Annotated in this window: 56 protein-coding genes, 1 tRNA gene and 1 pseudogene (2 of these 58 running past the window's edge); 19 read left to right on the forward strand and 39 right to left on the reverse strand. The window is 56.1% G+C overall.

Annotated features, from left to right (window positions below):
* Positions 1-316, reverse strand: the 5' portion of a protein-coding gene (xrtA, locus tag FTW19_RS17575; RefSeq protein WP_246153372.1) for an exosortase A. Its footprint begins 635 nt before the window's first position; the window shows 316 of its 951 coding nt (coding positions 1-316); it begins with the start codon at positions 314-316; the stop codon falls past the left edge of the window.
* 334 nt (positions 317-650) lie between these two features.
* Between xrtA and FTW19_RS17580 the strand changes: the two genes are divergently transcribed.
* From FTW19_RS17580 to FTW19_RS17610, 7 genes are read left to right on the forward strand one after another with little or no spacing between them, the layout of a single operon-like run.
* Positions 651-1277 carry a polysaccharide biosynthesis/export family protein gene (locus FTW19_RS17580; RefSeq protein WP_147648830.1) on the forward strand — a complete coding sequence of 209 codons (627 nt, stop codon included), beginning with the start codon at positions 651-653 and terminating at the stop codon, positions 1275-1277.
* Positions 1277-2575 (forward strand): hypothetical protein, encoded by a 1299-nt coding sequence (locus tag FTW19_RS17585; protein WP_147648831.1) that lies wholly within the window; start codon positions 1277-1279, stop codon positions 2573-2575. Before FTW19_RS17580 ends, FTW19_RS17585 begins: the two co-directional genes overlap by 1 nt.
* A gap of 12 nt (positions 2576-2587) precedes the next feature.
* Entirely contained in the window at positions 2588-4102 is a 1515-nt protein-coding gene (locus FTW19_RS17590) for a GumC family protein (protein WP_147648832.1), read from the forward strand.
* A gap of 2 nt (positions 4103-4104) precedes the next feature.
* Positions 4105-4989, forward strand: a complete 885-nt coding sequence (locus FTW19_RS17595) for an ExeA family protein (protein ID WP_147648833.1) — start codon at positions 4105-4107, stop codon at positions 4987-4989.
* On the forward strand, positions 4989-5918 hold the full coding sequence (locus FTW19_RS17600; RefSeq protein WP_147648834.1) for a CpsD/CapB family tyrosine-protein kinase: 930 nt from the start codon (positions 4989-4991) through the stop codon (positions 5916-5918). Before FTW19_RS17595 ends, FTW19_RS17600 begins: the two co-directional genes overlap by 1 nt.
* A 2-nt stretch (positions 5919-5920) precedes the next feature.
* The gene (locus FTW19_RS17605; protein WP_147648835.1) at positions 5921-7297 is read left to right on the forward strand and encodes a TIGR03013 family XrtA/PEP-CTERM system glycosyltransferase; all 1377 of its coding nucleotides are present in this window, start codon (positions 5921-5923) and stop codon (positions 7295-7297) included.
* A 5-nt stretch (positions 7298-7302) separates the two neighbouring features.
* Positions 7303-8460, forward strand: a complete 1158-nt coding sequence (locus FTW19_RS17610) for a glycosyltransferase (RefSeq protein ID WP_246153768.1) — start codon at positions 7303-7305, stop codon at positions 8458-8460.
* 35 nt (positions 8461-8495) lie between these two features.
* Here the strand turns inward: FTW19_RS17610 and FTW19_RS17615 are convergent, their stop codons facing one another.
* Positions 8496-9557, reverse strand: a complete 1062-nt coding sequence (locus tag FTW19_RS17615; protein WP_147648837.1) for a glycosyltransferase family 4 protein — start codon at positions 9555-9557, stop codon at positions 8496-8498.
* 248 nt (positions 9558-9805) lie between these two features.
* Between FTW19_RS17615 and FTW19_RS17620 the strand changes: the two genes are divergently transcribed.
* Genes FTW19_RS17620 through FTW19_RS17630 form a run of 3 tightly spaced genes read left to right on the forward strand, consistent with a single transcriptional unit; the run spans position 9806 to position 13253 of the window.
* Positions 9806-10750 carry a hypothetical protein gene (locus FTW19_RS17620; protein WP_187143039.1) on the forward strand — a complete coding sequence of 315 codons (945 nt, stop codon included), beginning with the start codon at positions 9806-9808 and terminating at the stop codon, positions 10748-10750.
* Complete coding sequence (locus tag FTW19_RS17625; RefSeq protein ID WP_147648838.1) at positions 10747-12075, forward strand: glycosyltransferase; 1329 nt, start codon at positions 10747-10749, stop codon at positions 12073-12075. The genes FTW19_RS17620 and FTW19_RS17625 overlap by 4 nt, the downstream gene beginning before the upstream one ends.
* Positions 12072-13253, forward strand: coding sequence for a glycosyltransferase (locus FTW19_RS17630; protein WP_147648839.1), 1182 nt, complete (start codon positions 12072-12074; stop codon positions 13251-13253). Before FTW19_RS17625 ends, FTW19_RS17630 begins: the two co-directional genes overlap by 4 nt.
* On the opposite strand, the gene FTW19_RS17635 is transcribed toward FTW19_RS17630, so the two are convergent.
* Positions 13239-14438: a sigma 54-interacting transcriptional regulator gene (locus FTW19_RS17635; protein WP_147648840.1), complete on the reverse strand. Its 1200-nt coding sequence runs from the start codon at positions 14436-14438 to the stop codon at positions 13239-13241. The genes FTW19_RS17630 and FTW19_RS17635 overlap by 15 nt on opposite strands.
* 382 nt (positions 14439-14820) lie before the next feature.
* On the opposite strand from FTW19_RS17635, the gene FTW19_RS17640 reads away from it, so the two are divergent.
* Both FTW19_RS17640 and FTW19_RS26475 read left to right on the forward strand, forming a co-directional pair.
* On the forward strand, positions 14821-16233 hold the full coding sequence (locus tag FTW19_RS17640) for a sigma-54 dependent transcriptional regulator (RefSeq protein ID WP_147648841.1): 1413 nt from the start codon (positions 14821-14823) through the stop codon (positions 16231-16233).
* Positions 16137-16694 carry a DUF6982 domain-containing protein gene (locus tag FTW19_RS26475; RefSeq protein ID WP_432445162.1) on the forward strand — a complete coding sequence of 186 codons (558 nt, stop codon included), beginning with the start codon at positions 16137-16139 and terminating at the stop codon, positions 16692-16694. Before FTW19_RS17640 ends, FTW19_RS26475 begins: the two co-directional genes overlap by 97 nt.
* An 11-nt stretch (positions 16695-16705) precedes the next feature.
* Here the strand turns inward: FTW19_RS26475 and FTW19_RS17650 are convergent, their stop codons facing one another.
* Positions 16706-17662 carry an SDR family oxidoreductase gene (locus FTW19_RS17650; protein ID WP_147648845.1) on the reverse strand — a complete coding sequence of 319 codons (957 nt, stop codon included), beginning with the start codon at positions 17660-17662 and terminating at the stop codon, positions 16706-16708.
* Between the two features lie 90 nt (positions 17663-17752).
* Between FTW19_RS17650 and FTW19_RS17655 the strand changes: the two genes are divergently transcribed.
* Positions 17753-18643, forward strand: a complete 891-nt coding sequence (locus FTW19_RS17655; protein ID WP_147648846.1) for a glycosyltransferase family 2 protein — start codon at positions 17753-17755, stop codon at positions 18641-18643.
* Between the two features lie 1209 nt (positions 18644-19852).
* Here FTW19_RS17655 and FTW19_RS17665 read toward each other — a convergent pair.
* From FTW19_RS17665 to FTW19_RS26480, 5 genes are all read right to left on the reverse strand, one after another.
* Complete coding sequence (locus FTW19_RS17665) at positions 19853-20530, reverse strand: Imm42 family immunity protein (RefSeq protein ID WP_147648848.1); 678 nt, start codon at positions 20528-20530, stop codon at positions 19853-19855.
* A 13-nt stretch (positions 20531-20543) separates the two neighbouring features.
* Complete coding sequence (locus tag FTW19_RS26045; protein ID WP_222705472.1) at positions 20544-20774, reverse strand: hypothetical protein; 231 nt, start codon at positions 20772-20774, stop codon at positions 20544-20546.
* Positions 20775-21092: 318 nt separating this feature from the next.
* Entirely contained in the window at positions 21093-21356 is a 264-nt protein-coding gene (locus FTW19_RS26365; RefSeq protein WP_348641823.1) for a response regulator transcription factor, read from the reverse strand.
* Positions 21357-21359: 3 nt separating this feature from the next.
* Complete coding sequence (locus FTW19_RS26370) at positions 21360-21722, reverse strand: response regulator (RefSeq protein ID WP_348641824.1); 363 nt, start codon at positions 21720-21722, stop codon at positions 21360-21362.
* A gap of 192 nt (positions 21723-21914) precedes the next feature.
* A complete protein-coding gene (locus FTW19_RS26480) occupies positions 21915-22094 on the reverse strand; it encodes an ATP-binding protein (protein WP_222705602.1) in 180 nt (59 codons plus the stop codon).
* A gap of 567 nt (positions 22095-22661) precedes the next feature.
* Here FTW19_RS26480 and FTW19_RS17680 point away from each other — a divergent pair.
* Entirely contained in the window at positions 22662-23504 is an 843-nt protein-coding gene (locus FTW19_RS17680) for an RICIN domain-containing protein (protein ID WP_147648852.1), read from the forward strand.
* A 79-nt stretch (positions 23505-23583) separates the two neighbouring features.
* Here FTW19_RS17680 and FTW19_RS17685 read toward each other — a convergent pair whose 3' ends face one another.
* From FTW19_RS17685 to FTW19_RS17785, 21 genes are all read right to left on the reverse strand, one after another.
* Positions 23584-24054, reverse strand: coding sequence for a carboxypeptidase-like regulatory domain-containing protein (locus FTW19_RS17685; protein WP_147648854.1), 471 nt, complete (start codon positions 24052-24054; stop codon positions 23584-23586).
* Between the two features lie 347 nt (positions 24055-24401).
* Positions 24402-25400, reverse strand: coding sequence for a hypothetical protein (locus tag FTW19_RS17690; RefSeq protein ID WP_147648856.1), 999 nt, complete (start codon positions 25398-25400; stop codon positions 24402-24404).
* A gap of 3 nt (positions 25401-25403) precedes the next feature.
* Positions 25404-26036: a phage tail protein gene (locus FTW19_RS17695; protein ID WP_147648858.1), complete on the reverse strand. Its 633-nt coding sequence runs from the start codon at positions 26034-26036 to the stop codon at positions 25404-25406.
* Positions 26033-27010, reverse strand: a complete 978-nt coding sequence (locus FTW19_RS17700) for a hypothetical protein (RefSeq protein WP_147648860.1) — start codon at positions 27008-27010, stop codon at positions 26033-26035. Before FTW19_RS17700 ends, FTW19_RS17695 begins: the two co-directional genes overlap by 4 nt.
* 14 nt (positions 27011-27024) lie before the next feature.
* On the reverse strand, positions 27025-29985 hold the full coding sequence (locus FTW19_RS17705) for a putative baseplate assembly protein (protein WP_147648862.1): 2961 nt from the start codon (positions 29983-29985) through the stop codon (positions 27025-27027).
* Positions 29982-30371: a GPW/gp25 family protein gene (locus FTW19_RS17710; RefSeq protein WP_147648864.1), complete on the reverse strand. Its 390-nt coding sequence runs from the start codon at positions 30369-30371 to the stop codon at positions 29982-29984. Before FTW19_RS17710 ends, FTW19_RS17705 begins: the two co-directional genes overlap by 4 nt.
* Before the next feature lie 9 nt (positions 30372-30380).
* The gene (locus FTW19_RS17715; RefSeq protein ID WP_147648866.1) at positions 30381-30779 is read right to left on the reverse strand and encodes a PAAR domain-containing protein; all 399 of its coding nucleotides are present in this window, start codon (positions 30777-30779) and stop codon (positions 30381-30383) included.
* Between the two features lie 40 nt (positions 30780-30819).
* Positions 30820-31458, reverse strand: a complete 639-nt coding sequence (locus tag FTW19_RS17720; RefSeq protein ID WP_222705473.1) for a phage baseplate assembly protein V — start codon at positions 31456-31458, stop codon at positions 30820-30822.
* Positions 31455-32507 (reverse strand): phage late control D family protein, encoded by a 1053-nt coding sequence (locus FTW19_RS17725; protein ID WP_187143040.1) that lies wholly within the window; start codon positions 32505-32507, stop codon positions 31455-31457. Before FTW19_RS17725 ends, FTW19_RS17720 begins: the two co-directional genes overlap by 4 nt.
* A 22-nt stretch (positions 32508-32529) precedes the next feature.
* Positions 32530-33318, reverse strand: coding sequence for a LysM peptidoglycan-binding domain-containing protein (locus FTW19_RS17730; RefSeq protein WP_147648870.1), 789 nt, complete (start codon positions 33316-33318; stop codon positions 32530-32532).
* Positions 33309-34790: a hypothetical protein gene (locus tag FTW19_RS25870; protein WP_187143041.1), complete on the reverse strand. Its 1482-nt coding sequence runs from the start codon at positions 34788-34790 to the stop codon at positions 33309-33311. The genes FTW19_RS17730 and FTW19_RS25870 overlap by 10 nt, the downstream gene beginning before the upstream one ends.
* A gap of 32 nt (positions 34791-34822) precedes the next feature.
* Complete coding sequence (locus tag FTW19_RS17745) at positions 34823-35368, reverse strand: phage tail protein (RefSeq protein WP_222705474.1); 546 nt, start codon at positions 35366-35368, stop codon at positions 34823-34825.
* Entirely contained in the window at positions 35368-35538 is a 171-nt protein-coding gene (locus tag FTW19_RS25875; RefSeq protein WP_187143042.1) for a DUF6760 family protein, read from the reverse strand. Before FTW19_RS25875 ends, FTW19_RS17745 begins: the two co-directional genes overlap by 1 nt.
* Entirely contained in the window at positions 35535-35897 is a 363-nt protein-coding gene (locus FTW19_RS17750; protein WP_222705475.1) for a hypothetical protein, read from the reverse strand. The genes FTW19_RS25875 and FTW19_RS17750 overlap by 4 nt, the downstream gene beginning before the upstream one ends.
* Entirely contained in the window at positions 35897-36334 is a 438-nt protein-coding gene (locus tag FTW19_RS17755; protein WP_147648878.1) for a phage tail protein, read from the reverse strand. Before FTW19_RS17755 ends, FTW19_RS17750 begins: the two co-directional genes overlap by 1 nt.
* Before the next feature lie 5 nt (positions 36335-36339).
* Positions 36340-37497 (reverse strand): phage tail sheath family protein, encoded by a 1158-nt coding sequence (locus tag FTW19_RS17760; RefSeq protein ID WP_147648880.1) that lies wholly within the window; start codon positions 37495-37497, stop codon positions 36340-36342.
* Between the two features lie 9 nt (positions 37498-37506).
* Positions 37507-38856 carry a phage tail sheath family protein gene (locus FTW19_RS17765; protein ID WP_147648882.1) on the reverse strand — a complete coding sequence of 450 codons (1350 nt, stop codon included), beginning with the start codon at positions 38854-38856 and terminating at the stop codon, positions 37507-37509.
* 112 nt (positions 38857-38968) lie between these two features.
* Entirely contained in the window at positions 38969-39304 is a 336-nt protein-coding gene (locus tag FTW19_RS17770) for a carboxypeptidase-like regulatory domain-containing protein (RefSeq protein WP_147648884.1), read from the reverse strand.
* A complete protein-coding gene (locus tag FTW19_RS17775) occupies positions 39297-39917 on the reverse strand; it encodes a Pvc16 family protein (protein WP_187143043.1) in 621 nt (206 codons plus the stop codon). The genes FTW19_RS17770 and FTW19_RS17775 overlap by 8 nt, the downstream gene beginning before the upstream one ends.
* 98 nt (positions 39918-40015) lie before the next feature.
* The gene (locus FTW19_RS17780) at positions 40016-40492 is read right to left on the reverse strand and encodes a hypothetical protein (protein WP_147648888.1); all 477 of its coding nucleotides are present in this window, start codon (positions 40490-40492) and stop codon (positions 40016-40018) included.
* 142 nt (positions 40493-40634) lie between these two features.
* Positions 40635-40886, reverse strand: a complete 252-nt coding sequence (locus FTW19_RS17785; protein WP_147648890.1) for a hypothetical protein — start codon at positions 40884-40886, stop codon at positions 40635-40637.
* 597 nt (positions 40887-41483) lie between these two features.
* Between FTW19_RS17785 and FTW19_RS26485 the strand changes: the two genes are divergently transcribed.
* On the forward strand, positions 41484-41879 hold the full coding sequence (locus tag FTW19_RS26485) for a histidine kinase (protein WP_147648892.1): 396 nt from the start codon (positions 41484-41486) through the stop codon (positions 41877-41879).
* Here the strand turns inward: FTW19_RS26485 and FTW19_RS26200 are convergent.
* The 4 genes and pseudogenes from FTW19_RS26200 to FTW19_RS17810 form a co-directional block, all read right to left on the reverse strand.
* A pseudogene (locus FTW19_RS26200) lies at positions 41792-42030 on the reverse strand (M13 family peptidase); the annotation flags it as partial. The gene FTW19_RS26485 and the pseudogene FTW19_RS26200 sit on opposite strands and share 88 nt — an antisense overlap.
* A 149-nt stretch (positions 42031-42179) precedes the next feature.
* Positions 42180-42854 carry a hypothetical protein gene (locus FTW19_RS17800; protein ID WP_147648894.1) on the reverse strand — a complete coding sequence of 225 codons (675 nt, stop codon included), beginning with the start codon at positions 42852-42854 and terminating at the stop codon, positions 42180-42182.
* A gap of 178 nt (positions 42855-43032) precedes the next feature.
* Positions 43033-43563, reverse strand: coding sequence for a cupin domain-containing protein (locus FTW19_RS17805; RefSeq protein WP_147648896.1), 531 nt, complete (start codon positions 43561-43563; stop codon positions 43033-43035).
* Positions 43564-43694: 131 nt separating this feature from the next.
* Positions 43695-46505, reverse strand: coding sequence for a hypothetical protein (locus tag FTW19_RS17810; RefSeq protein WP_147648898.1), 2811 nt, complete (start codon positions 46503-46505; stop codon positions 43695-43697).
* 200 nt (positions 46506-46705) lie between these two features.
* On the opposite strand from FTW19_RS17810, the gene FTW19_RS17815 reads away from it, so the two are divergent.
* The gene (locus FTW19_RS17815) at positions 46706-49054 is read left to right on the forward strand and encodes a winged helix-turn-helix domain-containing protein (RefSeq protein ID WP_147648900.1); all 2349 of its coding nucleotides are present in this window, start codon (positions 46706-46708) and stop codon (positions 49052-49054) included.
* Positions 49055-49699: 645 nt separating this feature from the next.
* A complete protein-coding gene (locus tag FTW19_RS17820) occupies positions 49700-49945 on the forward strand; it encodes a hypothetical protein (RefSeq protein ID WP_147648902.1) in 246 nt (81 codons plus the stop codon).
* A gap of 11 nt (positions 49946-49956) precedes the next feature.
* On the opposite strand, the gene FTW19_RS17825 is transcribed toward FTW19_RS17820, so the two are convergent.
* From FTW19_RS17825 to FTW19_RS17840, 4 genes are all read right to left on the reverse strand, one after another.
* Positions 49957-50030, reverse strand: a tRNA-Gln gene (locus FTW19_RS17825).
* Positions 50031-50194: 164 nt separating this feature from the next.
* Entirely contained in the window at positions 50195-51217 is a 1023-nt protein-coding gene (locus FTW19_RS17830; RefSeq protein WP_147648904.1) for an LLM class flavin-dependent oxidoreductase, read from the reverse strand.
* A gap of 153 nt (positions 51218-51370) precedes the next feature.
* On the reverse strand, positions 51371-53938 hold the full coding sequence (locus FTW19_RS17835) for an ABC transporter permease (RefSeq protein WP_147648906.1): 2568 nt from the start codon (positions 53936-53938) through the stop codon (positions 51371-51373).
* Positions 53939-54619: an ABC transporter ATP-binding protein gene (locus FTW19_RS17840; RefSeq protein WP_147650714.1), complete on the reverse strand. Its 681-nt coding sequence runs from the start codon at positions 54617-54619 to the stop codon at positions 53939-53941. It abuts the gene before it with no gap.
* Here FTW19_RS17840 and FTW19_RS17845 point away from each other — a divergent pair.
* Entirely contained in the window at positions 54618-55379 is a 762-nt protein-coding gene (locus FTW19_RS17845; protein ID WP_246153374.1) for an arylesterase, read from the forward strand. The genes FTW19_RS17840 and FTW19_RS17845 overlap by 2 nt on opposite strands.
* A 245-nt stretch (positions 55380-55624) precedes the next feature.
* The gene (locus FTW19_RS17850; RefSeq protein WP_187143046.1) at positions 55625-56824 is read left to right on the forward strand and encodes an EAL and HDOD domain-containing protein; all 1200 of its coding nucleotides are present in this window, start codon (positions 55625-55627) and stop codon (positions 56822-56824) included.
* An 8-nt stretch (positions 56825-56832) separates the two neighbouring features.
* Here the strand turns inward: FTW19_RS17850 and truB are convergent, their stop codons facing one another.
* A protein-coding gene (gene truB, locus FTW19_RS17855; RefSeq protein WP_147648910.1) for a tRNA pseudouridine(55) synthase TruB crosses the window boundary here: on the reverse strand, positions 56833-57671 show its 3' portion. It continues 37 nt past the right edge of the window; the window shows 839 of its 876 coding nt (coding positions 38-876); its start codon lies beyond the right edge, outside the window; the stop codon is at positions 56833-56835.

Here is a 57671-nt window from a genome sequence, read left to right on the forward strand (position 1 = left end):
CCTTCCACGTTTGATTGATGTCAACGTTCCACAAAACGTCTCGCCGTTCCCAGATAAGGTAGGCCACAAAGAACGGGACCAGGAAGCCATGTGAGAAGTCGGGGAGAACATACCAGTCGGAGATCAGCTTCCCCATGGTCCGTCCATAGAGAAGAGCCACGAGTACTGCGATGATTGCGAGTTGCACGGACGTGGCCGCAGTTATTCTCGAAAACCATGTTTTGCCGCTAAGGCTGTCCGGCATCTGAGGTACTGGACTTGGAGATGACAACACGTCAACCGTTCCACGCACTTCGCTCATCGACTGTTCACGCATCACAGTTTTCACACAAGCAATTGACCTGCCATGAGAATCAACCGTCTTACCAAGGACAGGCCTCCCCACAAGCCCTCTTTTGCAGTGCCCATGGGAAAACATTTTCCACTTTCAAGGGAAAACATTTTTCCCATTACCCTGCAAAATTCTTCACATTGCGACTCAGCCGCCATGCGCGCACTCAAAAGCCTAAATATAGGGCTGATACCGGTATGTTGCGTTCAATCTGACCACAGAACACGTTTGGCCCTTTCTGTGCATTATCCGATGTTGTAACGCATAGCACCCGTCAAGGGTCTCACCAGCTTCACACTTTACTTTGAATCAAGAACGCATGAAATCACTCGCGGCATCTCTCATCGCACTTTTTTTGCTGGACTTGGTATCTGCAGGAGCTCAAACGGCGAAGCCCCTCATCAGTCCAACTTCCGAACCGCATCGTTCTCGTGCCGCCCAGCCAACTTCCGGTCCAGCAGCCGTAGACGGCAACTATATTATTGGCGCCGACGATGTGCTGCAGATTACCGTATGGAAAGAGGCCAGCATGTCGGGCAGCCTACCTGTCCGTCCTGACGGAATGATCTCCATGGTGCTCATCGGCGATCTTCCCGCAGCCGGAAAAACCCCGATGCAGCTGGCCAGCGACGTCGAGGGTCGGCTGAAGAAGTATGTGCAGGACCCCAACGTCACAGTCGTCGTTTCGGCGGTAAACAGTCATCGGGTGTTTGTGGTTGGAGAGGTACAGCACGTCGGCCCCATTACATTGAGCGCCGGCATGACTGCGCTGCAGGCAATTGCCGCAGCCGGAGGGTTGACTCCCTACGCGAATCAGAAACACATCTACATTCTTCGCAGAGTAAAGGGCCAACAACAGAAGGTGCTTTTTAACTACAAAGGCGCTATCAGGGGAGATTCAATGGGACCCGATCTCGAGACTGGCGACACAATCGTGGTGCCCTGATGAATAGATCTTTATACAAGTCCGCCATCTCTTTGATCTTCCTTTCGGGTCCCCTTGCGGCCATTGGCCAAGCTGTACCGGCTGCCACTGCAAATGTAACCTCCAACGTCCCGAGTTATGGAATCCAGCAGGGCGGAACGCTGAATTATTCTCTCGGCGCATCGGAGACCATCATTACCGGATACAACGGCAATGGTGGTACTGCGAACAGCACTAATATATTTGGCCGGGCTTCGCTCGTTACCTCCAACGAGACAAGGCCAACCAGTCTTATTTATTCGGGGGGGTACATCTTTTCTGAGATCCCCGGCCAGCCATCCTCGACCTTTCACAATCTTGGTCTCTCACAAGTTCTCGCGACAAAGCACTGGAACTTCGTTCTGTCCGACCTGGTAAGTTATCTCCCTTCCTCGCAAACAACGGGCATCTCTGGAATTGCAGGTACAGGAGACGTTGGCACGTCCGCCACCGGCCCCGTCCTTGGTCAAGGTGTTCTCACGTATTACGCGACTCGTATTGTGAACACTGCCAGCGGAAGCGTCGAAGGCAAGATTACCTCCAGCACCGCAATTGAAACATCCGTCTCCTACGGAATCCAAAGGTTCATCAACAGCCAGGGCATCGATAACTCGCAGTACACAGGGACAATCGGTCCACAACACCGGATTAACGAACGAAATTCGATTGGCGCAAACTATACCTATTCGCGCTTTAGCTATGGTTCCAATCCATACACGACCACTAGCAAATTTGATTTCGTTGCGCAGGGTGGCAATCTAACGTATGAACACCTGTTCTCCCGCCGGCTCTCGACAAACGTCTCCATTGGACCGCAATGGACCCGCAGCAGCAATGGTTCTTCTCTGCCTTCTCACCTGAGCTTTGCAGCAAACACTTCGCTGAACTATCTCGGAAAACTCTCTCATGCAGCCCTGGTGTACTACCGGGGCACCGATGCCGGCTCTGGAGTTTTACTCGGCGCTGTCTCCGACGACGTAGGCCTTCTATATCAGCAGACACTTGACCCCAACTGGAGTGTAGGGCTTTCCGGGAACTATGCCCGAACCTCGGGAGTGCTGGCTTACAACACCGGCAAATCGAAGAGCAATACATTCTACGGCGGCATTCAGCTGACGCGAAAGCTTGGCCACGATTTCGCCGTCTATGGCAGCTATAACGCGCAAAATCAGAGGATCAACAATATCGCCGGATTTCAGAATGCGTTCAACGGCCTTACGCAGATATTCGGCTTTGGCATCATCTATTCTCCCCAATCCATCCGCATCGGACGGCATTAGAAGGGTTTCTTCATGCTTGGACATCGCTCCTTACGATTTCAGGATTATCTCGATATTTTGAAGCGACATTGCTGGGTCATTCTGATCCCGAGCATTCTGCTGCCCATCGCCGGCGTTGTGATCACATTCTTCATTCAACCGAAATTTCTTTCTCAGACGCTGGTATTAATCGAACAGCAAAAAGTTCCGGATGACTACGTTAAGCCTGTAGTGACATCAGATCTGGATGACCGATTGGCATCCATGAAAGAGCAGATCCTTAGCCGCTCCAGACTGCAACCGATCATTGAACGTTTCAGTCTTTATCCTGGAGCGCAGATGGAAGACCGCGTGAACGCGGCTCGCAAAAATATAGATGTCAAGCCGATTCACTCTGAGATTGCTCGTTCAGGAGGCCTTCCTGGTTTCTTTATCACTTTCAAAGCCGGCGATCCAAGAACGGCCCAGGCAGTCTGCGGAGAGATCACCTCTCTCTTCGTGAATGAAAACTTACGCGACCGTGAACAATCAGCTGTTGGTACAACAGATTTCTTGAAAGGTCAGCTCGCCGACGCGAAACGAAAACTCGACGAACAAGACGCTCGGCTCGCCGAGTTTCAGCGGAAATACATTGGCAAGCTCCCGGATCAACAGTCTCCGAATGTAAACATGCTGACCAGTCTGAACACACAGCTAGAAGCTATTACGCAGCAGCTGTCCCGCGTGGAACAAGACAAAACTTATGCCGAGTCCATGCTTGCACAACAGCTTCGTGAAGTGCCTGTATCTTCCACCTCAGGCACTTCGCTCTCCGCGCAGCAGGCGGAACTAGAACAGCTTGTCTCGCAAGAGACTGACTTGGCGAATCGTTACACACCCGACTATCCGGACCTGAAAGCCGTGCGCCGAAAGATCGCTGAACTTCGGGCAAAGATGAATCAGGCGCCCTCTTCCACTCCCGCAATTACCCCTGCCCTGCCTCATGCTGAACCCATTGGCATGCAGCAGCTGCGAGCGCAAATTCGCGCCGCCGAACAAGGAATACAGGCGAAGCGTCATGAGCAGGTACAAATACAGGATGAAATCCGTGTCTATCAAGGGCGGATTCAAGCCAGCCCGTTAGTCGAAGAAGAATACAAGGAAGTTACTCGTGACAACGAAACAGCTCAGAAATTTTATGAGACGCTACTTTCGAAGATGAACCAGTCGAAGATGGCGACCGATCTGGAGCGTAGAAATCAAGGGGAGCAATTTCGCGTTATGGATGAACCGAATTTACCTGACGCTCCCGTTTTTCCCAAGCGTCTTTATTTTGCAGGCGGTGGCTTTGCTCTTGGCCTACTACTCGGCATAGGAATTGTCGTTCTGCTCGAACACAAGGACCAATCACTTCGTACAGAAGACGACATCTGGCAGCTCACGAAGCTTCCTACGCTCGCCGTTATCTCGCTCATTGATCTTGCCCTGCCTGATGCTCGTATTGAGAATTTGCCGAAGCAAGATGCCTTCCTAGGGAGAGCAGAAATTACTCCGGGGGCGCAAAGATAGCAATGTATAAATCGTTCTACGGACTCAACAGTAATCCATTTGGCCTTAGTCCCGACCCCAGGTATCTTTACGCAACGCCAGCTACAAGAGAGGCGCTTGCCTGCCTGCAATATGGAATCAGCAGTAGAAAAGGGTTCATCGTTCTCACGGGTGAGGTTGGGACAGGTAAGACGACCCTTCTACGAAGCGCGCTCGAATCTGTTCGAGCAAATAACATTCACACTTCGTTCGTCTTCAATCCGCGTCTTGAAGCCGCCGACTTTCTTGAGTTCGTAATGACCGACTTCGGTATCGCATGCGCCTCAAGAAGCAAGTCGGCGATGCTGATGGCGCTCAACAAATGGTTGATTGATCGGTTTTCCCGGAAGGAAATCTGCGTCCTCATCATCGACGAAGCCCATTCCCTTTCCGCCGACATGCTCGAGGAAATTCGTCTGCTCACCAACCTTGAAACTTCATCCGAGAAGCTTCTGCAGATCGTTTTGTCGGGACAGCCTGAATTGGAAGAACGTCTTCGCATGACTGCATTGCGACAGTTGCGCCAACGAATCGCGCTTTACTCACGAACATTTGTTTTCGATGAGCAGCAGACCGCAGCGTACATACAGCACCGTCTTTATGTCTCCGGCACCGACAAACCAATTTTTCCCGGTTCTGTTCTGAAATTGATCCATCGCTTCAGCCGTGGCATTCCACGGGTCATCAATCTCATTTGCGAACATGCCCTCGTCTTTGGATTTGTAGACCAGACGCCACAGATTGAAGAGATGGTTATCTACGATGTAGTTCATGACCTCGGCCTTGTAGAGACGAGCATGCTGAATACGTCTGAACCCGGTAATCCCTCAGAAGATCTCATCACCTCTCAAAAAGAAAGGTCGGCGTAATGAGCAAGATTTATGAGGCTCTGCTCAGAGCGGAACTGGACCGGCTTTCCGTCGGCTTAGAAGATCAACAGCCTGAAGACATTGCGGCCAGGACATCTGCGACAGAATTGAAGATCGCTCGTCCTGAGGAAGTGGATGCTGTTCCTGCAGCACATGGTCTCAAAGAGGATTTGACGTACTCGATTTTTTCTCCTCGAGGCGCCATCAGCAGAAGGAATTGGAATCCAGATACCTCACACCTTCCCGCGCTCGACCGCAGAGGGACGCTGGTTGAGCAATTCAGGAGTCTGCGCTCAAGGCTCTATGAACTGCGTTCGCATCAGCCGCTGAAATCTATTTTGATCAGTAGTGCAATGCCACAGGAAGGCAAGAGCTTCATCGCCGCCAATCTCGCCATGTGCCTTGCAATGCATCAGAACAGCAAGGTTTTGTTGATCGATGGAGATATGCGCCGTTACACGCTTCACAAGATCATTGGCTGCAGCTCACAGCCCGGCTTAGCGAGCTATCTATCAGGCGATACCCAGATGCTTGACATCATGCAGCAATACTCCGGTACCAATGACCCCAATTTGCGGCGTCTGGAAGCCCTGACCTTCATTGGTGGCGGCAATGCGAGCGAGAAAGCGGGCGATCTAGCCGCAAATGGGAACTTCAGCAAATTGATCCAGACACTGTCGTCGCTCTTCGATTGGATCATCATCGATTCTTCCCCTGTCTGCCTGGTGTCGGACGCAACCGCTTTGGCGCGCTCAAGTGACGGCGTGTTGCTGGTGGCTCGCGAAGGTGTCACCCAGGCTGCGGATGCACAGCGAGCGGCCAGCGAATTCAGATCGGCAAATCTTCTCGGGTTTGTACTCAACGGAAGCCGGAAAACCATCAAAGACGACTACTACGGCTATGACGGCCCTTATGACAAACAGGAGTAGTAATGATTCGCGTTTTGAATGTTTACTATCCCACTCGGACCGTATTTCTTCTTTTGGGAGAAGCGATTATTACTGTCGGTTGCTTTCTCATGGCAACGGTTCTTGTCCTTGGATCTGATGCATACATCGCCCTGAATTACGAATACGGCTTGCCGAAGCTGGCTTGCCTTACTCTGCTGACAATTCTGTTTTCCTACTACTTCGATCTCTACGAACCCCAGCTTCTGCTCGACCGCCGTGAGATCTATTTCCGAGTTCTTTTCGTAGTAGGACTGTTATGCTTGGCGACCTCTGGGTTGATTTTTCTCCTTCCTAATGTGGGGATGGCCCCCAACATATTCCCTCTCGGCTTTTTGTTTCTTACCATCGCACTTCTTTTGTGGCGCCGCACGTTCGATTGGGTTCTCTCAAAGAAGGTCTTCTGCGAGCGCGTTTATGTACTTGGCGGGGGAGATTACGCACTCTCGGTAGCTCAGGTCATCAGCGAACGGAAAGACCTCGGGATGAGGATCATCGGGGGAGATGGATTGTCCTCGGAGAAAAATGCACGAAGAAGAAATGCAATTGACGCGTTGTCCAAATTTGATCTCTTTCAGCCCTCGGTTGACCGCGTGATCATTGCAATGGAAGATCGCCGTGGCGAGCTTCCGGTGCAGGAACTGCTTGCATTGCGTTTCAAGGGCGTTGCGATTGAAGAAGCGGGCGGCTTTCTCGAACGTCTGTCGGGAAAAATTCAGCTTGATGGATTGCGCCCCAGTAGCTTCCTGTTTACTGAGGGATTTCGTGTGCGGCCGTCGCAACAGCTTACTCGCCGCATTGCATCTTTTCTCGTAGCCGCTTTGGGCCTTCTACTCTTTCTTCCGTTCTTTCCATTCGTAGCTCTCGCTGTCCGGCTCTCTTCCAGCGGCCCTCTATTCTTCAGACAAACACGCATTGGCATGAATGGAAAAACCTTCTCCGTTTATAAATTTCGCTCCATGGTTCAGGATGCGGAAGCCAGTGGAGCAAAATGGGCCACGCGCAATGATCCAAGAATCACATCCTTCGGTCATTTCATGCGAAAAACCCGCATCGACGAGATCCCTCAGTTATGGAACGTATTACGAGGCGATATGGGCCTTGTCGGTCCTCGTCCTGAAAGACCAGAGTTTGTTCCATGGCTCGCGGAACAACTGCCATTTTACGATCTCCGACACATGATTCGCCCTGGCCTTACTGGATGGGCACAGGTCCGATTCAAATATGGAGCGACGCTTGAAGATAGCCGCGAAAAACTTGAGTATGACCTCTATTACATAAAACATATGTCTCTAGGGCTCGACCTGATGATCATGTTCGAGACGATCAAGACCATCGTTCGCAGAAGAGGCGCACAGTGATCGATATGTTTTTCATTTCGCTGGCTGCGCTTATCTATACGTATATCGTTTATCCACTCTTCATGTTTTTGATGGCGCAGCTTTATCCAAAGCGATGGGAGAAAGCGCCATATCCCGCATCGGTGAGCGCCATCATGGCGGTGTCTAACGCTGAACACCTTGTGGAGCATCAGCTCCAACGGCTTACATCATTGCCTGCTTCCCAGGTCCAGCAGATCATCGTGGTCTCTGACGGTTCCACCGATCGAACCAATTGCATATTGCAGGGAAGCAGCGATCCTCGCTTATATCTAGTCCTTCTGTCGGAGCACCACGGAAAAGCCTCCGCACTGAATCGGGGGATCTCAATGGCAACCGGAGAAATTCTCTTCTTCGTGGATGTACGTCCTCAGTTCGAGGTGCATTCTGTATCGCACCTTATAGAAAATTTTGCGGATCCGTCTGTCGGATGCGTAACCGGTGAACTGGAACTTCGCAAAACGACACATGACGGAGCAGCTTCCGCGGTAAGCGGGCTGTACTGGCGATACGAACAATGGATCCGGATGAATGAAGCCGCATGGGACTCTCCGCTAGGTGTCTATGGCGGATTTTATGCGGCGCGCAAGTCGCTCGTCGATGAATTTCCAGACGGCCTTCTCCTTGACGATATGTTTCAACCACTGATGATTATGAGCAAGGGTTATCGATGCGTCATTGACAAAGCCGCACGTGCCGTCGACATCTGGCCATCGGAGATCCGAGATGAGTTTCTACGAAAGGTACGGACGCTTGCAGGAAACTTCCAGCTTATCGCACATTCTCCCTGGTTGCTGACTCCCCGGAATAGGCTGTTTCTTCAGTTCTTTTCGCATAAGATAGCGCGTCTGATTGCTCCTTATTTTCTTATTTGCGCGCTCGTCACCTCAACGATGCTTGCGTTCTCCAGGCATCATTGGCTGGTGCTCGCGTTACTTCAGTGGGGCTTCTGGATACTCGCAGCTGCGGCACTCCGCCATAGAGTCCCTGTAGTTCACCGCCTCGCATCATCGGCATCCGCTTTCCTGGTGCTGAACTGCGCGGCTGTAATGGCGCTATACAAATTTCTTTTTACGCAGGGCCCGCTGCATAAAATTTGGGTCAATGCTCCAGGCTCGTCCGCGCAATTGCAGGAAAAAGGCTGATGATGCTCTTTGCGAATACATCTCCGCGCAATTATTCATGCCCTATACAGCTCCATATAGCTGCGGCTCATAGCCTCCAGGGTAAAGTTCTGCTGATAGCAGAAACGAGCCTTTTCCGAGCACTGTCTTCGAAGATCCCGGCTCAGGGCGAATCTTTCGATCGATCGGGCCATTGCGGCGGAATCCTTCACCGGACTCAACAAGCCGCCTTCGGAGAAGCGAACAACTTCCGCCATCCCTCCGACATCCGTCGCAACTATTGGAACTCCGGAAGACATCGCCTGCAGCATGGACATCGGCAAGCCCTCCGATACAGAAGACATGGCAAACACATCCGCTTCGGAAAAGAAGCGTGCCGTGTCGAGATGTTGCCCCCAGAACGTGACACAGTCGTCGATCGCAAGATCACGGGTAAATTGTTCCAAGCCCTTTCGCGCGGGGCCGTCGCCCACAATAGACAGTCGCAGACCAGGGACCCGTTTACGAGCGATAGCAACGGCTCTCAGCAAAGTAGGAAGATCCTTGATCTCCGCAAGTCGTCCGACAAACAACAATCGAAGCTCCGCCGCCTGCGGAAGATTGTCCACAATCCTAACGATTGGCGCCGAACCGTTGTAAACGCGCACAATTTTGTTCACCTGCGCAGAAGGTATGCCGCGCAGGTTTTCACACGTGGTCTCGCACACTCCAACGATCCAGTCGCAGCTTCGGGCCATGAGTTTGTACTTTTTCTCTTCCTTCATATCGTACGGAGGAGCAACCAGGCTATGCCGCGTAGAGAGAATACATCGGGCTCCAGCCAGGCGAGCTGGAAACGCCGCCTGAAGCGTAGGCGCAGGGTTGTGACAGTGCACCACATCCGGCTTGATGCGGCGGAAGTAATGCAAATACCTCCACATCGTCTTCAGTGGATGCCCCTCTCCGGGTACAAAAATCTCGAAGCCTTCGGATCGCAATGCCTCTCCTACGCTGCCAAGCTTGCTGTAAGCGCACACGCTCACTTCGTGGCCTTCCGCTTTTTGTTGCCGGCAAAGCTGCGCAACAAGAACCTCTGCTCCACCCATCTCAAGGCTGTAAACAGCGTGACAAATCTTCATTATTCAATTTTCTTACGAATCCTGATGTTTACTTTGAAATCTTCTCTGCAAAACTTAGATGCAATTTGCTCGCCTTTTTACAGCGAGCTCCTGCCTATAGAGGAGGCCTCTTGCATCTAAAAAACCTTCATTTGTGGCTCTCGGCATATCTGCGCAATCGTATGCGGCACATAACATGCGCGTCGAAACCGAAGCGTCTATGGATTACGCTAGCCGATCACTTTGAACCGCTTGGCGGGCGAGTTCCCATGGAAATCGCAACAAAACGCGTGCTCTCATGGCAAGCACGTTGGCCCATGATTGCCGACATGGCACCGAAAGACGCCGCAGGCCAGCGTCCGTGCTACACCTTCTTTTATCCGCAGGAGGAATATGATCGCCGCCTGCTTCAGCAGATTGAACCGCTTGTGCAAGCAGAAATTGTAGATGTGGAGGTTCACATTCATCATGATCGTGATACAGCCCGTTCACTCCGAAACAAATTGGTTGAATTCTGCTATCGTCTGCACCAGCAGCATAACTTCCTTCGCGTTCAAAATGGCCGCATCGTCTTTGGGTTCATCCACGGAAACTGGGCATTAGATAACTCGCGCCGCGACGGAAGATGGTGCGGGGTAACGGGAGAAGCGCAGCTTCTGCATGATCTTGGGTGCTATGCGGACATGACCATGCCGTCTTTCCCCTCTGAGACACAGAGCAGAATCATCAACCAGATCTATTGGGCCACGGGCGATCCATGCCGTCCTCGGGCATTCGACCGGGGGATAGAAGTAAAACCCGGTGAGGGCATCAGGAACTCGTTGCTTATGATTCCGGGGCCACTTGGCTTCCGTTTTAAAGATAGGCGCCTGCCTCGTATCGAGACAGGCGAGCTAGCAATCTACGACCCGCCCACTCCCTATCGTGTGGGTCGCTGGATCGATCTTGCGCCGCGTATTGGCGATGACATCTTTGTAAAGCTTCATTCCCATGCAGCCAGAGAGGATAATGCTGGCGCCCTTCTAGGCACTACGCCATCTTCTGGGGCTCTCGCGTCTATGTTTCGCTGGGTGCATGAGATCGCGCGGGAACGGGGGCTCGAGCTTCATTGGGCAAGTGCCTACCAGATGTACCAAGCGATCGATAAGCTCCTGCTGCTCCCCCCGGCAGGCGCGGCGGCAAAAGCACCAGACATCGAGGTAGCTGCCTCGTGAGGGTTCTTCTGGTTACATTCTCTTTCCCACCGGCGGGTGGCGTCGGTGTTCTTCGCGCGCTGAGTCTGGCAAAATACCTCCCGGAAAATGGTATTGAGGTAGAGGTCCTGACAGCACGGAACGCTCCTGCTGTGCAACGGGACGATACTCTCGCCAGCCAGGTGCCATTCTCGGTTATCGTACATCGTTGCTGGACGCTTGACCTTCCGTTCGGAGTGCGTAAAGCCATTAAGCGAATTCTTTCGGAAACCTCTGATGCGACTTCGGCCACAGTTGCGGAAGGTGGCCGTGTGTCCAAGCCGCGGCTGTTGAAAAAAATCTTCGCAGATATGCTTCTGCCTGATCCACAGATCGGCTGGCTGCCTTTGGCTGTGCCTGCAGCGGCAAGACTGATACGCAAAAAACAAATTGACTTGGTGTTGATCACTGTGCCTCCCTTCTCTTCATCCCGCATGGTTTCGTTCTTGAGAAGGAAGTTTCCAGTACTCCCAATCGTTCTTGAGTTTCGTGACGAGTGGCTGAATACCACCATCGACCTGGTCAGTTACAGCAATAGCCCACGTGCGAAGCAAATCGCTGCTCGCACAGAAAAAGAAGCTGTCCACGATGCGACATTGGTAGTCGCAGTCACCGATGCTGCCGAACGAACTATCCGGCAGCGCTATCCACAAGAGCCGTCCTCCAAGTTCGTGTGTGTGCCAAACGGTTATGACAGCCAGCCAAGCCTCACGATGCCATCAATGCCTGCTCTTGACACGGTGACGCTGACATTCATCGGGACAGTCTACCGGTCCAGCGATCCCTCTTCGTTTATCGAGGCGGTCCATGCATTGCCCGAGATCATTAAAAGCCGTTTGCGCATTCGTTTCATCGGACATATTGAGAGTCCGCATTATCGGCATGCCCTTATGTCTCTCGGGAGCATCATCGACCTTCAAGGCGTCTTACCCCAGGCAGAGGCATTGCAAGCAATAAAGACAACGGATTACCTCCTTCTGATATCTCACGATCCGATTAATGTAGCGGCTAAAGTATATGACTATCTCGGTGGCGGCAGGCCGATCATCGCCGCCATCCATCCTGATGGTGATATCCGGCGCATTCTGGAGGAGACCGAAGCAGGCATATGGGCCGATGTACGAGACGCCAACTCCATCCGTCAGTTGCTGGCGCAGATTATCGAGGCAACGGCTACATCGCAATGCTCCTTTCGTCCAAGAGCTGATGTCATTGCTCGCTATCACCGCAGATCGATTACACGCCGCTATGCTTCTCTCTTGCAGAAACTTGTCGGCGGCACTTCGCAACGAGAGGTTACCCGATGAGAGTTGCTGTCGTTACGCAGTATTTTCCGATCTCTTTTCAGCCGTGGGCCGGTCATTCCGCATACCAGACGCTCCGGCACCTTGCCCAACAATGCGATCTAAAGGTGTTTTATCCGCATGCGGTTGACGCAGCGGGCATCAGGCCTGCCAGCCGCAGGCAACGATTGCCTGTCGATCGTGATTATCGACCGCGAGGAGTGGACGTGGAATATGTTCCCTATCCCGTGGTTCCAGTGCTCTCGCGTCCTTTTAATGGGTGGATGGCGGCGGCGAAGCTTTTACCGCATGTAATGCGCTATCGGCCCGACGTCATTCTTAATTATGTCGTCTATCCTGATGGGCTGGCAGCAACGACCATCGCGCAAAAGCTCAAAGTCCCTGTAGTGCTCACCGCAATCGGCTCTGACCTGAACCGCATGAGCGATCCCATCTGTGCAAGTCTGACGCGATCGACCCTGCGGCGAGCGGATATCACAATCACTGTCAGCCGTGACCTACTGAAGACCGCGCTACGCCTCGGCTCTGCTCCCGAGCGCAGCCATGCAATCCTGAATGGATGCGACACCGCCGTGTTCCGCGTCCGCGACATGGCGGATGCGAGGAATCAGATTGGGATGTCTCATGACGTAGAAGCCGTCGTCTATGTGGGACGATTTGATGTCAGGAAAGGCTTGATAGAGCTGCTTCGCGCCGCGGCAGATCTACGCATGAGGCGCCCTGGCCTGAATCTATATCTCATCGGTGACGGACCGGATAAGCCCGAGCTCCTGGAAGAGATCCAGAAATATCAGGCGTCCGGATGGATTCATCTTATTCCCCCTTGCACAAGCGCTCTTGTTGCCCTTTGGATGTCTGCCGCGAATCTGGTGACACTGCCCAGCTATAAAGAGGGATGCCCAAATGTAGTGATTGAAGCGCTAGCCGCGGGCCGGCCCGTGGTAGCGACTGAAGTCGGAGGCATTCCGGAGTTGATGAATGAGTCCTGCGGACGACTTGTAGCGCCACAAAATGTCCAGGAGCTTGAGCTGGCATTGGATCAGACGTTGAGCGCCCGCTGGAATCCTGATGAAATTTCCAGGCGGCATAACCGGAGCTGGAAAGCAGTCGCTTCCGACGTATACGACTGCCTTTTCCAGGCAATACAGACACGCGCCGCAAATAAACTAAGGGCGCCGTAGCAACTGCGTTGAGTTTGCCTGGGTATTGATATCGAGGCTCTCTACACTTCGAAATCCGTCAGGAGAGGGGAGGACGGAGTCGGACTCCTGATCCTCATCCAGATGCTCATGAATCCCCACTTCATTCAGCTTATAGAGCAGTGAGCGATAGCTAATATCGAGCCACTTCGCCGTCTTCTGCCGATTCCAGCCATTGGCATGGAGCACTTTCAGAATGATCTGCTTTTCCAGATCCCTCGTTGCATTCTTGGTGATCTGTTTCAGTGAGAATGGCTTCGAGAGGTCAATCTCGGCCGTGACCTGATCGCTCCTCATCGACCTCGGGGTTACCTCCGACAAAATGAGGTCCTCATCCCCGATTAGGCTATAGCTGCGAATCAAGTTGTCCAGCTGCCGGATATTGCCAGGCCACTCGTACGCTTGCATGATCTGGACTACTTCTTTCGAAATGGGCTTCGGCGAAACCCGAAAGCTGCCTGCGTGCACCTTTGAGAAGTGATCTACAAGTAAGGGGATATCCGCACGGCGCCGTCTCAGCGGCACCAGATTGATCGTAACCGCGTTGATCCGGTAGAGTAGATCCAGTCGGAATGTTCCGGCCGCAACCTGGTCCCGCAGGTCATTGTTGGCAATTGAAATGATCCGCGTAGAGATGGATATCGGGTCGTGTCCCCCAACTCTTGTAAATGTGCCGTCTTGAAGCAACTGAAGCAACTTCGCCTGGGCTGCAACATCCAGACTTCCCACCTCATCCAAGACCAGGGTGCCTCCATCGGCCTGCTCGACCCGACCACGCTTTCCAGCGTTCGCCCCCGTGAAAGCTCCCTTCTCGTATCCGAATATCTCCGTTTCCAACAGAGAGTGAGGAATCGCGGGGCAGCTTACCTTAATAAAGGAATTGCGATGCCGTGCAGAAAAGGCGTGAACCAATTGAGCGCAAAGATCCTTGCCTGTACCGCTTTCCCCCTGCAATAAGACAGGCACATCTGAACCGGACACGAGCTCGATACGGCGCCGTACATCCAGCATGGCCTGAGTTGTTCCAAAAATTACATCGAAGGGCGGAAACGGGGCTGGGGCTCCCCCGAAACGTAACGAAGAACTTAATGGCCGAACGTATGTCATTTTCCCTGCGTCGCCGATTGCTAATGTGCGGCAACAATGTAGCAGCACATCAATAACCATCCTGATAATTCGACCAAAGTACCGTACTCTTCCCTGTTACTTTAGATCGCCATAGTCCGCCCAGAAGGCCATATTCATTTTTACAAGCAACATTTGCCGGCGATTTGCGTCTTTTCGTTAGAGAACATTTTTACCCAATGGATGGAAATGAATTTCTCTCTTAGATTCCCCAAAACTTCATCAGCCGACATCGTAGGCATTTTTTTGCGCAATTTGGCCCGGAAAACGGAAGATGTGTACCCATGTTTGGCCGCGAAGTTGCATCTACCTTGTGTATGTGACTTCAACGTTTGAACACTGCTACTCACTTCAAATAGCGGATGAGCGGGCCGCCTGTTGAAGCACACAATTAGAGATCGCAAAACCTGTTTTGGAGCTATTGATGGCTTTTTCCCATTCCTCCGCAGCATTTATGCGTACCGCCAAACGAACGGTTTATATCCAGGAAGATAACCAGCCGCTCGCCAATTACATTGCCGACAAGCTCGACCCCAGATATGCGCTGCGCTTTTTCACAGAAGGCGAGGCTCTATTGAAGGCTTTACAGGCCGCGCCTGCGCCGGATGCCATCGTGATGGCATGGGAGAATGCAGAGAAGTCGGGTCCGCTGCTCTCTAAAACCCTCAGCCGTGCCGACGCATCGGTCGTCTTCGTCGCATCCAGTTCTGCAAATGTAGATGAGCTTTCCCTCGCCACCCGCCTCGGCGCAAGCGGTTTGCTGCGTAAGCCTTACTCTGCAGAAGACATCGAGGAGGCTATCGAACGGCAGTTCCAACCCATCGCCTCCTCAGTAAAAGGCTCAGAAGAGCCCGTTGAGACTCCGCTTGGCGACAACACATCCTTTGTGCGTTCGAGCAAGCGCATGCGAGAGATCGAGACTCAGGTTGGTCTTGTGGCTCGATCGGATATACCCGTCCTCATCCTGGGCGAGAGCGGTACGGGCAAAGAGGTTCTCGCAAAATTCACACATGCGATGTCAAATCGCGCCAGCAAAATGTTTCTGAAGGTCAATTGCGCCGCAATGCCTACAGAACTTTTGGAAAGCGAACTCTTTGGATACGAACAAGGTGCATTTACAGGCGCCGTAAAAACCAAGCCTGGCAAATTTGAAATCTGCAACGGCGGTACCATCTTCCTCGATGAGATCGGCGAGATGCCCGCTCTTCTGCAAGCAAAGCTGCTTCATGTACTGCAGGACGGAACGTTCTCGCGCCTTGGAAGCCGGGCGCCCATGAAGGCAGACGTTCGCGTGATTGCAGCGACAAATATCGACATGAAAACCGCCATCGCGCAGAAGACCTTCCGTCAGGATCTGTATTACCGCCTCAATGGCTTTTCGTTCACCCTGCCCCCGCTCCGTGAACGTCGAGAAGAAATCAGTACGTTCGCTAAATTCTTTATGCAAAAGTCTGCTTCGCGATATGGCCGGGATCCCCTGCCCATCTCGTCCACACTGATGACAACTCTCATTCAATATCCGTGGCCGGGAAACCTCCGCGAGCTTGAAAATGTCATAAGCAGGTTCCTTGTAATCGGCGATGAGCATGCCATCATCTCCGAGTTGAGCGCAAGGCAACCAACTGCACCTACCGCCGCCATCGGGGACACATCCAACGCATTAGGACTGAAGCAACTTGTACGCAGCCTTAAAGGCGACGCCGAGGCGGCAGCTATTGCAAGTGCTCTTGAGGAGACGAAGTGGAATCGCAAAGCAGCAGCAAGCAAGATGAAAATCAGCTACAAGGCTCTTCTTTACAAGATCAAGGAGTACGAGCTGACCGAGAAGAAGATATAAGGCCCGGCCAGAATCTCGCGGGGCTTGAGCGCGCAGTTCTTCGTTACACCAAACATCTAATCAAAGGTTATATCGATCGGTCGCACCTTGAAGAAATCGCAAGCAGGCAAGAGCCTCCGGTGCTTGAAGGCAGCATTTCGCTTGTCGATGAAGCCGATCGTGCCTCCAGAGATCATCCGCTCTCGGAAGCAAAGGCCATCTTCTTCGTCCGTGACTTCGAAGGAGATCGTGAGCGACGAGATATTCTCTTTCACGACGGAGCAGAGCTGCTGCAGAATCTATGGGTGCGTGTGACCTTCCCGGATGGAGAAGCTCTCGAAGGATTCGTGCAAAACGATGCGGCCTATCTGCACGCGCAGGGCTTCTTCCTCACACCCACAGACCCTACGAGCAATAACGTTCTCGTATACATCATCAAGAGTCAGATCAAGGAATTTCAGGTCCTGGGATTGCGCCCCTAAGGCGCAATCCCTCAATTCGCAAGCGCAAGCGGCATGCTAACTTTGTACCAGTCAATCGTCTTTCTGACTCCCGTCGCAAAATCCGTAACCACGTTGTAGCCCAGCAAAGCCCGTGCAGAAGAAATATCCGCCACTGAATGTTTGATATCTCCTTCACGCTCCGGCTTCCATCGGAGGTCGCCGTCATAGTTCACCAAGCTGCGAATCTGTTGATACGCTGAGAACAGAGTAGTAGCCTGCCCTATCCCTACATTGAATATCTTTCCGGAAACGCATGAAGGGGCTTTGGCTGCCAGCAGATTCGCGCTAACCACGTTGTCGATATAGGTGAAATCGCGGCTAGTGGTTCCATCTCCGAAGATAGTGGGCGCTTCCCCTTCTAACATCTGAGAGATAAAACGAGCCAGCACACCAGAGTATTGCGATGTAGGGTCTTGTCTTGGCCCAAAAATATTGAAATAACGCAGCGCCACTGTTTGCAAACCATACACCCGGGCGTAACTCGCAAGATAATACTCGCCAGCCACCTTCTGCACGGCATAAGGAGAGATCGGCGCAGGTGCCATGGATTCTCGCTTTGGCAAATCTAACGAGTCTCCGTATGCAGCCGAAGAAGCTGCATAAATGAACCGCTTCACGCCGGCTCTGCGAGCCGCCTCCAGGACACAGAGTGTTCCCGTGAGATTCGGCGCGTTTGTCCCGAGCGGATCGGCAACCGAAACCGGAACCGATGGAATAGCCGCCTGGTGGAAAACATAGTCCACTTCTCGGAAAGCATTTTCCATTTCATGGGCATCCGTCACATCGGCAAACCGGAAATCAATCGAACTCCGGATATCTTCGATGTTTTCTTCTTTCCCTGTGCTGAGATTGTCTATGCCTCGCACAGTTCCATTCTCTTTCAGTACGCCTCTCGCAATGCTAGAGCCTATAAAACCCGCAATTCCAGTGATTAAAACCTTCGCCATTCTTAGCCCCTGATCCCGTGTGGAGATACATTTGCATACTGTTTTTGCAACCCACGGGCCAATCGCGACCTGGGAGAAAACTGAGGTTCTATGTCATTTTCTGTTGTCATTCCGGCCTTCAACGCAGCCCCATATATAAGCCGTGCCATCGAAAGCGCGTTGGCTCAGACCATTACGCCAAACGACATTCTGGTCATTGATGACGGTTCGACTGATCACACGGCAGACATCGTCAGATCGTACGGCAACGCAGTAAAACTTATTTCCCAAGCCAATCAAGGTGTCTCAGCGGCCAGAAATACAGGGGTTGCACAGACGGGAAGTGATTACATCGCCTTCCTGGATGCTGACGATTTTTGGCATGCAGAGAAGTCAGAGCAGCAACTAGAGGCTCTCACCTCATCCCCAGAAGCAGCGTTTTCATACACCGCACTTCGCGAGCTAAAATCTGACGGCTCCGTACATGGAACCTCATTCGTCCAGCCAGATAAATTAAAAGATCTGCTGCGTATCTGCAACCCGGGGATCTCTCCTTCGTGTGCGATGATTCGGCGAACCTCCTTTCAGGCCACGGGAGGCTTCAATACTGCATTACGCGGCTGCGAAGATTGGGATTTGTGGATACGTTTGCTGCGCCACGGTGGGCACTGTGCACTTCCTCAACCGCTCACAAATTATCAGCTTCACCCAGGAAGTCTGAGTTCAGATGCCGCGCTCATGTTCACAAATTTTCTTGAGCTACTGCATGGCTCATTACTTGACGGTTTGGAAGGGTGGCAAAAGAAGCTCTGGACCCGAAGAGCGCTAAGCTACCAATGCTATAAAGCCGCACTTACTGCGCGAGCTTCCGGGCAAAGGCCGGAAGAGCTTCGTTACTTTTTCAGATCGATTAGCGTATGGCCATCTCCTCTATGGCATGCGCTTCGGTATAAATCCTTCGCGGTCAGCTGCGCGAAGTGGATCCAGGGACACCGTCCGTAAGAAGTGGTCTCCGGAGCGGAAACTTTTAAGGTACCAGTCCGGTTTTAGAGTTATCGAATGGTTACGGCAAACTTTTCTTCGCAACGAGTTCGTCGGCGAAACACCTTTCTAAAAATGTCCTCGACCTCCGCCTCTTTGCAGACACTACATTTAGGAGCCAGCTACAGCTCGTGCTCCCCAAAGAGACTACCAATTCCAGTCTGCGGGCATTCGTACGATCCCGGCATTGTTGAATTCAATTCTGAATAGCGTGAGGCCATGATCTCACTTGCACCCACGATAGATTCTGCTGGGCGCTTTGATTTTGTGATAATTCAGGGATTCGAACTGACCGCTGCATCTACATGATTACAAATGACTTAACTATTACTGGTTGGGCCCCAGGGATTCACTTTTGTTGGAAATAAAAGAGATAAACATGATTTCCACTGCCGTACCCCGAGTCGTACCCCTAAAAGAAAATTGGTGCAGACAATCCTTCGTGAAGGATAAAGGGGACTCGCTTCCAGGACCGCCTCCATCTGCTGGGCCAAGGCATCAACCTGAAACAAAGGAGAGAGAACTTCGTGGCGTCCTTCCATCGCAAAATGATTCGCCCGCGCCATCTGATCGTCGAAACCTCTCTCGGCCGCTATACAAATCGACCTTACTCCTAACGCCATGATTTCAAGCAAGGTATTGTACCCCCCTGAGAAATTACGAGATCCGCGGTCGCCATGTAGCTTAAGACATTGCTAACAAAAGGGACCACGCGAACACCGTCATAAAGACGTAAGTCGAGCCAATGGTTAAATAAAGGGCCTGGAATGACTACGCAATTTGCGTTTGGATGTCATTCCGTGGGCCAAACGGAACCATCGGCGATCTTCGCCCAAAAGAGCCATTTGCGCACGCATTTTCAATAACTTAAATGAAATTCTTCACCACAAGAATCAATAATCTACAGCTGGCCAGAGTAATGACCCAGTGGGTAGTCATAGCGAGATCCCCGTGGCGACCGAATGTCGTGGCGGCGTCGCGACAAAGCTGGGAGGCCACCCCGGCGAGGCTTTAGGCGGAAACCCTCACTACTACCTAGGCCGCAGTCGCTGCCGGTATTTCCCTGCCCCAGATCCACAGTGTCATCGAAGAGAGAATCTTCGATCCATTCTTCAACTTCATGCATCGGAACTTTGCCTCTATTGCCGACATCTACAATGAGCAAGGGTTTTACCTCAAGAGGCTTTCCCATTCCTCTACGAATTGACGTGCCCATTCATTCAAGACGTCGTCGTAATAGACCTTGGAGTCTAGCCAAGCTTCGGATACGTCGCCAATCTCTGAAAATTGAAGGCCCGAATTTCGAAATCCGATCAAACGAACTTCTCTATCGACATCCATCTGCAGGACGATGCTTCCGTCATCAAACGCAGCGTCTCCATCGGGAGCCCAAACCAATCTCGCATTCTCAATCTCGTTGAGAACCGCTTCGGTCGGCTGTCCTAACAGTTGCGATAGCGGGATGCCCTCCGCATAAAGAACAGCGTGTGCCGCAACGGCAATTTCTTGCGCGCTGTAGCTGCGCGAGAAATTCGCAATGTGCTTTCCTCTTCCTGAGATTCGACGGCCAACCTCATCAAAGGAGTTCGCAAGCATCGTCGCAGATCTCGTACGAACACCAAATTCGAAACCACTAATGTGTATAAAAAAATACCCAAGGCGCCGGAGCCCTTGATCCTCAGACACCTTTGAAATTATAGATTCAATAGCAAATATTGAGGGATCCCCAATGATCATCTGAGTTGCTTCCTTACGTTGCTCGGGATATTGTTCATCTTTATGCCTTCCTTCCCTGCCGTTGAGCCATTCCAGTGGGATTCGCCATTGCTCGGGTCGGGCTGAGAACATTTTTCTACCGCGATCAGTCAGACGGAGGACGATGACGTTCCGGAATGATGATTTCAACGCGGTCGAATAGACGCGCGTCAACCGAAAATGCGCCAGGCCCAGTCAACGCAAGTGCAAAGGAGATGATAGTCAGGTAGGTAGCCATGAGTGCCGAGGTAGGTTTAGGCGCTCCATTGCCTACAACGAGTGAAACTGCATCTATGAGGTAGCCGAGTGCGAGAGTCGTTCCGACAATCGGGGTCATAAATCCGACGAGGAAAGCAAATCCCGCGACAACTGCGAATAAGCCCACAATCGGAGAAACAGATGCAGTGGTGCCCGATACCGTGAGAATCCGGATGCCATGGGCGATCGCGTCCGCTGCTGCTGCAATCCGTAAGATTACGAGACCAACGCCAGGCCACCCATCCGGAAAGATAGAGAAGAGTCTTTGCAGCGCACACCTCCTCGTGGCAATAAGCCATCACCTCCGAAGAGACTAGCCTCATTCGAAGCGATTTGAACCCCTAGATTGAGTGCCTTTGAGGAAGCCGGTGTCGGCCTTCAATCCTCAACAAGGAATCTAAAGCTGGATGATTCCCCGTCGCACTCCGATAGCAACCGCCTCTGTGCGGTCGCTCGCTCCTAGCTTCCCCATGATGTGCTTGATGTGCCCCTTGACTGTCTCCTCTGAAATAAAGAGAAGCTCTGCGATGTCGCAGTTTCGGTTACCTTTCGATATCTGTTGTAGGACTTCAATTTCGCGCCTGCTCAACGCTTCATGACCGAGATGCTCGGCAAGGTGAGCCAGCACTTCCGGCGGAATATACCTCTTGCCCGCGTGCACTTTTCAAATCAGTTCTACGAGCTGTTTACGCGGCATACTCTTGAGCATGTAGCCTTGGGCACCTGCCTCTAGCGCTCTCTGAATCTCAGCATCACCCTCGAAGGTTGTAAGCATAACGACACGCGCATTCGGGAACTCGGATCGGATGGCGATCATCGCGTCTATGCCGCTAATGTCCGGAAGTCTGAGGTCCATGAGAGTCACGTCAGGCCGATGCTCTCTAAAATGGAGGATTGCTTCGCGGCCGTTCGATGCCTCGCCAACGAGAAGCATATCGGGTTCATTGCGGACGATGGCAGCAATGCCCTCCCGCATCAGCGGGTGGTCGTCGACGCAGAGGATCTTCATGGGGTCGGTCACAGTCATGGGAGGTTGGAACTCCTTCCGTTGTCGCTGGATATTATTGAATGGTCACGCAGGCGCCGGGGCCACCAGAACAATTTCGGGAGTTTATGTGGATTCCGGAATGCGATTCTAGCCGGCAAGGTCAATTCCAATTCTGTTCCAGAGCCAATGCGGCTTCGCAGCTTCAGTCGGGCACCAATCGACTTTGAACGTTCACGCATACCTGCAAGGCCCCAATGACCCTTCTTTGCCTTTGCTCACGGTTTTTGGGTCTATGCCACAGCCGTCGTCGCTTATGAGCAAACGAAAAGAGCGACTGGCGTACGATATCTCCACATGCACAGCCTTGGGTTGAGCGTGGATGAATGCGTTATGTACCGCTTCACGCGCTATTTAGGTAAACCTCGTTGCGGATGTCTAGATGTAATGGGCGCGGGGTGCCTCGCGCTACGACGCGGAATCGACAATCTCACCAGTTGGGCATTCCACCGCCAATTTTGAAAGCGCATTTGCAAGATCCTCACTGTCTGTATCGCTGAGACGGAGATGTTGAAGTGCGTTCCTGCCCTCTTCCGTGACTTGCCGCATCATTTGCAGGATTCGTTGTACGAGTGCCTTGGTCGAAGATCTGTCTCGCAGCCGAAGGCATTTGATGCTGCACATAAAAAGACATCACGCCAAATACCGATCGAGCTACATCTTGAGGTAAGATGCGTGCATGCGAGAAGTAACGTGACATAGGAAAGCCAGGAGACTGCAAGGAGCGATTCGTACGAAGCCCCGAAGTCAGGAAATTGGTACTCAACTTGGGCAGTGGGCGAGGCTCCTGAGGCTTGGGCACCCGCCGCCGATGTCGCTCCAAGCATGCGCGGGATTCGATAAACGGCAACCGGGCGAGTTACCAATTGACCTAGTGGATAAATTCACGGTGTGGTGCATCGTTATAAATGGAGCGGAGTGATGAACCTCGAAGGCGTGGTTTCGGAACTGGTGACTGGAACAGTCTCTATCTTTACGCTGCGCACGAAGGAGGGAGCGCAGACGCATGTGCAGGCAGAGCATGTTCCCCCGGGATTGAAGAACGGCGACACAGTCCGTATCACTGGTCACAACCCACCTGATCCACCTTTTGTGGCCGACTCCGTGGTGCGGCTGACAGTGCCCTCAAGCAGTAAATGGAAATGGATTACGGCGGGGGCCGCTGTTTGCCTGGTGGTCGCGCTGATGTTGCTGCTACGAGCGCCCGAGCAGAGCAGAAGGCAGGTACCAGATGACACGGTGATTTCAACCCAGCCAGTCGTTCCACCTCAGGAAGTTAAGCATGCTGTTCCTGCTCCCTCCCCGAGTGATCCGGTTGCCGTCCCGACGCCGCTAACACCACCAGCCGGCATAGCTAGCATTATGAATGTCAACAGCACACTCTGCCTAAGCCCTGCCGGCGGTACGAATAACCTGAACGAACAGGTTGTTCAGTTCGTCTGTGATAAAGACGCGGCGCGGGTCTGGCGATTTTCCATCATCGACGGCGACATCGTAAAAATTATTAACGGGAAAAGCGGTCTTTGCCTGACCATCGCTGGAGGCAGAGCGGATATAAATGCTCCGGCGGTGCAATACACCTGCGACGGTGATCCTTCACGCCGCTGGCGTTTTGCCGCTATCGATGCAAAGACATTCCGTTTGGTCAACCTGCATAGTAACCTCTGCCTTACCATCGCAGGAGGCGATAGCTCCCTGAACATGACAGCGGTTCAATACGCTTGCGATGCAGATCCCTCGCGCACGTGGCGCATCGCACCGTAGGTGGGATTTAAGAACATTGCCTTACCTGGGCCTCATACTGTCATCGAACGAGCTGTTACCAAGTCCTTGGTACCATCTGCTACGGCTTTTGTGTTCCTGAATTATTCAGCTTCACACTCTGTTTCAGCTTGAATTCCTTCAGGACAATGGGAAGCGGCTTGAAGATGATGGGTGGTAGGAAGCCGGGACACGGTTGAATCCGGGTGCCAAGTTGTGAAGGCTGATTGACGTGCGTGCCATCGATTGTTGCCGCCGCTACAGGGGCGGCAGCGACATTCGCGCTACGGGCGCTATAGCTACCCGGTGGCAGATTGTAAAAGTTCAACCAGCCGTTCGCATCGCTTGTTCCCTCTCGTGTCTGATTGTTCCCCATAACCTCAACAGCGGCATTTGCGACGGGTTGATTGCAGTTGCCAACGCGGATCGACCACGCATACGGCGAAGTAACCTCAATCGTCTCTGCCTCCTTCGAGCCGCCCCAATTAATACTTTGAATAGATGCGGCGGTGGGATTCGGATAATTCCAGCGCGTACGAACCGTTGGGTACATTCTTAAAAGACACGATCCCCTTGGCATCGGTCTGCCCTGCCATCTTGAGAATCCCATTCTCATCCAGTAGATGGATTGGCAGCTTCGCTTGTGGCACCGGAGGTGTACCCTGGACAGCCAGCGCCGTCAGTGTGGTTCTTTACCGGCCATAGAAACCAGGCCGCGATAAGCAACAAGAAGGCACCGGCTACAGCAAACCAAGGCCAAAGCACTTTTTTCTTTTCCACCTTGATGATCGCGATGGAGTCGGCCAGGAACGGCGGGTCTGGTGGCATGCTCCCCGTGACCCGAACACGATCTCCACTTGCACCTCCTGGTCTGGTTTCATATTGTTGAGCTACGAGTCGCTACTTCAACGAGAACTCAAACTCTGCCGCGATCAACGAGATACTACAGTCGCCTATGGCTTCCACGTAAAGGGCAATGCAGTGGTTGCCAGCATCAAGCTGCTTGTTGATTGCGAAACTCTGGTAGAAGGGCGCTGCGGGCGCTACCGTAGCGCTAAGCAGCGTCGTTTTCTCATGGCTGTTCCGCGTCGCATCCCATCCGGAACGATCCAATTCCAATTGAATTCCAGCCGCGTTGCGCTCGCCCGCGATCACGAAGGTCTTCAGGCGATCAGCCATCATTGGCACGGGGATCGAGATCGTTCCCTTCGCGCCGCGTTGGTCGCAATAAGTCTTGGTCACCCCAACATAAAAGTCCTGCGCCGTCTTGGAGGGCTCCACAAAGCTGCTTGGCTTGAATGCCATGCGGACCCATCCGCTGCGCAGCTCTGGCCGTAGTTTCGCGAGCGTGACGCTGGCTGCTGCCAATTCGTTACCGCCAACGGAGCCCGGAGCCAGGCGTGCGCCGGCAAGCGGACGGGCGGAGATGTCGATTGCGGAGATCCGGCCGCCGGCAAACTGCACGCGTCCAAGCAGCAGTTCCGGGCTGTCCAGTCGCGGCGCCTCGATCGCTTCGCTGATTACGCAGAGTTCAGCATGTCGCGTGTAACTTCCTGCGTTGTCCTTGGCCGCATCACTTTCCTGAAACTCTTCAGCATAGGCGAGTGTGACGAAGCTTGTGGCGTTGCCGTTTGCAGGCTGAAGCGAGAGTTTTTGCGCGGCCGGAAGCATCAGTGAATTGCCCTTGGCATCGATCGCCGCACCGGGTGTGATGGCCACAGTTACATCGTCGATTCGCAGCAGTTCCAGCCCGGAAAGGATGCCAGGAGTGTGCAGCGTTGCGCCGTGGTTTTTCTGCAGGGCAAGATGGTAAGCCTGTTCATCCTGAAAATCCTGCTGATCCAGTAACTGACCGGTGAAGTAGTTCGGCCGGGAGCCGCTGCGTACGCGAAGTGGCATACCTCAAGCTCCTATCTGCTTCGGCAAATCTGCCGAAGGTGTTTCGGGCACAAACGTGACCTCTAGCTTGTACCGGGTGTGTGCTGGTTTCGCAAGATCGATCATGGATTGCAGACCAGCCTCCAATTGCTCCGTCTCTGCTGCCGCTGTTTTTTTCCCCGGCAGCGTGAGTGTGACCTCGAAGTAAAAGGGTAGATCGCGTCCCAGATAGGTGCTGACGCCCACCACCGACTGCCTGCCCACAGTCAGCGTGACAATCTCCGGCTCGCGGACTATTGCCGTCCCGCCCGTCACAATCTCCAGTAGCTCCGTCAATCCCTTCCGGGTGCCTCGGTAGGCAAACAGCTGACCGGCACGGGCGATGAGCATGCGTGCTCGGTTGCTCGGTAGATGGTCGGGTAACACCACAGCAAGCCAACCGGCCAGCCACGGCAAAAACTCGTCGGGCGTGCGGTGCGGATCGATCTTTTGCGGCAGGCTTTGAATGATCTCCCGCAAACCCGGCCCTTCCGTGGGCAATGCAGCCGTGTCCCCTAGCAGCATGGCTTCGAGAGGCCGCAGAAACGCGTTCAGTTGCGCATTGTCGTGAAAGATCTCCGGCAGGTTCTGAAGAAAACGCTCTGGCTGTGCAGTCATAGGACGGACCTGCCTGGGGTACCTGCGGCGGATGGCGATTCTGTGAGCAAGATGGTCACGTCGCCGGGTAATTCATCCGGCTCCATCGCATACGAGATCAACTCTCCGCGCGGGTTGCGTTGGAGCCGATCGAGTTCCCCGTTGTCCGGAACAAGCTCCTCGAGCTCGCGGCCGGATGGCACTTCGACCTCACGCTGGGCATGCCGTATCTCGGGCTGCGATGTCAGCACACGGTACAGATCGGAGATAAAGACAGCGCGACCCATTGGCCAACCCTTGCCGTCCACACCGCCACGCACCGGGTCCAGGAACCGAAGCAGGGCACGACGCCCCGCCTGCACGGCGGACTCGCCTGGAACACCGCTGACCGCACTGATCTGAACGCGAATCGTGAAGCTGGAGATGCGCGCCGCTGTGACATGGACACGCGTCGTCAAGATTCGCCGCTCGTCTAAGAAGGCGCTTACTACCCTCAGGATTTCCGGCATTTCCGTCTCCGCAACACCCTCCGCCGGCAGCAGCGCAACGCTGACATGCCCGACACGCCTCGCCATCCGTGCCATCGCAGAGCTCTCTGCAAAGTTGACTTGCGGCCGACAGATCGCACGTCCCACCCGCTTGTCGGCGCGGCAGCTCAGCAGCTCGAAATCCTGCGCGGTCACAGCCCGTTCAGGGGTGCGTTGTTGCAGAACGGCCGCCGCCAGCGCCGCTTCCAGCGCCTCACCACCCAGCTCCGGCACGTCGTATTCGCCACGCATCAGCCGCAGAAAGCCAAGCCGATCCGCGTCTGTCAGCTGCCCCGTCTGAAAGATCAGGATCTCCGTGAAGTACGCCAGTAATTCCAACAGCGTGATGCCTGGGTCGGCTGCATTGTGATTGGTCCATTCGGGCGCGGCAGAGGGCAGCAGGCCGATTGCCTCATCGACAAGTTCGCGATAGCTCCATGTGTCCAGCGTTTGCGTCTGTGAAGCCACGGAACCTCCTTTCTTTAGGCTGGAATCAGCGTGAAAGTGACAGTGATGTCGCCTGGGCAAATGATGAAATGACTGGTTTGAGCCGCGCCAGCGCGAAGTTCCCTTGGAGTGATGTCCAGGGTGCGCACGTGGTCCACGTCGGGCGCGGTGGACACCAGCGCCAGAATGTCCGAACGGTACGGCTGTCGTCCGAACTCCCATCCCTGGCCATCGAAGCCGCCCGTAAGCGGATGGGAAAACGCGGCCACTCGGCTGCGAAGCAGGAATTCTGTTTCCACAATGCGGTCCAGGCGGGTTATCGCCACCTCGATGGCTACATCGATTGCAAGGTAGTCTGGCCCTACCACGACCAGACTCACCGTCGGACTCTGCCGCTCCATCAGGTAAGTCTGTACGGTGTGCAGTAGATCCGCATCCGGATGGGGTCGAGGATCGACGCTACCAGGCACGATCAGAATGCTCACCACGCCCGGTGCCCCCTGCCGTGCGCCTGCATCGGCAGCAAGGTCCACACCTGGAACGCAATGGGCACGGGCCACAGCTGGCGAGGCCAGCAGAGCTAGATCGGCATAGTCCTCTACTGTGACTGCGCGGCACCTGTGTCGAAATTGACGTGGCGCCCGATCCAGCAGTCCGCCTGGTGATTCCGCGTCCGCACCGCCTGAGGCTTCCACCATATTGGTTACGGAACGCACGTACGGGATCGTAGTCTTCATCTGCACGATGCGCTGCCGACCTCGATTGCCTGCGGTCCCGCCACCGGTGCGGTAGATCGCCATGCGCAGATTATTGCTGCCGCTCGGTGTCAGCCTGCCGTGCACTCCGTCACCAAAGACGATTTCGCCCGTGATGCGGTCCAGCGTGTAATGCCGATCCTCCGGACCCGAGCTGCGCAGATCTGGCACGCGCTCGTACGGTACCCAATGTTCGGCACGCCCGGAGCTGACGGAGTGCGAGAGTTCGCGAACCTCCAGGCGCTCCCCTGGTAGAACGGGGCTGCGCGCCGTCTTGACTCGCTGCCCTGGCAGCGCGTTCCCAGAGCCCAGGATCTCGTGTGTGCTGGTCACGGCCTGCGTGGCGGACACCGTATTCAGCAGCACCATACGGAGAGCCGCCGTAAGGTCCGCACCGCCCGCACGCCACGGCACGCGTAACCAGTGACGCCGCAGCCCGAATAAGGTGCTGGCCTGCGCGGCTGCCGGTGCAAGCAGCGTGACCGCGCCGGAATAAGAGAAGGCAGCAGTTTCATCCACGACACCGAAGTCCTGCCACGCCGAACCGTTCCAGCACTGCCAGGCGATGCGCTGCGAGGTTCCTTCCGCGAGCTGCCCTGCGCGCTGGCGGCTGCTGTCAAAGACGAAGTAAAGCGTCATGGGCAGCGTCGGCAGACCAAGCCCCGGGAGGGATTGAAAGCCGCAGTAGAGCGCCGGCTCAACCTCTGCCGATCGCCGGAACAACAGGACGCCGCTGCCGGGCGTGCGCAGACTTTCCGATACATTTTCCGTCTGCCACGCATGCGTTACCAGCACGGTCGCCGACCTCGACGCTGCCTGGTGCAGGCTATAGCTACCAAGCACGCTATGCAGAATCGGCGCGGATACGGTCGCGGGTTGATAGACGTACTCCGGCACGCCGGGTTTCGACTCCCGTACAGCGTAGCCAGCATCCTCGCCGTAGCTGTTCGCAGCCAGCCGGGCGCGCAGCCAAAGCGCTGTCACGCCGCCAACGGTCGATGCGCGAAGCTCAGCTGGCACCACAAAGGTCACCTCGCCTGACGCGGTAAAGGCACGCGTGCTGTCGCTGAAGCCATTGCCGGAGTCCGGAGTAGCGGCCGAGGTCGTCATCATCCCCAGCAGCTGCCATACCGCGCCGTCCCAGAACTCCCACGCGACCCTGGCATTACCCGCCGCATTCACGCGGGGCACCGGTACATCTCCTTCGCCGACGGCCGGATTGGTCACATGGACCTGGAGCTTCACCTGCGTTGCCGCAACGCCAAACAGTTCAGGCTGCGCCAGGTACAACGTGTCGCCGAACCTTGGCCGGTCGCCGAACGGGAAGAAGTCCTTGTCGAGTTCGAGCGTGCGGCTGCCCGACGACGCCTGAACCAGACGAACACCATCGCCGCTCAGCGTGCGCTCCAGCGTCAGGGAGCGGGCATGAACCGCCGCGGCCAGAGGGCTCAGCAGCCGGCAGCGCAGCCAGTAAGCTGTCTCGCCTTCGACTGTAGTTTCAGGAAATGCCGGCATGTCCTGAAAGACAACATCACCGCTCTGGGTCATGGCGTTGGTGCCATCGCTTGTGGGCGTAAGCGTCAGCGCCTCTGAGCCGTTCCATATCTCCCATGCAACGACAGGCTGCGTCGCGGAGAAGACTTCTTCAAGGTCGAAGCTGAGCACAAGCTGCCGCAGCGCCTGCTTGCCGAAAAAGGCGGTGTCGCCGACCCAAAAGGCATGCTCCATCGGCGAGTTGCCGGTAAATATCGGGACGGGCTGCTCTGCGGGATCGGAAAGCAGCGACGACAGATCGGTATAGCGGTCGGTCTCCGGCACCTGCACCATCAGGCGATCCAGTTGCGCGGTGGACACGACCACTTCGCGATCTGTCTCAAAGATCACAGGTTTGCTCTCGCCCGGACTCGGCGCAGAGGCCACCTGTACGCCGGCCGGCACCACGGCCGCGATGGTCGCACCCGGGACCGGGCTAAATGTCAGCGGGACGCGCGCCGGCTGCGGCGGCATCACCGTCACTCCCAGTTGCTCTAAGAACAGCTCACGATGCTGGTCCGAAACGCGATTGATGCGCTCGACCACAAGTTCGGCAAAGCGGCCGAAGACCTGTACCAGACCCGCGGCGGCATCGCGACGGCTCGGGTCTGCCGTCCAGCCGGGGATATCCTGCGCAAGGCGGCGGTGCGCCTCCGCAATAAGGTCGGCGCGACTGCGCGGATCGACTGCGGGTGCGGCCGGCATCATGCGCGCCCCTGCAGATAGAACGGGTACACCAGGTTGTAACGGCTGTTTGTTCGCAGAATCCGATAGAGAAGATGAATTTCGAGGACCGCGCCATTGCTGGCGGGGCGCACGTCGAGCGCCAACAACTCGATGCGGCGCTCCCATACCTCCAGCGCCAGCCTGACCTCGTACGCGGCCAGGCTGGCGGTCGCGGCGTTGTTGGGCGCGAACACCAGCTGACTCAAGCCGCTGCCGAAATCCGGTCGCATCACCCGCTCACCATGCGCAGTGCTCAGAATCGTCCAGATGGACTGCCGCACGCTGCTCTCATACGCTGTAAGACGCACGCCGCCGTCCGCAATCTCCACGGGAAAGCTCCAGCCGACGCCGAGGAAGTCGATGCTCATCGTGTTCTCCTATCCGGCCAGAACCGTACCAGCCGCAATCACGGTACCGGCAGGCATATCCGCGGGATCGTTGCAGGTCATGGCGGTATCTCCGTTGCGAACGGCACCCTTTCCGTTGATCAGCACCGTCACGCTGCCGGCTGGGACGCTGGCCTGGTTCGATGGTGGCACCTGAAAGCTGATACCCGGCGGCATGGGGAGATGCGGTGGTGTGTTCACCGCCTTGCTGTCTACCGTAGCCGCCGGCAGCCCGCCAATGAGGACGTTCTGGCTCAGGCCGATCTGCAACTGTCCGCTGAAGGGGTGTGGCAGCGGCGTCGGTACCGGCCCCGCCGCGCTGGGCACCATAACAATGTGCACATCCACCGCCACCACCTTGTCGCCAAGCTTTGCTGCGGGCTGTCCCATGACGCTCCTCTTCTTGATCAGTACGCCTATCGTCTGCGCTTCAGTTCAGGTTGATCAGGCTGCCTTTGATGCTGGCCTGTCCGCTCGCCGTCACGTTGATGTCCTGCGATGCCTTGATGGCCACTGCAGCCGTTGAAGTGATCTCCACGCCTGCCCCGGTGAGCGTCAGCTTGCCCTGGGCTTCGACCTTCACGTTGCCGGCAGCGTGGATGGTGATGCTGTTGTCAGCGGTTGCAATGGTGATGTTGTTCTTCCCACTCTTGTCGATGATCTGGATCTTTTCCGCGCCTTCCGTGTCGTCCAGGCGCACCATGTGGCCGCTGCGCGACTTCAAAAAGCGATGGTTGTTTTTGCCGTCGGCATTTGCGTCCGGCGGCTTATCCACGCCGTTCCACAGAGACCCCAGCACGTAGGGATGATCGACCGATCCCTGCTCGAAGGCGATGAGCACCTCGTCACCCACCTCTGGCAGCAGGTACAGGCCGCAATCTTTGCCGGCCATGGGCGTCACGATCCTCGCCCAGTGGCTTTCGTCGCTTTCATCAAGCCACGGAAACTTCACCTTCACGCGGCCCAAGCCCTCGGCGTCCTTGTTGTCTGTGACCAGCGCCATCGCGACCCCAAGCGGGTGCGCGGTGCGCCGGTTCAACAGTAGGTTGGGCAATGTTCCCTGGCTCAATTTGCGTTCCTTCTCGCTTCGAAGCTGGTGCGGTAACCATTGTGGCTGTAGCGATGCGTGGCAGAGGTTATGTAGTACAGACCGCTGTGTGCCTTTCCAAGTCCGTCCAGGTGCACCGTGATGCCCGCGCGCAGATCGGTACGGCCGTTCAACTCGCTTTCCGCTCGTATGTAGTCAAGTGCCATCCGCTGCAGCCTGGCCTTTGCAACCTGGTCGGCATCTGCCTGGCTGGATGTCGGGTGCGAGCCGCCATTCCATGTCGCATCGCCAAACGCCGAACTGGCCGCCGCGATGCCAAGCGCCTTGCCGCTCATCGTGGAGCTTTCGTCGTCGCTCGAACTCTGGCCCACGCGCGCTCTCTTGCTGGCGGCATCCCACGAACGCATGGCCACGGCTCCGACCTGCTGCATGGACGAGCGGTAGATGCTGATCTGCTGCAGGTCTGCGGGATAGTTGAGCGTAAGGCTCTCTGCCGCTGTATGTTTTCTGGCGCGGAAGATCAGGCGGCGATCGCGTACAAAGACCTCGTAGCCGATGCGTTGCGCTCGCGTCTCCAGAAACTCTGCGTCCGTCAGGTTGTTCTGCAGAACATAGGGGTAAACCTCGCGGGTTGGCTCGGTCTCGACGATCAGCCCATACCGCCCTGCGATCTGCTCCACGATGTCACTGTCGGTCATATGGGTGAACGAGTGTGTTTTCCGTCCGCGCATCAGCCGGTGGCCTCGGTCGTAGCCCCGCACCACAAAGCGCGGCTCCTGGCCGGCCGCGCACACCAGCTCTGAGCCGGTTATCTCTCCGGTCATGAGCGTCTCGGTCTGATCCATGTAGCCCAGCTTGATCTCCAGTGTCTTGCCTATCGCAAACAGCTCGTCGTCACTCCACTTCATACCCGGCCGCGCAGGATCCGCACCCCAGTTCATCAGGCTCAGCGAAAACGTAGCCGGGTGCTGCACCTCTTCACGCACAAGCACGCTAAGCAGGTCCTGCGCCGCCTCGCCGGGCAGTGGCGTGCCGTCTACGGTCACGGTCACAACGGAGACAAGGTTCATTACGCTGGAAGCTGCCATCGCGTTAACGGTCCACCGTAGGGATCATCAGCACGCGCCCCGGCCGCAGGTCCAGCGGATCGGTAATGTGGTTGGCGACAGCGATCGGACGCCACAAGGCATCGTCATGCAGGGTTTCGCGTGCGATGCTGGCGAGCGTATCCCCGGGGTTGACCACGTAAACCTTGTTGACATCGGCAGAGTGCGCTTCGGTGCTGCCGTCCGGCGTGGGCGGTATCCACTGGGTAAACTCGCAACGAAGAGTAGCCCGCAAGGGTTTCCCATTGGAACTGAAGTAGCTGAGAGTTTGAGTGATCTTGCTCGCGTGCCCGACGAACAGCACTTTACCGTTGGGGTATCCCTCACCCCACGTGAGCTGACAGAGTGGCGGCCTGTGCAGGTCCACGTCCATCCGTACCAGGTTGATCACGCGCGAGGTGTACTTTCGTACGTCCTCGGGAAGTTTGTCGGCAGACACCGAATCGTCGCCAGTGACCGGTTCCGTGGTGTCGAACAGCAAATCGAAAGTGAGAGTGTCCAGTAACCAATGTTGGAACTGGTTCAGCGCAAACTTCGCATTCAACGACGGAGGCGGAACTGTTCCGTTCACCCATTTTGCGGCCATTGTGTGCGCCAGGCTGGCGGGATTGAACATTACCTGGAAGCCCTTGTTGTCCTTGATAAATCTCGGGCTTCCAGTGTCACCCTTTTTCTCCACCACGATCGTCATCTTTGAAATGGCCGTCGGTTTGTCACCGAGGTCGCTATTGATCGACTGATCGATGTATCCCGTAACTGGGTTCCCTATTCCCATGCGCTTACCCCCCGGCGTTCCGCTTCCAGTTCCATCGTTCGCGCGAACCGATGCAGCACCTGTTCCGCCAGTTCGTCCAGGTCCAGCCCGTGAAATGCTTCGAGGGCCTTTGTCGCAGTGTTCGAAGCGTCGTGAGCTGTCGCGGCGCTGCTGGTCAGTGCGCTGGACTCACCTCGTTGCGGCGAACTTTCCTTTGCATGCTGTGCATCGCCTTCACTCCGTTCCACCCTGGCCAGGGCCGCGGGCGCACCGATCGCGGCTGCCCGCACTACGGTCACCGGCCCAGCCTCTCGCGTCGCAGGAATCTCGCCGACCGTGTCATGAGCCGCTGATGTTCCTGCCAAGGGTGCGGACGGTGTTCCCTGCGCGGGGGAAGCGGCAGGCTGCCCATCGGGCTTGTTGGACCGTCGGAGATGCTCAGCGTTGAGCGGCGGGTACGGCTCCTGGATCTGCCCCATGCCACCAGCCAGCAATGCTGCCGTTACGGCCTCAGTATGCTCTGCGGCCGCGGACTGATGATACATCTCTTCAAGCTTCTCCTTCTCTTCTTTCTCCTCCTTCTTCTTCTTCTCCTCCTCAGCCTTTTTCTTCTCTTCCGCTTCTTTCTTCTCTTGCTCAGCCTTTGCGCTTTGCGTGTGTGCCATTGCCGCTGCATCTGCGTTGTGCGTCGCAGCTCCAGCGTGCCCACGGTCCTTTTTGTGGACAGCGGAGATGGGTTGCTGCTTTGTGGGTTGCGCGTCAGCCTTGACGACGGCCGCGGCCGGCTGCGATGCGGGAGTATCTGCTGCCGTTTTCTGCGTTGCGGCTCCCGCTCCTCCACCCGCAGCCGAAGACGAGTCCGCCGGCGCGGGCGGTTTTCTTCGCTCCGGTAAGACCGTCAGCAGTTTGTAGGTTTGCCCTGCCTCGCCCATGCCTCCAGCCAGCAGCGCGTTGTGGGTGCGCTCCAACCCCTGTACCCATGCGCTCTGGCCATACATGTGCGAAACCTCGTCTTCGGTCAGATCCGGGGGATCATCCTCCGTTTTCGGCACAGGGTGCTCTAGCGACTTTGATGGTGCTGTCGGCTGGGCACCCTTCGTCTCAGCGGTGCCTGGTGCCGTGCCGGGTGCGGATACTGTCGCGCTCGCGGGTATCTCTGCCTCGTGTCGCGTTGTAGATGCAACGACCGCGTTCACTGGCAGCGGTGTCTCTTGCACGTTGCCACCGGCTGCGACGCCGGAGCGGGGATCGATTGGCACACCAGGCACGACTCTCGGCCGCGGCGCAGCGGTATTGCGTGTATTCATGGAGCCGTTCCAAACCTGGTCGGCTGGCTCATCCGTTCTCCAGCGCTTCTCAATCTCCCGCACGAACCGCCGAACCGCGGCACCTGGCATATCTGCCAGCTGAGACAACTCGTCGCGTTTGATCATGAGCGCACGTTCGTAACGCGCCAGCATCTCGCGCGCCCACGCTTCCAAGATTCCCTCCATCGCACCCTCCCTTCCGCGTGGCTGCGTTGCTGTTACAGAGAAGCGATCGCCGAGACGCCGCCGATTGCCATGCCAGTCAGATTCAAGTCTTTGCTTATGCCGCGATGCACCAGCTCGATGCTTTCGAAAGCGACCGCAGCTTCTCCCGCCTTGAATGCCGGCCCGGTCCATTTCACCGGATAGGCATCCCGGAAATTCCAACGCCACATTTCGAGCAGGTTGCTTGTCATCAGCACGATCGATCCGTTGCGCCGCTCGATCTTGCCCTGCATCGCGTCGGCGTGCCATTGCCACAGCATGTCTGCCGTTGTCAGGCCTCGCTTCAACACAAGACGTGAGTGCTTCACTCCGCTTGTGCGGACCTCCTCAAAGTCGTTCTGGCCGCCTTCGGGCACCGGAAAGGTCTTGAGTTCGACGTCCAGGCCGGACACCTCCGTGAATCCACCCACCAGCAGTCCATCAATCTCGACTTCGAAATGATGTGCCATGGCGGGATCGACTCGATTGCCCAGTCCAAGGCTGCCAGCGATGCTCATTGCCGTTCCAACGCGTGCCATCGCTGTACCGAAGTTGCCCATCAGTATCCTCGCTCCTGCGTTCCGTTCAAGCGTTCGTTCATCTGGGACACTTCCTGCACCCAGCGCCTGCGTTCGAAGTGATCCATGCCCATGATCTGGTCAAAGGGCCAGTGAAAGTAATAAGCCAGGTACGCTACCTCTCCGCGAAGCTGCTCCGGAGGGTAGCTCATGCTTCCCCCAACCGGCCAACCTCTACCTCAAAGTGTGTCGAGCAGTGCGGGCAGGCCACGCCCACCCTGGAGTGGCCGGTGCTGTTGATGCGTCGGTAGAAGTCCTGCAGGTACGCCAGGTCGGCAGCGAAGAGGTTCTCCATCACCTTGGGGTTGATGTGCGTCAGCTCGCCCAACTGGGTGACGACGCGTGAGAGCAGGATCAGAATGAGATAGCCGCTGTTGCTCTGCACGCGTGGGTCTTTCATGGGCGCGATCTCGTCGTAGGCAGTTGCCAGCCGCATCACGCCGTCGCGATGCAGGTTTCCCTCGGCATCGGGAGCGCCAATGGGCAGGCGGAACGGAAATTCCGTCGTCATCACGGCCGATCCACTCCCTCATGCGCAATGACAAGCGATTCAATGGCCACATCGGTCGCCGTGGCGGTCAGCGCCGGACCTGTCCAGGAGGTGGGCCAGCCCATCTTGAAGTTCCATCGGACCTTCTCCTGGCCAGCTTCATCCAGCAGCACGACGGAACCATTCTTGCGTTCGGTCTTGCCATCGACGACCTTCTTGCGCCAGTTCCAAAGCTCCCTATCGTCAGAGGAACCCCATTTCAACGTGATGTTGTTGTAGTTCTGCAAACCAACCAGCTTGCGCGGCGTAAGTGGATCGTTGCCCTCGCGGTAGGGAATGACGGTGTTGCTGGAATCAAGGCCAGTGCATTCGCGAAATCCACCGCGCTGGATGCCGTCGATCTCAATCACGAAGTGAAACGCGTGATACGGTGCTTTGCGATCATCAGAGGAAGGCATAGTTCCTACTCCTTTTTCGTTGTTGGGGAATTCGTGCTGCCCAGCGTCAACTCACCAGCACTGTAGGTCAGGCGCACCACGATGAACTCCGCGGGCGCAACGGGTGCGATGCCGATTTCCGCAACCAGCATGCCCGCCTCACGCGTGGCTGCTGTGTTGGTCGTGTCATCGCAGCGAAGATAAAACGCCTGCTCGGGGGATGCCCCGGCCAGCGCGCCCTTGCGGTACAAGTCCTCAAGGTATGCGCCGACGGTGCGGCGTACACGGGCCCACAGGGCTCGCGTACTCGGCTCAAAGGCGATCGGTGCAAGCGCGCTCTGCAGCCATCGCTGCAACGTAAGCAGCACGCGGCGCACGCTGATGTGGCGCCATTCGTCGTGGGGGTCGATCGTACTCGCTCCCCATACCCGCAAACCGCGCCCGGGAAACGACCGGATCCAGTTCACCTGGCTACGCCCTTGTGCCGTCGCAAATACCTCGCCGTCCAGCCTGCGGATTCCGGAAAGGCTCCGGTTCGCTGGTGCATAGAAGACACCGCGCTGACGATCGTTGCGCGCATACGAACCGGCAATGTGACCGCACGGTGGCACCGCAATGGCAAGCGGAGATGGAGCATCCGTCACATCCGTTGCGTCCAACAAATCCACCACGAGCCATGGACTGTAAACCGCGGCGCTGCGACCCTTCAGTTGGGCCACCTGCTGTGCTGCTGCCTCGGGTGATGCGCCCTGCAGCGTATCCAGAATGGCGAAGCGCTCGGCGCCCGCATCGCACCACTCCACAACGCGGCGCTGCAGTGGGGCAAACCATTGCGGTGCCTGCGAAAGATCGGGCAGGCAGATGAGGTCTGCGTCCTCCAGCCCTTCCACCTGGTCGAGTGCCTCATCCAGGGCCGCCATGGGTCCCAGCTCAGGACGGAGTGCATAGACGTAGCAGAGTTCTCCACCGTTATCGAAGAAGCCACGCACAGCCGCCGCAAGCAATCCGCTCGGAGCATTGATGCCATAGAACGCGACGAACTGCGCCCACGAAAGTACAAGCCGTGGTATGCCAACGTGCACCGTAGCGTGCGCCAGAAACACGGGAACACCCGTGTGAAAGCTCCGCCGCGGCGTCGCTTCGATCTCTTGGAGGTACAAGCCCGGTAGGATCAGCGCTTTCATGTTTGTGTCCTACTGGCCCTGAGGTCCGGTCCATTGACTGAGGCGGAAGACTACGAACTCCGCAGGCCGCACAATCGCCACACCGATCTCGGTCACCACCTGGCCAAGTTCTCGCAACTCAGGCGGATTTGTTTCACGATCGCATTTCACGTAGAACGCCTCGGCTGCCGTCGCACCAAAGAGTGCGCCGTCACGCCAGACCGTCGTCAGAAACGCGGTCACGTTGCGTGTAATCTTGGCCCACAGGCTTAGATCATTTGGTTCGAAGACCACCCACTGCGTTCCCTCGTCAATGGACTTGTAGAGAAACAGCGCCGTTCGGCGAACGTTGATGTAGCGCCATTCCCCATTGCGATCGCCGCCGATGGTGCGCGCGCCCCAAACGCGGATGTTGCCGTTCAGGCTCCGGATGCAGTTCACCCCAACGTTATTCAAGCCATCCTGTTGCGATTTACGGATCGGATACTTCAAGCCGAGGGCACCCAATACGACCTCGTTCGCAGGCGCCTTGTGGACGCCGCGCGAACTGTCTGTGCGCGCATAAATGCCAGCCATGTGACCGCTTGGCGGAACGAACGTCAGGCCTGGTCCATCCGGATAACGCGTTTTCACGCCCGGGTCAAAGACCTGCACCCACGGAAAGTAAACAGCTGCATTTTTTGAGCCATCCGGCAGTAACGAGGCATCGATGGTGTTCACGGTCTCTGGAGTGTCCATGATGGCAAAGCGATTGCCCGTCGCATCGCAATGCGCCACCAACGCTGCGCGAACGGCAGTGTCCGTGATGCCCGGCGCTGCCACGATTGCAATCTCGTCGACACTTTCCAATGCCTGCAGAGAACTGTTCAGTTGAACGGTCGAGACCATACGGGTGACATACAGGCGCGTACCTCCGTTGTTGAAGAATCCGAAAACGGCATGCACCAGCATGTTATGTTCTGGATCGGTAGAAAAGTCTCCGTAACTCTGCTTGAATTCGGCGAAATTCGTGAATAAACGAGGCTCACCCGCCGGAGCTGCAATGGGGAACACGCGTAACAGGAAGCGGCTCGTTTTGTCAGGCGCGGCACCAACGACTGATTTCAAGGGAGGAGTTGGCCCATCGCTACCCTTTGCTTCCTCGCTACTCTTTGCCCCATCATCACCGGCCTTGGACGAGGCTTTGGTGACGGGGGAAGGAGCGACAGCGGATGCCATGGCAGCGGCGGGATCGTAGTCAGGATTTCTCTCGGGGATTGAAACGGTATCGGGAACAATCGCCAGGAATCCTGCTGTACTGGTACCGACGCCTGCAATCGCCTGCACCGCGGAAGGAATCTCCTGGACATACACGCCCGGAGAAAGATATGCGTTCGGCATAGCTGCTGCTCCTTGAGGAAACAAACCAGACAACGAGTTACAAACTGAGGATCTGAAAAATCAAAGCGTTCCGAACTGCGATATCGCGCTGATTCGTAGTAGCGTCGTGTAACTACTCAGGGGTTAGGCGGCGCGGGTATTTGGGGGTTAGGGGTGCCGGCAGCTCCAGATCGAGCCATAACATCCGGAAATCTTCCTGGTGGTAATCACCAATCTCCGCCAGGACCTCGCATTGCAATCCTTGGTGATTGACCGCGATCATACATGGGCCTCGCATAAGGTCCACGAAAAAATAACTGCCGTCTTCGCCTGTTCGGGCGTGCGCCACGACCGCACCATCTTTCGCCCGTTGCGCCGACAAGGCGACGTCGGCTATGACCTGCTTTGCGGCATCGCGCACAAAACCACCGATCACGCATTGGTGTGACATCGTCTCCCACTCAGGCACGGGGCGTCTCCGGCGAGGAAGGTTGTTCGGTGATACTTCGGAAGCGAACAGTGCGACCCGTAACCAACGGCGTTCCTTGCGGAGCGAAGACCGGCACGGGAAAGGTCACTTCATAGTCCAGCGATAGCTTCTGTCGATTGCCCAGCGCCTGGTACACCGACGCTGCTCGAGCAGGACTCGCGTTGGAGAGCTTGCCCGTAACCGCGCCCGCCGACAGTCCTGAGAGAGCACCCATGAAGACCTCAGCGGGCAACAGGGGCGTGCCCAGCAGTGCAGCTGTCAGCGTACCAATAATTCCATGCTCCTGACTTGCGTTCACATCCGTCTTCTCGTCTGTCCAAACCGTGATGAGGTAGGTTGCACTTAGAAAAACCGGTGGCCGCTGTACTTGCGCTGTACCGTCCGCCTGTCGCTGCACGGTCGATGCGTTCTCACGCATATCATCGCGCTGCGTAATTCCGCACAGGAAGAGGTTGATGAGGGGCAATGCAGTCTCTTCCGAAGGAAACCCAGTGCCAGGATTCGCGAACGAAATCTCGGGGGGGCCTGTCGGAGCCGACGCGCAAACCGGTTGCAAAAAAGCCTGCAGGGTCTTGTCGAGATCATCAATCACACGCACTCCTTGCCCGCATCTACGTCGCCGCTTCTTCTTGCCCTTATGACCAAAGAGGGCGCGCTCCTGGCCAGGCAACAGTTCACCCTTCCAGAGGCCTACTGCCTGCTCATACTCATGCCTCCACCATCGCCACGCGCCATTGCGCTGTACACGGTGGTCTTGGTACTTAAGAGCCCCGCAGCAGTAACGCGCATATCGTACTGCAGCTCAGCGATGTCGTTGTTCAACTGAAAGTTTCGGATCACAATTTGTATCGTCAGCTTGCCTATCAGGAGGCCGGAAACATCTTCCTCGAGGTCTACACGAAAGTTCTTGATCATCCCATTGCTGTAAAACCACGATGGCGTGAGGGTTACGCGGCTTCGCTCCGTGGGATTATCCATGCCCAGAGACTCTTCGAAGAAGTCATAGATGCTATAGATCTCGGGATATTGCACGGGGCCGCTCCACGGATCGAAGTCGGAGGGTGACTTTCCTTGGGGCAGGACATTAACATCATCCGGAGCGGTGATCTTTACATTGTCCTTCAGAATTTCCCAGGTAGTTTTGATGAGATCGGCAATTTCGCTCATGCGCTGAACACCTTCCTGATTCTCGAACGTTAAAAGTCAGTCTTGGTCAGCAGGAACATCCCACGAAAGCGTGGATGGTGGGCTCGTGTACCTGCGTGGTCGAGTTGCAAAACGAGTAGGCGATAGCTCAAAAGTTCTTCACTTACGAGATCGCGGTCTCACTGCCGTCCGTAACGGAAACATTCACCTGCATCGGCCCATCGGACCGCTGATACGCGATCTTGCCGTACAAGCCGTCGTCGGTATAGACCTCCAACGCTTCCGTCGGCTGATTCGGTTCGAGATAACCGTTGAAGATCACTGGGGGTGAGTTAGGGTCACGCCCTTGGTCCACGATAGTCCAAAGGCGGCTTTCGCCGTAGTTACTACGGAACGTTGCGCGAAGCGTTGGCATGGGGGATGCCCTCTATACAAGATTTGTTTCGTCTTGCCGATCACCGTTTCTTACTAACAGTAACGATCAAAGGCCATTATGGTCGCAGACCGCTTGCTCACGTTAGCGGGTCTAAGGTGGCACACAAACTCCAAGGCTTCCAAGAAAAGTTCGCTTGGAATATTTGGATTGTGGCACGTTGGAGGCTATGTCGGCGTCTTTAGCCGAAGATGTTTTCCTTAGGTTCTCCTTAGGTTCTCCTTAGGCTTTCCTTAGGCTTTCCCCGGAGACGGCCAGTGTAGAAGCGCGTGCTAGCACGCCAGCCGTTTCCTCCCTGCTCTCGAGAGAGAGGACCGCCAACACTGAAAGCTCTCTTACAGGGAGGCTCTCTCTCTATATAGTCGCCCTCCGTTGGAGTGCCCGGCTTGACTGTGCCGAAGGGTATGAGAGCAGGACAAGAGCGTATGGGACGGGGTAAGAAGTATCGTTGAGGCGAATCGACGGAAATAGGAAGTCCCCGGCTTCCTGATAAGCGGATTCCCTTCTCCACTCTGCGAGAACAGCGCAGACGCTCTTGTGCAGCGGTACGGGCTTCCGGCGCTGCCTTGTCGACGATGAATGAATTGGGCGCACTTGTCTTCCTCAGGCCGATGTCTTCTGCGCCTCAAACAAGCTACGGCCAAAATCCACATTCGTCTCGGGGAACGGCTTCAGGAGCGAGAACGAATTGCGCGAGATCTTCACGACACATTGTTGCAAGACTTCCAAGCAGTAATACTCCGATTCCAGATTGCCGCAAAGCGCATGGCCAAGGACGACCTCAATCGGCCAGAGATCGAAAAGGGCCTAGATTACGCAGATGATGTCTTGGTTACCTGCCGTAGCGCCGGTTCAAGCGGCTTGACACCCAGTCGGTCGGCCAGCCGCTGGTTCATGCAGGCCGCAAAGAAGTTGCCATACTTGATCTCTAGGGGTGTTTCGGGATGCTTTGCCGCCTTTTCCAGCAACATGTAGACCGTGTATCGGTTTCGCTCGGTCAGTTCTTCCAGGCGGCCACATTTGGTCTTGTCTCTGGGATGGGATGGCTCCGCTGCCAGTTCCCACAGGCATAAGCGTAAAAATCCTGGCACGGGTCCGGCGATCTGTCGATTGCGGAAAGGTCCATGCTAATGCCCGTTTCGGGTGCAACGACGGCCGGCCCGTCTGAACTGCGACTTACTGTCTGAACCTGTTGCGCTCGGCTGGGTGACGACGTCAAGATGCACGGGAAAGCGACCCCACCGCACACCAATGCAGCTGCAAATTGCTTAACTATCAGGAGACAACCTCAAGGGGCACTCTGAATGCAATCGCTGATGCAGTCAGAGTACTTGGTCGGTGCTGCGCTTCGGGAACAATCAGATCAATACCGTTCTTGCCGACGGTTTTACCTTCGGGTGTTTCCAGGCAGGATTCCCCCGCCTCCGTGTAGAACGCCTCAGGACCAGAATGGCGGTGCGTTCGTGCGACTGCGCCGGGAGGAAGAATAGCTTCCATGAATTGCGCAGTATATTTTTCGCCATTTTTAATCGACAGAGGACCGATCTGCGACACACGTTTGCCCCCGGAAGATTGATCACTTTTTCCGCCGATAGTGAAGAGCCAGACTTTTCCGAGCGCCTCGACAACCGAACCACGGGAACCCTTGGCCGCCTCGGCCGCGGCGCGGTCAGGGAAGACGTCGAGCGACCAGTAAGTGGGTCCGTCGGGAAGCTCGCCTAATGGCTGGGTCAGGATGATCCAGCAACCCGCTTCGCCGGTTCTTTCGCTAACCGGGTTGCAGCTGACCAAGCGGGTCTGGGCATGGATTGGGATCGCTGCCGCGAGAAACAGGATGCATCCCAGTGCTGCTTGTACAAAAGGAATCTTGCGTGACTCTACGAGGTTGTGTGAATTGCAGTCGATACCTATAACCAGATCGTGCACCTTCAATCTTTCTGACTGAATCATCTTTATCCTCTGTGTGGAACTATGCACAACGAATCAAAGTAGAGCTCAAGAAACCTATCACACAAAACGACGTTGTTGCGGAAGGCCGTTGCAGGGTATGTCTCAGGCTGAAAACCGCGAACATTGTAGGAATCGATAATGAATAGGTTTGAAGAAAACTCCAGCCGTCTATGGCTAACTACAATTGCAGGGGCGGGCCAACGCGCTCGATGCCATAACTGCTAAGCACAGCAGACTCGGAAGGAAGCTTACCCGTCTTTCCGAAATCACGGAAGAATGCTTCCATCCTGCCCGCAGGCGTAAACGCAATCAGGAGTTTGCCAGGCTTGTCGCTCACCTGCGCCCACACGTGTGGGACTTTCCGAGGCATGAGAATCGAATCACCCGGTTTGAGGATCATCCTGTTCTTGCCAACTTCGACCTGGAATTCGCCCTCCATAGCAAACAGCCATTCATCCTGGTCCGGGTGCATATGGCGGTTAGGCCCACCTTTTCCAAGATTGTCGTGTTCCATGGTAAACATGCCCCCGCCAGTATCAGCGGAACATACCTTGAAGGAGATCGTACTGAAGCCCAGGCTATGTGTTTCACCAAAGCGATCGGCGCCAGATCGCACAAAAAGGCCGTTACCGTTGACCTCCGTAGATTGCCCGAGGGCCAGCGAGGGTAGGGATAGTATTCCCAGCTTCACGAAAGACCGTCGTTCCATTGCTTTCTCCACATTTGTGTTTTCAAATTTCCGATGCTCTGGATTCCAAGCAAATTATTGGCGTGTAGCATTTGCAGATTCCGTGTTCACCTTGAACTTGCCGTCAATTGGAACGTTCAACGTCATTCTCCTTAATACCCGGTGAGTGCCAAGAAGACCTGGCCGCCATTTGTGATCCCCACTGGCGTATTGAACACCACATAATGGCCATCTACGCTGATGGCGGGGTCTCTGTAGTCCTTGTTTGTAGCTGCATTGATCCCTGCCGGATCGTTAGTAGCCATGCTGGTGGAAGGAGTGCAGCCCGCAGGCGCCCCGATGCACGTGTCGCGCACAAAGATGTGCGCAGCATAGAAGTTACCGGGCTGATCTCCCTGATGCATGAACGCAACGTAGCGGCCATGCTCACTTACAGAGCGCCAGCCGATATATGCCCTGCTGGCGGACGTAGCCATATCGGGCCATTCCGAAATCAGGATGGTGGAGGGTGTGCAACCTGCCGACGCGCCGACGCAGGTGTCGCGCAGGTACACCTGGGAACCATTGTTGATGGTCCGTCCGGCAATCATGTGCTTATCGGTTGTGCTGAACACCACATACCGGCCGTCACGGCTGAAGGAAGGCTCTTTATCCGCGATGGAGTCGTTTGCCTGATTGCCTTCGCTGGGTGTGCCGTCGGCGCGCACATCAATCAGGGTGTAGCTCTCCGCGCATCCTGCCGGAGCCCCGGCGCAGGTGTCCTGCATCCAGATGTGGAGCACCGTACCGTCAGATGCCCGTGAAGGATCTACCGCGGTAAGGTACGCGCGGAACAGCACGTAGCGTCCACCCGCACTAATGTCAGACTGGAATGGCTGCTTGGGTGGCGTTGTGCCTTTGCCTGTCGCAACGCGCCGGACGGTGGGCGTGCAACCGGAGGGCGCACCAAAGCAGGTGTCCTTTACAACCAGTGCCGTTGTTCCCGTGTTGTCCGTATCGGTATAAACCACCGGATACAACGCATATCGTCCCTCAGGGCTTAAGCGGGAAGACAAACCAGTGGCGTAGGAGTAGGAACTGGATATGCCTGGGAACGGCTCCTGCACCTCACTTATTCCGGAAGTGCAGCCTGTCGCGGCACCCAGGCACGTGTCATAAACGTCGACCTTGTACTGGTATGCGGAATCAAAACCAACGTACCTTCCGCTGTTGCTGACCATCACAATACTTCCAACGCCGCTGCCCGTGGTGAATACCCCAGGTTTCGACACCATGATGGTGCCTGGAGTGCATCCTGCTGAGGCTGTAGGACCGACACAGGTGTCGCGTAAGAAACCGCTGTTCTCCCCGTCTATATCATTGGCGACGATGTCGGTTGCCGCTGAAGCGAATCCTACATACCGCCCATCCTGGCTTACCGTCTGGCTGTAGCTGACATTGTTTGCGCTTCCTCCAGAGAGATAATTCGTAGAGACAAGCTGTACCATCTTGCCTGTTGCCTGCGGGGACACCGTGAAGCTCAGAGAGGTCGATGTGCCTCCCTCTGCGGGTGGATTTGCCACCGTGATCTGGAAGGTGCCTGTGGTCGTAAGATTGGTCGCAGGAATGTCTGCCGTCAACACCGTGCTGCTTTGCACATGGGTGACTAAGGCAGAACCGCCCCATTGCACGACGGAGTTGGAAGTAAAGCCTGTGCCGTTCACCGTCATGGTGAAGGAGGCGGCATTCAGCGTCACACTCGAAGGCGAAAGGCCGGTGATCGTCGGCGTTGCCGGCGTTACGGTGAATGTCTGCTGGTTGGATGAACGAACGCCGCTTTGCACGATATCTATGTTGGCTGTCTGCGCAGTAGCGATGTTGGCTGCCGGAACTGTCGCACGCAACTGCGTTGGGCTGACAAATACTGTCGTCAGGCTGGTTCCGTTCCACGCAACGGAAGCCGCAGCGGTGAAGCCTGTACCTGTGACGGTTAGATTAAAACCGGCGCTGCCCGCAGCAATCGTTGACGGCGAAAGCGAAGTAACGGTGGGTGGTGCTGCTGTCACTGTAAAGTTCAGCTGATTTGTCGACCGTCCACTTCCTTGAACCACGTCAACGGCGAAATTACCTGCGGCTGCAATATCCGTAGCGGGAATGGTGGCGGTCAACTGCGTTGCGGTGATGAAGGTCGTCGTCCGTGCCGATCCAGCCCAGGCAACGGCGGCTCCGGGAAGGAAGCCACTGCCGTTCACCGTGAGCGCAAACGTCGTGCCGCCTGCAGTTGCAGTCGCGGGTGAGAGCGAGGAAAGTGTGGGACGTGCCGGCGCTGGATTGATCGTGAACGAGAGTGCGCTCGATCGGTCCCCAGTATCCGTATTGACCGCCGCTACCGGAACCGTTCCCGCCGTAGCGATGAAGCTGGCGGGGATGGGGGCAGTCAGTTGCGTTGCGCTAACCACAGTCGTCGCAGCAATCCTGCTCCCATTCCAATCGATTTGCGAACCGGTGCGGTAGCCGGTTCCGGTAACGGTCAGCGTGAAATCGGCGCTACCTGCGACAGTGCCCGAAGGACTGAGAGATGTCACTGTGGGCAAGGGCGGAGGAGCAGAACTTATGGTGAAGCTGACAGACGCAGACTTCTGGGCGTCGGGGTTCACCACGCTCACCTGGGCCGTCCCTGGTGCAGCAACGTCGGCAGCGGTAATTGCCGCTGTGATTTGTGTGGCGCTGGTGAATGTGGTTGGTCGGCTACTCCCATTCCATTGAACGCTGGAGCCAGAAACGAATCCTGTCCCATTTACGGTCAGCGTAAAAGAAGCGACGCCGGCAGTGACAGAGCCGGGACTCAACGACTTGATTGCTGGAGGGACCGCCGCCGGTACCGAGCTATTCGAACCCGAGCACCCCATCAGAAAAACCGAGGGAATAAGAGCGATGACGATGCGGAGCGTGAGATGGGCGAGGGTGCGGCGTAATGCATTCATGCTTGATCCCTTTTGCCTGGAGCTTGAGTGGAACGAGAGTTGGTTCACGGAGAGTCGAGCCGTTTGCGAGGGATCTCGCGGTGAAGAAGGGGAACGGCATCAGTAGTAATCTGTTCTCACAAGGTTGGGCCCGTCATGCCTTTCCTGTGATTCTTCTGTGAGGCTTTTATTAGGGGACTCGTCGCGAGGGGTAGGTCCATTTGCTGTATCTATTTGAAGAATTTGAACTTAGCGAAGAAGGTTTCTCACTTAGCCGCGGCGGAAAACGTATCACAATTGAGCCCCGGGTTCTCCATGTGCTTTTTGTGCTGGTCGGTAATGCGGGCAAGTTATTGGAGAAACGAGTACTTCTGGAGGAGGTCTGGAAAGATACTTTCGTCGAGGAAACGACGCTCACGCGCGCGATCGCTGTCATCCGAAAGCACCTGGAGGACGACCCTCGCGACCCCAAATATGTAGAGACGATCCCCACACGCGGCTATCGCTTCATCGCTCCGGTGGTAACTCGGCAGTCGGCTGAGGCGGAAAAATCGGCGGCCGAGCTTCCTGAGCCTGCTCTTCCCATGGACACGCCGCCCCCCCTGTTTGAACCATCGCAGGAAGTGGCATCCGTCGCTTCCGCGGTATCCGGAGACGCGACCAATTTTTCCAGTAAAAAGAGTGCTTGGCTCTATGCAGCAGGAGTGCTTTGCTTTGTTGGGATCTCAATTGGCCTGTTTCTCCGGTACAGGTCCCATCGCACCGCCTCGCTGAGTACGAAAGACACTCTCGTCCTGGCCGAATTTGCCAACACCAGCGGAGACCCGGTTTTCGATGGCGCCCTCCGGCAAGGGATGATGGTGCAACTGGAGCAATCACCCGTCTTGCGGCTGGCGAGCGAAGGCCAGATACGGAAGACGCTCAAGCTGATGGGATTGCAGTCTGACGCGCCGTTGACCTCCGAAGTAAGCCGCGAAGTCTGCCAGCGCATCGGCGGTGATGTGGTGTTGGATGGCTCCATCTCTCGCTTGGGAAATGAATACGTTCTCGGCTTGCGTGCCAGGAGGTGCGGCACGGGTGATGAACTGGATGCAGAACAGGTTCAGATCGCCCGGAAAGAAGACGCATTGAATGGGTTGACCGAGATTGCCACTCGGTTCCGAACACGTATCGGTGAAACCCTCGTTACGATCAGAAATCTGGATACGCCACTTGCCGAAGCGACCACCACCTCGCTAGATGCGCTGAAGGCATTTAGCCAAGCAACCAAGATGTTCAATATCAAGGGCAGCAGAGCGGCGATGCCTCTATTTCTGCACGCCACCGAATTGGACCCACAGTTCGCCATGGCGCATGTCTGGCTCGGCCGCATGTATGCGGATCTGGGAGAAGAGGCCTCTTCGATCAAAAGCACTCAGATTGCGTACTCCTTGCGCGACAGGGCGAGTGATCGCGAGCGCTTTTCGATTGATGTTTCTTATGATCTGTTGGTGACCGGCAACCTGGACAAGGCAAGGGTCACATGTGATGCATGGGGACTGATGTATCCACGCGACGTCTACGCGCGCGCCTTTCTTTCGGGAATGATCTATCCGGCATACGGGCAGTATGAGAGAGCGTTGGAAGAAGCAAAGATGTCGATTGCGATTGATCCCGATTTTGTTGTGGGATATCGCAATGCTGCCTTGAATCTGATCGCCCTGAATCGATTGAACGAGGCCGAAAAGATCCTAGGGAAAGCGGCACAGCGAAATCTCTTTCTCCCCAGCTTTGTCACTGATTCATATCGCATGGCCTTTCTCAAGGGAGATCAGGAGGGCATGAAACGAGCCCTGGATACTGCGCCGACGAACCCTTGGCTCATGAATTATGAGGCCGCAACACTCGCGCAGGCCGGACGTTTGATTCAGGCGCGAGAGCTGCAGGATCAAGCCGTACGTCAGACCTTGCGCGGATCAAGGCAGGAGTTAGAAGCGCAATTACTCGTGGCCGCATCCTTTACCGAGGTGTTTTATGGTTATCCTGACGGCGCCGCGAAACAGGTTAGGACTGCCTCGCGGCTTTCGACTGGGAAAAGTGTGGAGTATGCTGCGGCGCTCGTCCTGGCGATGACGGCAAACGCCGAGGAAGCCTCCGGGCTGATGAACGATCTGCGGCAGCGATTTCCTGAGGATACTCTCGTTCGGTACAACTACCTGCCGACAATCCGAGCTGCCTTGGCCTTGGCAGATAAGCGGCCCCAACAGGCGGTCGATCTCCTCCGTGAAACATCGCAGTTTGAATTGAGCCAGCCACTCTATCCCATCTATCTTCGGGGACAGGCTTTTCTTGCCATGGGGAAGGCTTCGCAAGCGTCGATGGAGTTCAAGAAAATCATCGACCATCCAGGACTGGTATTAAATGATCCCCTTTTGAACCTCGCCCAGATAAATTTGGCAAGATCCTATGCGGCAGAGGGAGATAACGAAAGCGCCAAGGCGACTTACGATCTTGTTCTAAGGCGCTGGAATAGCGCCGACGCAGATCTACCAATTTTGCTGCAGGTGAAAAAGGAGCGTGCCGCGTTGTAGAGGTCAACCGCTCCATATGCAAGATCTTGCGACCCTTCTAGGTGTCCGACTGAGTCAGATTCTTCTTGAAGCTGAACGGATGAGTGAAGAGAACTCCCGAGACAACAAACGGTAATTTTCTGCCCTGCAAATCAATAGAATTTTAGTTAGACCTCTGCTCATGCGCGGCAGAGGTATTTGCGGAAAACCAAAGTCTTTCGTCGATATAGGGTGCCGAGGAGGGTGCTGAACTGTCACTGTTTCAGCAACAGAAACGTGCCCTGGAGGCTTATCTTTCGCTTCTTACATCCTCCATGGTCGACGAGGGATTCGCCCTCTCGCCAGTTGAGAATTGTGAGCGGTGACCGCATCGATGGAGATCCGAACATTGCCGGTCGACGCCTTGAAGCACGAGGGCGAGAGAACCGCCGCCGTATGACGTTGGACGAAAATCGCGTAGTTCTGTCGTCCCGAATCGAGGGAGCCACACAGACGGCACAGGCTTGAGCGCTAGTTTGCAGAAGTTTGCTGGTCGTTGTCGTTCTCCTGAATTTCTCGTAGTCTCCGTCGTATCGCTTCCTGTCTGTACGATTGTGCCTCAAGCTCCCGGGGGGACAGCTGTTCGCTTCCTTCAGCGTCTTGCCGCACGAAAGGAAAAAAGAAACGTTGCGCAAGAACGAAAATCTGGTGCATCGATTCGTTGAAGTCCCACTGGACGGCCAAAGACCGCTACCTATGAAATTCCCTGTTCCCGAAGTTGACAAAGGCGAAGAGCACTGCGGAAAAGCGGCCGAATCTACTGATAGAACTTGGGTTAATGAGAAAAAGCTCAGATTCCTAAAGCTAATTCAGGGCAAATCAGGGTTGATTCGAATCCCTGATTGGGATTTCTATCTTATTGAATCTAAATGACTTATTTTCATTGGTTGCCCCCCAGGGATTCGAACCCCGATTGATCGGTTCAGAGCCGACTGTCCTACCATTGAACGAGAGGGCAATACTTAGATTGGCCGGGAGAGTCGCGCTTTGTTACCGCGCCACCACTCACCTAAGTCAGTGTATGGCCTCGAAGGCTTCTGGTCAAATCTCCCACCTTTTCAGAGGGATAGTTGAGATTCCTGAAGGGCGCCAACCGACCGGATGGCGCCCTTCCGTTTCTGTTTATTTGGTCGCAGCGGTAGCCGCAGTACCAAGCAGATCGATAGCTTGCATCACGTCCTGATGCGGCAGCGTTCCGGAGGTGAGTTGGATGTTCACGCGGTCCACGCCACCCAAAGCTTCATCCACATACTTCAACTTGGTCGCAACCGTATCGGGAGTGCCTACGAAGAACGCTCCCGTCGGTGAGGCATTACCGTCGAACTGACCCCGGGTTTGCGGTGCTCCCCAGCCACGCTCAGCGCCGATTTTGGCGAACTGACGCTGCCAGACGGGAAACATGGTATCCCCTGCTTGCTTATCCGTATCCGCAAGGAATCCAAGCACATGCAGCCCAACCTTCATGTCTTGCTCCGGGTGTCCGGCCTGGAGATAAACCTTGCGGTAGAGGTCGATCAATGGGCGGAACCGGTGTGGTTCTCCGCCAATGATTGCCACCATCAGAGGGAGACCGAGCACGCCGGCGCGGGCGAATGACTGTGGCGTTCCACCAACTCCGAGCCAGACAGGAAGCTTCTGCTGCACCGGGCGAGGATAGACACCTTCACCGTTAAGCGACGAACGAAGCTGCCCTTCCCAGGTGATGTTGGCCTGCTCACGCAGTTTCAGCAGCAGATCAAGCTTCTCGGAAAAGAGCTCGTCGTAGTGCTTGAGGTCGAAACCGAAGAGCGGGTATGACTCAGTAAACGAGCCGCGGCCAACGACAATCTCCGCACGTCCGTTCGAGATGAGGTCCACGGTAGCGAACTGCTGAAAGACACGAACTGGATCGTCCGAGCTCAGCACGGTGACCGAGCTCTGCAGGCGGATCTGTTTTGTGATGGACGCAGCCGCCGCAAGAATGGTCGACGGTGAGCTGGCCAGGTAGTCGGGCCGGTGATGCTCGCCAATCCCAAACGCGGCGAGGCCGACCTTGTCAGCGAGCGCGATCTCTTCCATCAGATCTGCCATACGCTGCTGCGCAGGAACGAGATTGCCGGCGGCATCCGGCGTGTAGTCCACGAAGCTGTCGATTCCGATTTGCATACACAGGAGTAGATGCTTCGATATCGAAATAGTTTCAGGGCGGCTAATTCGTGTCCTCCTGCATCTTGGAACTGATGCGGAGAAGCAGATTTCTCTGCTCCCTTTGGTCGCTACGAAATGACAAACCAAAAAGAGACGCACTGTACCGGCCCCTTATTCCTCGCGCAGGACCTCCAGCGGTTTTTGGCCAAGCACATGGTGGCTGGCGATCCATCCGGTTGCCACGGCCATAACAGCAGTGCCCGCCATCATGGCAAGGTCGGTGATCCAGGGAAGATGGAACTCGATACTCATCTGGCGTTGCAGAAACCTGGCCACCACCGTGGCAAAGATGACTCCCGTGAAACCGGCGACCAGTCCCAGAACAGCGAATTCAATCGAGAAGACGGTGACGATGCGCGAACGGGTCGCTCCCAGCGTTTTGAGTACGACCACCTCGCGGATGCGGCGGTAGCGCGTGCCCGCAATAGAAGACGCCAGAATCACCATGCCCGCGAAGATGGAAAAGGCTGAGAGGAACTGAATCACCACCGTGATCTGGAGCACGACCTGGCGGATGGTCTCAAGCGCCTGCGCCACATCGATTACGGTAACTGTGGGATAAGCCAAGAACATGGCGCGCTCAAGCTGACCGACCTTCTTCGGATCGACATGTGCGCCTCCGTACCAGACGACCGGGAAGCCCTGCAGTGGAGTCCTGGGCAGGATGAACTCCGCACGTGAGTATGCATGCTGGCCGTCGGACTTGATGATCGCGGCCACAACGGCATCAATCGGCTTGTCCTGTGCCGAGAAGACAATGTGGCTTCCCAGGGTGACACCGAGCCGCTGACTCATGCGTTGCCCGATGGCTACCTGGGGCACCGTGGTCTCGGGTTTCCACCATTCTCCCTGTAGCACCGTCGTGCCGGGCGGAAGTTCGTCGGACCATGTGAGTTGGATCGACTGCAGCATCCGCCGGGGGAAGTTCGTCAGCCGCAGATCCTTGCCGGCAACGCCGTTCACGCTGGTGATGCGTGAGCTGATGACCGGGATCAGCTCCGGTTCAGCCGTAACGCCAGGCTGGCTGGTAAGCACTTTACGTACGCCTTCAACCTCGGAGTTGGCGATGTCGACCAGGAAGATATTCGGGATCTTCGGCGAAGAGACGATACGCAGCTCACGGACAACCGCCTGCTGCATAAGGAAGACAGTCGTAATCTGCATGACGCCGAGGCCGACAGCAGCAAGCAGCGCCGCCGAAGGATTTCCGGGACGATAGAGGTTGGCCAGACCATGGCGGATGGCCGAGGGCAGAGCAAGTCCAGCTCCGCGCAGGAAGCGGCGTAGGACAGTGAGCAAGATCGCGGCCGCGGCAAGAAGAGCGACAAGAACCCCTCCGAGACCCACTGCGAAGGTCCTGCCGGTCTGCGCCGAGTCACTCAGCGTAGCGGCAATGAGCGAGAGACCGAGCAGAATCACAACCGTCGCTAAAAGCTGCGCCCAGTTCGAGCGCAAGCGAGCCCAGAAAGCTTTATGAATAGGTTCGTCAGTCTGCTCCACTGCACGGCGAAGGATCAGGATGGGGCGCACCTTGCGGATATCCAGCAGGGGCGGCAGCGTAAACAACAGAGTTGTCAGCAGACCGGCCGTCAGTCCGGTCCCAACCGCATGCCAGTCAAGCGTGAAGGGTGGCTGGACATTGATGAGCCTGCGCAGCAGCACCGGAAGAAATCGCTGTACGGCGGTGCCCATGGTGACGCCTAGAAGACCGCCAAGCGTGCCGAGCAAGATCGTCTGCAGCAGATAGATGCGCATGATCTGCGAGGACCCGGCGCCGAGCGACTTCATGATGGCGATGGTGTCCATGCGCTGTTGCAGATGGGCGCGCATAGCCATTGCAACTCCGATGGCGCCAAGAACGAGTGCAACCAGGCTCATCAGGCTCAGAATGCCGGTGGCGCGATCCAGCCCCTGGGTCAGCGCGGGGTTGGTTTCACGGTAGTCAGTCACCTGCGCTTCAGGGAGCAGCGCAACCAGGCGCTCTTTCCAGGCGGCGACCTGTTGATCGGAGCTTCGTGCTGGAAGCTCGAAGAGAAAGCGTTCGTTCGACCGGTTCCCTTCTGCGATCAGACCTGCGTCTTCCAACCCTTTGCGTGTGATGATGACGCGCGGACCCGCCGCAAACGATCCCGAAAGGCGGTCCGGTTCATTGGTCACCACGCCTGCAATCGTGAAGAGTCCATCGCCGATCTTCACGCGATCTCCGACCTTGAGATTCAGCCGTATCAGAAGGTCTTCGGCGGCGACGATGGTGTCGTCATGCAACACATTCCGAAGCACGGCCTTCGGCGTGAGATCGACCGTTCCATAAAAGGGATAGACGGCGGGGTCGATAGCCTTGAGTGAGACCAGGAGAGGGTCAAGCGAGTGCTCGGCAGAGGCCATGGCAACCATCTCGGTCACCGCGGTCAGGTGCAAGCCTTCGCGCTCCATTGCCTCCAAGCCTTCCTGCTCTTTAGGAGTCGGCTGGGCAAACATCCGGGCTGCAAGATCGGCGGCCATGATGGAGCGTGCGCGTATGAGTAGCTCAGTGCGGAAGGCGCCGCTGAAACCGCGGACACCGGTAAGCGCGGCAACGCCAACGGCAACCGAGAGGATGACAAAGGCGAACTTGCCCTTCGACGAACGCATCTCGCGCCAGGCGATACGGCGGGCGGAGGTCCAACTGAGCGACGGCATCTACTCGACCGCCTTTCGCTCGTCGGCGACGACAAGGCCATCCTTAAGAAGAATGCGCCGCCCGGCGAGAGCGGCGATATTGGGGTCGTGCGTCACCATCACCAGCGTGGTGTTCGAGGTGCGGTTCATCTCCAGCAGCAGATCCAGTACATGGGTCCCGTTCGCGGAGTCCAGGTTGCCGGTCGGTTCGTCAGCCAACACCACCGGCGGCCGCAGCACGAAGGCGCGGGCAATGGCTACACGCTGCTGTTCTCCTCCGGAAAGCTGAATCGGATAGTGGTCCATGCGAGCTTCAAGTCCAACACTGGAAAGAAGCTCCTTCGCACGAGCAAGACCGTCGGAGCCGAGATTGAGCTCGTAGGGAAGAAGCACATTTTCCAGTGCGGTGAGCGTCGGAATAAGCTGGTAGGACTGGAAGACGAAGCCGATCTTTTTGCCTCGCACCTGTGCCAGCCGATCTTCCGGCAGGTAGCTGATGCTCTCTCCGGCGATCTTCACATCGCCGGTCGTAGGCGTATCCAGGCCGGCCAGCAGGCCGAGCAGTGTGCTTTTTCCGGAGCCGGAAGATCCCATGATGGCGACAAATTCGCCGTGAGCGACGTTGAAGTCGATGCCCTTCAGAATTTCGACAGTCCGCCGGCCGTTTCGGATAGACCGCGTCAGATTGGTTACCTCGATCATGGCTTCGTTCAATTCGCTCTCCCCAATTCGCTACACTGCTTGCGTGAAACTGTCCTGGATTGCCCTGTCCCTCGCCCTGTCACTCACCCTTACCGGATGCAAGACCAGCGATGGGGCCAGGCACGCCGAGGACTACTCCCGAGACACCCGCCCGGCCCGGCCAATGGCCCAGAACCCCTCTCCGGCGGCAACCTCAACTATCAAAGACGAACGTCCTGTGATTTTATGCTTCGGCGACTCCATTACTGCCGGCTATAACCTCGATGCCGGCCAAAGTTACCCGGATTACCTGCAGAAGGCTCTGGATGAAAAGGGGTACAAGTACCACGTCGTCAATCAAGGCATCTCCGGCGACACCACAAAAGACGGACTTGCACGCGCGGAAGACGCTGTTGCCTTGCACCCTGCCGTGATCCTGGTGGAACTCGGCGGCAACGACGGCCTGCGGGGCATCCCTATCGCCAGTACGCGAGCGAACTTTGATGGCATCCTGGCAAAGCTGACAGCGACCGGGGCGAAGGTCGTCCTACTGGGGATTACGCTGCCGCCACAATACGGCAAGGTGTACATCAACCAGTTCAACGAGACCTATGCCTTGATGGCAACAAAGTACAACCTGACGCTCTTTCCATTCCTTTATAAGGACGTATATGGAGTCCAAGGCGCGATTCAGCGGGATGGGATCCATCCCACCGATCTTGGCAGCCAGTTGATCGTGAAGAATGTTCTTCCCCTTGTGGAACCGAACCTAAAACGATAAGTTTTTCGCTAAAGAAAAATCTGTTGCTGCCGACATCCGTCATCGTAACTGCCTGACCCGTTACCTTTTCCCCCGTTTCACGGGGTGCGCTAAAGCGCACAGTGAGGGGGCCGATAAAGTCGCAGTAAGCCTCATCGGCCATGGTCACGAAAGGTACTGTGCAACTCTCGGCACCAGCTCGCAACATCACACCTCAGGGCCCCGCAGCTACCATGCAGGCGCCTGCCGCGGCGGCAGACGGCTCAATGCGCTTCCTGGCCAAGCAGCCGATCATGACAGCGGGACGCAAGACCATTGGTTATGAGCTGCTGTTCCGCGCCACATGGGAGAACCGCTTCAGCGGTGATGGCGAAGCCGCCTCAAACAGCATCGTGGACTGGGCCGTTACCCATGGACTCGAATCGTTAGTCGGTGAAGCCAAACCGTTTGTTAACTGCACCCGATCGCTGCTCGTAAGCCGCTGCGCTTCGCTGCTGCCCCAAGGTACCGTTCTTGAGATTCTGGAGAACGTCGACGCGGATGAGGAAGTTCTGGAAGCGTGCCGCTACTACCGCAGTCTGGGATTCGCGCTGGCGCTGGACGACTATGATTTCCGCGAGCAATGGGAACCATTTCTCGAGCTTGTGGAATATGTCAAAATCGATTTCTCTCAAAGCACCGCAGAGGATCGAAAAAGGACAATCAAAAGGCTTAAACCACGCGGCATTCGCTTTGTCGCCGAAAGAATCGAAGACGCCGACCAATTGAAGGCCGCCGTTGCGGAAGGGTTTGATTTCTTCCAGGGCTATTTCTTCATGAAACCCGTCATGACTGCGCGGCGCGGTCCGGGAAAGTCTATTCATCAACTGCAGCTGCTGGCTGAAATCTGCAAGCCGAGCCTGGACCTCGAAAGCTTTCTTCATATTCTGCGTTCCGAGCCGGCCATCTGTTATCGAGTGCTCCGGTACGTTAACTCCGCCGCCGTTGGTCTGCGCCGCACTGTTACAGATCTGCGGCATGCGATTATGCTGATCGGCGAAGAGGAAAGCCGCAGAATCGTCCGTACTACGCTGGCCGCCGAGTTGACCGGAGGATCCGGGATCGAGGCAATGGAACGTTGTGTTCAGCGGGCACGTTTCTGTGAGCTGCTGGCGACCGATCTGAACAGCCCCCGTGAGGAGCTCTATCTGATGGGAATGCTCTCAGCGGTCCTGCCCATGTTAGAGATGGACGTCAAAGATGCGGCCGCCAATCTTCCCTTGCGGGAAGAGGTGATTGCAGCACTGACCGACCCTGCAATCGAAGAAGCTCATGCCCATGCGCTTTCACTTGCCGTTGCGTATGAGCGCGGTGATTGGGGCAGAATGATCGAGTCGTGCAATCGCCTCGGTATCGCTGAAGACGACGTCGCCGCCAAGCATTATGCGGCAGAACAGTGGACCAGCGCTGTGGTCCACCATTTGTAAAAACGGTCTCAGCCAATCACAACGATCGGCTGCATCAATGTCCCCGCGATGCGTTTGCCGATGGCGATCAGGTGGCGCTGGCCTTCGAAGACCTTCACCAGGGGAGCGTTGGAGAACTCCGGCAGATTCACGGCCATACCGTTGCGCAGGCGGCCCGCCGTTGCCAGGTCGGCTGTCACCGAGGGCATCTCCGACAGAACAGTGCGCGGATGCGGGAGGGCTGCTTCCAGCTCGCCTCGTGCAGCGAGTGCTTCCATCGTCTCCAAAGACATTGCCTGATCGAAAGTGAATACGCCGGCGCGAGTGCGGCGGAGTTCTGTCAGATGCGCACCACAACCTGCCGCTGTTCCCAGATCGTGCGCAAGTGAGCGGATATAGCCACCAGCGGAGACCTCCGCGACAAAACGAACGGTCTCTCCTTCCATTTCGATGAGCTCAAAGCGATTCACCGTAACGCGGGCCGGCTTCACCGGAACCTCTTTACCTGCGCGCGCCAGCTTGTGCGCAGGTACGCCGTTGATCTTCTTTGCGGAGAAAGGCGGCGGCATCTGCTCGATCTCTCCACGGAAACGCGAGGCCAGGGCGCAAAGCTCTTGGAGCGTCTGCGTCAATGGGCGCGGCGACGCTGCCGGCTCACCCTCCGCGTCGTAAGTATCCGTTGCAAAACCGAACCGGATCTCACCGGTGTAGGCCTTCTCCGCGTTGGAAAAGAACTGCGCCAGACGCGTCCACTTTCCCAGAAGGAGAGGAAGAACGCCGGTAGCCATCGGATCCAACGTTCCAAGATGGCCAATGGATTTCTCGCCCGTCGCCCGGCGAACACGATTGACAACGTCATGCGAGGTCA

This window comes from Terriglobus albidus (assembly GCF_008000815.1).
In the GTDB taxonomy this organism is placed as follows: domain Bacteria; phylum Acidobacteriota; class Terriglobia; order Terriglobales; family Acidobacteriaceae; genus Terriglobus; species Terriglobus albidus_A.

Bases quoted from the DNA above. Each gene is read 5' to 3' on its own strand.
- FTW19_RS17580 (WP_147648830.1), top strand. From the start codon at position 651: ATGAAATCACTCGCGGCATCTCTCATCGCACTTTTTTTGCTGGACTTG.
- FTW19_RS17585 (WP_147648831.1), top strand. From the start codon at position 1,277: ATGAATAGATCTTTATACAAGTCCGCCATCTCTTTGATCTTCCTTTCG.
- FTW19_RS17590 (WP_147648832.1), top strand. From the start codon at position 2,588: ATGCTTGGACATCGCTCCTTACGATTTCAGGATTATCTCGATATTTTG.
- FTW19_RS17595 (WP_147648833.1), top strand. From the start codon at position 4,105: ATGTATAAATCGTTCTACGGACTCAACAGTAATCCATTTGGCCTTAGT.
- FTW19_RS17600 (WP_147648834.1), top strand. From the start codon at position 4,989: ATGAGCAAGATTTATGAGGCTCTGCTCAGAGCGGAACTGGACCGGCTT.
- FTW19_RS17605 (WP_147648835.1), top strand. From the start codon at position 5,921: ATGATTCGCGTTTTGAATGTTTACTATCCCACTCGGACCGTATTTCTT.
- FTW19_RS17610 (WP_246153768.1), top strand. From the start codon at position 7,303: ATGTTTTTCATTTCGCTGGCTGCGCTTATCTATACGTATATCGTTTAT.
- FTW19_RS17615 (WP_147648837.1), bottom strand. From the start codon at position 9,557: ATGAAGATTTGTCACGCTGTTTACAGCCTTGAGATGGGTGGAGCAGAG.
- FTW19_RS17620 (WP_187143039.1), top strand. From the start codon at position 9,806: ATGGAAATCGCAACAAAACGCGTGCTCTCATGGCAAGCACGTTGGCCC.
- FTW19_RS17630 (WP_147648839.1), top strand. From the start codon at position 12,072: ATGAGAGTTGCTGTCGTTACGCAGTATTTTCCGATCTCTTTTCAGCCG.
- FTW19_RS17635 (WP_147648840.1), bottom strand. From the start codon at position 14,438: ATGGTTATTGATGTGCTGCTACATTGTTGCCGCACATTAGCAATCGGC.
- FTW19_RS17640 (WP_147648841.1), top strand. From the start codon at position 14,821: ATGGCTTTTTCCCATTCCTCCGCAGCATTTATGCGTACCGCCAAACGA.
- FTW19_RS17650 (WP_147648845.1), bottom strand. From the start codon at position 17,662: ATGGCGAAGGTTTTAATCACTGGAATTGCGGGTTTTATAGGCTCTAGC.
- FTW19_RS17655 (WP_147648846.1), top strand. From the start codon at position 17,753: ATGTCATTTTCTGTTGTCATTCCGGCCTTCAACGCAGCCCCATATATA.
- FTW19_RS17665 (WP_147648848.1), bottom strand. From the start codon at position 20,530: ATGTTCTCAGCCCGACCCGAGCAATGGCGAATCCCACTGGAATGGCTC.
- FTW19_RS26045 (WP_222705472.1), bottom strand. From the start codon at position 20,774: ATGACCCCGATTGTCGGAACGACTCTCGCACTCGGCTACCTCATAGAT.
- FTW19_RS26370 (WP_348641824.1), bottom strand. From the start codon at position 21,722: ATGACTGTGACCGACCCCATGAAGATCCTCTGCGTCGACGACCACCCG.
- FTW19_RS17680 (WP_147648852.1), top strand. From the start codon at position 22,662: ATGAACCTCGAAGGCGTGGTTTCGGAACTGGTGACTGGAACAGTCTCT.
- FTW19_RS17685 (WP_147648854.1), bottom strand. From the start codon at position 24,054: ATGTACCCAACGGTTCGTACGCGCTGGAATTATCCGAATCCCACCGCC.
- FTW19_RS17690 (WP_147648856.1), bottom strand. From the start codon at position 25,400: ATGCCACTTCGCGTACGCAGCGGCTCCCGGCCGAACTACTTCACCGGT.
- FTW19_RS17695 (WP_147648858.1), bottom strand. From the start codon at position 26,036: ATGACTGCACAGCCAGAGCGTTTTCTTCAGAACCTGCCGGAGATCTTT.
- FTW19_RS17705 (WP_147648862.1), bottom strand. From the start codon at position 29,985: ATGATGCCGGCCGCACCCGCAGTCGATCCGCGCAGTCGCGCCGACCTT.
- FTW19_RS17710 (WP_147648864.1), bottom strand. From the start codon at position 30,371: ATGAGCATCGACTTCCTCGGCGTCGGCTGGAGCTTTCCCGTGGAGATT.
- FTW19_RS17715 (WP_147648866.1), bottom strand. From the start codon at position 30,779: ATGGGACAGCCCGCAGCAAAGCTTGGCGACAAGGTGGTGGCGGTGGAT.
- FTW19_RS17725 (WP_187143040.1), bottom strand. From the start codon at position 32,507: ATGAACCTTGTCTCCGTTGTGACCGTGACCGTAGACGGCACGCCACTG.
- FTW19_RS17730 (WP_147648870.1), bottom strand. From the start codon at position 33,318: ATGGGAATAGGGAACCCAGTTACGGGATACATCGATCAGTCGATCAAT.
- FTW19_RS25870 (WP_187143041.1), bottom strand. From the start codon at position 34,790: ATGGAGGGAATCTTGGAAGCGTGGGCGCGCGAGATGCTGGCGCGTTAC.
- FTW19_RS17745 (WP_222705474.1), bottom strand. From the start codon at position 35,368: ATGGGCAACTTCGGTACAGCGATGGCACGCGTTGGAACGGCAATGAGC.
- FTW19_RS25875 (WP_187143042.1), bottom strand. From the start codon at position 35,538: ATGAGCTACCCTCCGGAGCAGCTTCGCGGAGAGGTAGCGTACCTGGCT.
- FTW19_RS17750 (WP_222705475.1), bottom strand. From the start codon at position 35,897: ATGACGACGGAATTTCCGTTCCGCCTGCCCATTGGCGCTCCCGATGCC.
- FTW19_RS17755 (WP_147648878.1), bottom strand. From the start codon at position 36,334: ATGCCTTCCTCTGATGATCGCAAAGCACCGTATCACGCGTTTCACTTC.
- FTW19_RS17760 (WP_147648880.1), bottom strand. From the start codon at position 37,497: ATGAAAGCGCTGATCCTACCGGGCTTGTACCTCCAAGAGATCGAAGCG.
- FTW19_RS17765 (WP_147648882.1), bottom strand. From the start codon at position 38,856: ATGCCGAACGCATATCTTTCTCCGGGCGTGTATGTCCAGGAGATTCCT.
- FTW19_RS17780 (WP_147648888.1), bottom strand. From the start codon at position 40,492: ATGAGCGAAATTGCCGATCTCATCAAAACTACCTGGGAAATTCTGAAG.
- FTW19_RS17785 (WP_147648890.1), bottom strand. From the start codon at position 40,886: ATGCCAACGCTTCGCGCAACGTTCCGTAGTAACTACGGCGAAAGCCGC.
- FTW19_RS26485 (WP_147648892.1), top strand. From the start codon at position 41,484: ATGAATTGGGCGCACTTGTCTTCCTCAGGCCGATGTCTTCTGCGCCTC.
- FTW19_RS17800 (WP_147648894.1), bottom strand. From the start codon at position 42,854: ATGATTCAGTCAGAAAGATTGAAGGTGCACGATCTGGTTATAGGTATC.
- FTW19_RS17805 (WP_147648896.1), bottom strand. From the start codon at position 43,563: ATGGAACGACGGTCTTTCGTGAAGCTGGGAATACTATCCCTACCCTCG.
- FTW19_RS17810 (WP_147648898.1), bottom strand. From the start codon at position 46,505: ATGAATGCATTACGCCGCACCCTCGCCCATCTCACGCTCCGCATCGTC.
- FTW19_RS17830 (WP_147648904.1), bottom strand. From the start codon at position 51,217: ATGCAAATCGGAATCGACAGCTTCGTGGACTACACGCCGGATGCCGCC.
- FTW19_RS17835 (WP_147648906.1), bottom strand. From the start codon at position 53,938: ATGCCGTCGCTCAGTTGGACCTCCGCCCGCCGTATCGCCTGGCGCGAG.
- FTW19_RS17845 (WP_246153374.1), top strand. From the start codon at position 54,618: ATGGCTTCGTTCAATTCGCTCTCCCCAATTCGCTACACTGCTTGCGTG.
- FTW19_RS17840 (WP_147650714.1), bottom strand. From the start codon at position 54,619: ATGATCGAGGTAACCAATCTGACGCGGTCTATCCGAAACGGCCGGCGG.
- FTW19_RS17850 (WP_187143046.1), top strand. From the start codon at position 55,625: ATGCGCTTCCTGGCCAAGCAGCCGATCATGACAGCGGGACGCAAGACC.